Below are 56,544 nucleotides of genomic sequence, written 5' to 3'. Positions count from 1 at the left end.
TGGAAGACGATGCCGAGGCTGCCGTCGACCTTGTCGTACAGCTCGAACGGCTCGTCGGCGGGCAGCGGCGGCGCGAACGGCGATTCGGGCGCGTGCTGTTCGGCGTTGAAGAACTTGGGGAAGGCCTGCGCGGCGATCGTGCCGGCCGCGTCGTCGACGATCAGGCCGCGGGTCCAGCGGGTGACCGGCGTCCAGTGCTGGGTGAGGAAGCAGCGTGCGGTGTACGCGTAGACGGAGAGCGGGAGTTCCGGGTGCCGGGTGCGGCGCACGAAGCCCGCGGCCACCTCCTCGGCCAACGCGGCAGGCGGCATCAGCGCGGACAGCGGGCGCGGTTCGGGCCCCGAGCGCGCATCGGACACGGGACGTAGCTCGGCCTCCACGGAAACCCCCGGGCACAGACGACACGGCGAACGCGGCCGAGTATGCGCGGCGACCCGGCGGGCAGTCGCGTCAATTTCGCCGGGGGAGCCGGGTGAAGGCGGGACGGTGGCCGCGGAAGGGCCTCCTGGAGGCCGTTCCGCGGCCGGGCCCGGTCAGCCCGCGGCGACGATGCCGTTCGCGACGCGGATGCTCGTGTCGATGGACCGGCGGACCTGCTCCAGCTTCTCGAAGTTCGCCTCGATCTGCTGCTTCTGGTAGGCCGATTCGACGGCGAACCACGTGCCGACCACGTTGTTCTCGGTCATGCACGCGAGATCGGCCACCGCCGTGCCGATCTCCTCCGCGCTCGCCGTGGGAGTCGACCAGCGCGGATCCTGGTTCGCCTCCTTGGGCGTCGCGTAGGTGTAGCCCTTGCCCTTCATGCACGCGGACCAGGCCGTGAACGCCTGCTTGAGGCGCGGGTCCTGGGTCGAGCGCGACATGCCCTCGATGTTGATCGTGCTGACCAGCTCGTCGTCCTGGATGATGACGCCGCGCTGGGCGAGCGTCCGGTCAACCTCGCCGAAGCAGCCGCCTTCCGGGATGTCGCGGCCCGTGGCCTGCCCCGGGGCGTCGCCGCCGTCGGGGGAGCCGGTCAGGACCGCGAGTTCGGTCGGCGAGCGCTGCGGCTCCACGGCCGGGGCGCCGACGCCCGGCTCCTGGTGGTAGCCGTAGGCCGACACGTGGGCGCTGCTGTCCACGTACCGCATCTGCGACTGGGTCTTGCCTGCGGTGGGATCCGTGCCGCCGTCCGCCGTTGCGGGCTGGTAGTCGAATCCGAAGCGCTGCATGCACTGGGTGACCAGTTGCCGGCGGGCGCTCATGATGGTGGCGAACTGGCCGGGCTGCAGCATGTACGCCTCCAGGGGAAGCGCCTGATGCGACATGTCGGTCAGCTGCTGTACCGGTCCGATCGAGGGCGGAGCCGCGTCCGTCCCGCCGTCGGACGACGACGAGCAGGCCGTGGCACCGGCGACTATGGCGAAAGCCGCGATCGGGCCGAGTACGGTGCGCGCAATTCTCATACGGGCTTGTGGGACAGGTCGAGGCCCGTGTTCATGAGCTGCGACGCATTCTCGTTCTTCATCTTGCTGTTCAGGTTGGCCTTGCTGCCCGGGGGGAACTTCTGGCAGGCGTACTTGCAGTTGTAGGTGTTGTTGTAGAAGACCGTCAGAATGAGCGAGGTGCTCATGTTGCGCACCGACGCGACGTTGTTCTTGAGGCGCTGCCCGTTGGCGTTGCCGCCCTTGAACTTGTAGGGCGCGTAGTCCGAAACCGGGCCGCTGATACCGTACTTCGACCCGCCGTAGCCGGAGTTGTAGTACAGGCAGGCGTCACCCGACTTGCAGGATCCCGCGGTCGCGGAGGCCGGCGTGGACGTCAGGAACACCGAGCCGAGGATCGCGGCTGCGGAGGCTGCCGCGAGGAAAGTCCGTGGGCGATTCACCATCGTCCTCCTTGTTGTCTGTGCATTCCGAAACCGAACTCGGGGCGCTGTGGCGGCGGCTTGGTGGGGGTGATTCCGAAGTCCACACCGTCATAGCGGAGTTCATCTTTGGCCCGGGAAATATGGGGGGTCAATCACCTATCCAATACGCGCGCACGGCGGCCTCCCGCGGCCCGTTCGTGGCACCGTTGCCCGTCGGCAGGACAGGCCGGGAGCGGGACCGCGCCCGGTCGCGACCGGGAACCGGAGGCGAGCAGGTGATTCTCGGCGAGGCGGTCTACACCCCGCCCGGCGCCCAGCGCTCCGCATCCGATCCGGGCCCCGGCGACCGGCGGCGGCGGATACTCATCGTGACCGTCGTGGGCTCGGTTCTGCTCGTCGTCCTGGGCCTGCTGGCCGCGCAGTTCGTGAAGTCGCCGGCGCAGCGGGCCAGCGATGCGGCGCCGCCGGCGAAGTCCCTCATCACCGCGCAGGTGGAATCGCGCCGTCTGGTGGACACCGTCATGCTGCGCGGCAAGGTGACCCCCGCGCAGTCGGTCCAGGTTCCCGCGAACGGCGCCGGGAAGTCCGGCGCCGACGGCGGGGCCGCGGTGGTGACGGGTGTGCGGGTCAAGACGGGGGCGGCCGTGAACGGCGGCCAGGTGCTGCTGGAGATCTCCGGGCGGCCGGTGTTCGTGCTCCAGGGCGACGTCCCCGCGTACCGGGACCTGAAGCCGGGCGCGCAGGGCAAGGACGTCGAACAGCTGCAGAAGGCGCTCAATGCTGTTGGCGTGTCGACCGGTTCGGATGCCGCGGGCTCCTACGGCAACGGCACGCGCGACGGGGTCGCGGCCTTCTACCAGCGCATCGGCTATGCCGCGCCGCAGGCCTCCGCGGCCGGCGACGGCAAGGACGCGGCGGGGCCCGCGGGAGCCATGCTGCCCGCGTCCGAAGTGGTGTTCCTGCGCACTCTCCCCGGCCGGGTGACCGCGCTCGACGCGCAGGTCGGCGAGGCCGTCGCCGAGCACGCGCTGACGCTGTCCGCGGGCACGCTGGTCGTGCGGGGCGCGCTCGCCCCGGCGGACAAGGAACTGGTGCGTACCGGGATGGCCGTGAAGGTGCTGTCCGAGCTGACCGGCGTCGAGGTCGCGGCGACGGTCACGTCGGTCGCCGACACGGCGACCGACCCGGCCGCCGCGGACAAGACGTCGGGTGACGGCAAGGCCGCCGTCTCGGGCGGGCGTTCGTTCGAAGTCGTGGTGACGCCGACCAAGCCGCTGGATCCGCAGCTCGCCGGGCAGGACGTCCGGCTCACCGTCGAGGCCGCCGCGTCGGCCGGTCCCGTGCTCGTCGTCCCGGTGACCGCGGTGTCGGCGACGGCGGACGGCCGCACCGTGGTGACCGTCGTCGGCCCGAACGGCGACCGGCGCCGGGTCGAGGTGCGGCCGGGTGCCACCGCGGGCGGCTTCGTCCAGGTCACCCCGGCCGGGACGGCGAAACTCGGCCCCGGCGAACGGGTGGTGGTCGGCGTGGGCGGCGACGCCGCGGGTGCGGACGGCAAGGGCGCGAAGTGACGCCGCCGGTCATCGCGCTGGAGCGCGTCGGTCTGACCTACCCGGGACCGCCGGAGACGACGGCGCTGGCGGACGTGGACCTGCGGATCGAGACCGGCGAATACGTGACGATCGTCGGCCCGTCCGGATCGGGCAAGTCGACGTTCCTCAACGTGGTCGGCCTGCTCGACCGCCCCACCTCCGGACGCTACTTCCTCGACGGCACGGACACCTCGACCCTCACCGACGCCGAACGCTCCGGCCTCCGCGGAAGCCGCATCGGGTTCGTATTCCAGTCGTTCCACCTCCTGCCGCACCGCACCGCCGCGCAGAACGTCGAACTCTCCATGGTCTACCAGGGAGTTCCGCACAGCGAACGGGTCGTCCGGGCCCGCCGCGCCCTGCTCCTCGTCGGCCTGCGGCACCGCATGACGGCGATGCCCACCACGATGTCCGGCGGCGAACGCCAACGCGTCGCGATCGCCCGGGCGTTGGCGGGCAAGCCGAAGCTGCTGCTGTGCGACGAGCCGACCGGCAACCTCGACAGCGCGACCGCCGACGAAGTCCTCGCGCACCTCGACGCGCTCCACGGCGCCGGCATGACCATCCTGCTGATCACCCACGACCCGGCGGTCGCCGCCCGCGGCACCCGCAGCCTGGCCATCCGCGACGGACGGCTCACCGTGCGGGCCCCGCGGGACGTGGTCCGGTGAAGCGCTTGCCGCAGATCCGGTGGCGGCCGGGCCGGCGGCCGGCCTCGGACCTGCCGCGCTCCACCTTCGGCCGCCGCGACCTCGTCCGGCAGTCCATGGCCGGGATGCTCCAACGTCCCGCACGGTCGATGCTGACGGTGCTCGGCACCGTCCTCGGCGTCGGCACGTTCGTCGCGGTGCTCGGCCTGACGGCGACCGCGGGCGCGCAGATCGACGAACGGTTCGACCGGTTCACCGCGACCGAGGTCACGGTGCAGGACACCGGCGGCAGCGACGCCGACTACGTGCCCAACTCCTTCCCCTCGGACGCGGACACCCGGGTCGGCGCCCTCAACGGGGTGACGGCCGCCGGCACGTACTGGACGGTGCGGCTGAGCCCCGAGGACGACATCCGCTCGCTGCCGACCGGCCGCGGCCCGGCCGGCGAACGCCCGCCGCTCGTCGCCGCCACCGCGGGCGTCTTCGGCGCCGCCGAGGCGCAGTTCACCCAAGGCCGGTCCTGGGACGCCTTCCACGACGGCCGCGGCGAACGCGTCGCCGTGATCGGCGCCGGAGTCGCCGCACGACTCGGGATCACGACGCTGGAGACCCAGCCGGCCGTGTTCATCGCCGACAAGCCGTTCACCGTGATCGGCATCCTCGGCAGCACCAAGCGCATGCCCGACCTCCTGGTGTCGGTGCTGGTGCCGCGCACCGCCGCCGAGGCGCTCTGGGGACCCCCGGACGCGGGCGAACGCGCCGCGATGCTGATCTCCACCCGCATGGGTGCCGCCCGGCAGGTCGCCCAGGAATCCCCTTACGCGCTGCGCCCCGAACACCCCGATTACTTCAAGCCGATACCGCCGCCGGACCCGCGGACCCTGCGCAACAACGTCACGTCCGACCTGGACACGCTGTTCCTGATGCTGGCCGGGATCTGCCTGGCGATCGGCGCGGTCGGCATCGCCAACACCACCCTGGTCGCGGTCATGGAACGCACCGCCGAGATCGGACTGCGCCGCGCGCTGGGTGCGCGCGGCGTCCACGTCCTGGCCCAGTTCATCGCCGAATCGGCGGCGCTCGGCGCGGTCGGCGGCCTGATCGGCACCAGCCTCGGCACCATCGCCGTGGTCGGCACGGCCGTGGCGCGCGACTGGACGCCGGTCGTGCATCCCGGCACGGTGCTCGCGGCGCCGTTCATCGGGATGCTGACCGGGCTGGTCGCGGGACTGTACCCGTCGTGGCGGGCGTCCCGGATCGAGCCGGTCGAAGCACTGCGCCGGTGACCGGTGCCGCGGCCGCGGCCTTACCCGGCGTTGCTCATCAGCAGATGCCCGCGCCGGAACCGCTCGCCTTCGAGGGGTTCGCGGAGCATCCGGCCGACCTCGGTGAAGCCCGCCGCACCGGCCATGGCGGCCAGGTCGTCGACCGGCCAGCGATAGGCGGTCGTCACCTTGTGGTCGAACGGGGTGACCGGACCGCCCTCTGCCTCGAAGAAGCCGAGCGCGAGATGCCCGCCGGGCGCGAGGAGCCGCCGGAACTCGGCGAAGTAAGAGGGGAGTTCGACCGGCGGCGTGTGGATGACCGAGTACCACGACAGGATGCCCTGCAGGGTGCCGTCGGGGAGGTCCACGGCGGTCATCGAGCCGATCTCGAAGCGGATGTCCGGGTAGTCCGCGCGGGCGAGTCCGATCATCGCCGAGGACAGGTCGATGCCGAAAATATCCGCGAGGCCCAGATCGCGCAGGTGTGCGGTGGTTTGGCCGGGACCGCAGCCGAGTTCGGCCACCGGACCGCGGCCGTGCACGAGTTCCGCGAAGACGGCGAGGAACGCGCGGTCGAGGGGCGTGGTGTCGAGGGCGTTGCGTGCCATGTCGGCGTAGAGGGTGGCGACGGCGTCGTACGCGTCGGCGGTGGTGGCGAGGTAGGCGGGCGCTTGGGCAGGGGAGGCGTCGGTCACGGGACACGACCCTAACGGCCGAGGGAAATACCTCATTTACTCGCCGCAGGACATATCCGGCCGGATCCGTGACCGCCGTTTTGCCGATGTCCCGGGAGGATGCTCGGCGCGCTATGCCATCACGCAGGCCACGTGCATCACTTGCGTTACCCACGGGGAGGAACCCATGAACGTCTTCCGGACGCGGAGGTCCGTCGCGGCGATAGCCGGATTGGTGGTGGCCGGTTCGCTGGTCCTGACCGGCTGCAACGACTCCAAGAAGAGCAGCGGCGAGAAGACCAACCCGGACTCGGGGCCGCCGTCGGGCGTCTCCACGGCCGCCGCGTCGAACACCCCCTCGGCGGGTTCCTCGGCCGACGCGACGGCGCCGACGAGCGCGGCGAACGGCGGAGGTTCGGGCTCCGGCGGCAGCGCCGCCAAGCCCGGCACGACGCTGAAGATCGGCGAAGCGGCGACCATCGACTTCCAGAGCGGCTCGACGAAGGGCACGGTCACCATGACCGTGACGTCGATCGACGCAGGCTCGCCGGCCGACCTGTCCTCGCTGAAAATGACCGGCAGCGGAAGCATCTCGGGACTGACCCCGTACTACATCAAGTACACGATCACGAACGCCGGGACGACGGACCTGTCGTACACGTCGGCGACCAACATGCACGGCCTGATGCCGGACGGCGGCATGGCGCAGCCGCTGATCCTGTTCGGCGCCGACTTCCCCAAGTGCACGGACAAGACCGCCCCGACGGCCTTCACCAAGGGCAAGTCGTTCGACACCTGTGTGATCGCGCTGGCCCCGAGCAGCAGCAAGGTCGCGGGTGCGGAGTGGACCGAGGAGCCGTACGACCAGCCGGGCAAGTCCGTCAGCTGGGGTGTCGCCCCGCGCTGACCCGGGCACCGGACGTGGACCACCGCGTCCGCACGCCGTGACCCGACCACGCCGCACGCCGGGGGACCGCCGCCGCGATCCGCCCGGCGTGCGACGGCGTGAGCACCCTCCGTGCCGGAGGGATATGCCCGTTGTCCGGCCGTTCGGGCGTACGGCAACATCCGGGCCATGGTGCGCGACGTCTTCTTCGTTCTGCTGGGCGCCTTCCTGGCGTACCTGGGGTGGTGGTGCATACGCACCTTCGTCGCCGAACGAAAGATGAAGCGCGACGGCATGCCCGCGACAGCGGTGGTCGTTCGCGTCGGCTACGACACCGACGACGACGGCGACAAGCACTGGATCGTCGCCGAGTTCACGACCGCGGACGGCGCCGAGGTGGTCACGGACCGGCTCTCCGTGCACAGCGCCCGCGAGGTCGGCGACACCGAGGACGTCACCTACCTGCCGACCGCACCCACGACCGTGTCCGTGGTCGCCAACCGAGACCGGGCCACGGCCGTGGCGCTCGTCCTCGTGATGATGCCGGCCTGCCTCGTCATCGGCCTGGGCATGCTCGGCATCGGGCTGGCGGGATTCCTCGGCTAGCCGCCCCAGGTGAACTCCGGCGCCCGGCGCTCGGTGAACGCGGCCAAGCCCTCCCGGACGTCGGTCGAAGCACGCGAAGCCTGTTCCCAGGTGTGGACGCGGTCGGGATCGATCGTTTCCGAACCCAGCAGGTCCTTTGCTGCACGCACGGTCAGTTGGGAGCGGGAGGCGATCGTGGCGGCGACGGCGTAGACCCGCTCCTCGGCGTCGTCGGGGCCGTAGACGGCTTCGACGAGGCCCGCTTCGTGCGCCTGCCGACTGTCGATCAGGTCCGCCGTGAACAGCAGGTACTTCGCCGTCGAGACGCCGACCAGCCGCGCCAGACGGTGCGTCGAGGTGGCGTCGTAGACGATGCCGAGCTTCGCCGGGGTGACGCCGAACCGGGCGGTGCTGTCGGCGAAGCGGAGGTCGCACGCGACCGCGAGCTGGCAGCCGCCGCCCACGCACGGGCCCTGGATCAGGGCGATCGTCGGCTTGGGGAACGCCGCCAGCGCCTGTTCGGCGGTCGCGTTGAGCGCGTGGTACGCGTCGGCGGACTCGGCGGTGGCGTAGTGCCCGCGCAGCTCGCGGATGTCGGCGCCGGCCGAGAAGACCCCGCCGGTGCCGCGGAGGACCAGGACCCGCACCTCGGCGTCGTGCGCGAGCACGTCCAGCAGGGCCGGGATCGCCGACCACATGGCCGCGGTGAGAGCGCCCTTGGCCTGCGGGCGGTCGATGCGGAGCGTGGCGATGCCGTCCTCGACGGTGGCGACCAGCCCGTCCGCGCCGGTGTCCAACTGACGTGCGCCCATGCGTATCGGCCCCTTCCGAGGTTCGCGAGATGCCGGTCGGGAGACCGATCCGGCTGCCGTACCGGTCACGGTACGGGTTGCCCGCCGGGCACCCGACTCCGCATTACCTATGCGCGACTGATTCCGCCCCCGGTGCCGCTCCGTAGGTTCATGGGCAGAGGGAGACGCCGCAAGTGCCCCGCACCGAAGACCCGACACGGGACCGGAGCAAGAGCCGGAAACCCCGACCCACGAGGAGCCCGCCATGACCGCCTACGCCATCGCCCAGGTCAACTCCGTCCGGTTCAACGCCGAGATCGTCGAGTACCTGCTGCGCATCGACGCCACCCTCGACCCGTTCGGCGGCCGGTTCATCGTCCACGCCCCCAAGGACCTGCGGGTGATGGAAGGCACCTGGGGCGACGCCGGGACGATCGTCATCGAGTTCCCGTCCATGGACGCCGCGGCGGCCTGGTGGGACAGCCCCGCCTACGGGGAGATCCTCCCGCTCCGCACCCGGCACATGGACGCGGACATCATCCTTGTCGAAGGCGTCCCGGCCGGATACCGCGCCGAGCACGGGGTGAAGGAGCAGTGACCGCGCCCACGGGCAGCGGTCGCGGCTACTTCTCCGGTCCGCGCCGCGGCTCGATGCTCTTGTCGAGCCCGGCCGTCCGCTTGTCGACCGGCGGCGTCGGCATCATGCCGTACGCGCCGCCGGTGCTGACCTCGTTGGCCAGCATCGTTTCGACGTGCTCTCCGAGCTCCTGGGGCCGGTTCACACGCCCGATGGTCTTCCGCAGCCTGCGCTGCGCGTCGACCACGCGAGGATCCGGACTCGAATGCAGTCCCGCGGCGTTGTCCAACCCCGCGGCGGCCTTCGCGGTCATGGACCGGAGGTCGCTTCCGGCCCTGGCACGCGGCCCGGGGGCAGGCCGACGTGGGGCGGGTTGCCGCAGCGCGCGAGTCGGCGGCTGTTCGGGGCCGCCGCGTTCGGGGCCTGTACGTTCGGGACCGCGGCGAGGTGTCGCCGAGGATGCCGCCGCGGCCAGTTCGGCCCGGCGTTCGTCCGCCAGTTGCCGTGCCGTCCGGGCCAACTCGGCGGGGGTTTCCGACCAGTTGTCCGGCCATATGGGGTTTTCGGGGGCTATTCCGGACTGTACGCGGTGCGCGAGCTTGTCGTAGGCCAGCGCGACGTCGCGGCTTTTTGTGCCCGGTGGGTCGACGTGCCACCGGCCCGGAGCGAGTTCATTGGCCTCTGCGCGCTTGTCGATGGCGCTGCGCAGGAGAGCCGTCGCCTCGGACACGGCCGCCGGCGACTGCGCCGGCTCCGCAGGCGTCCGGTAACTCCGTGAGGCGACTTCGCCCTGCTGGTACGCCTCGGTCCATTTGTCGTCCCACGGCTCCCGTTCGCCGGCGGCCCGGTATGTCCAGCGGGCGGATTCCCGGAGTGCGCCCGAGACGTTCCGGAATCCCGCGGCCAGCTGCCGGGCCTCTTTGCCTCTGCCCATGCGCTTCGCCATGGCATCGAGGCTCTCGGCGAGGATGACCGCCCGGTCGCCTTCGTAGCGGAGCCCCCACGAAGCGCCTTTGATCTCGTCGCGGAACTCGCCGCCCTTGGCATAGCGTCGGTCGAACGCCTCGTTCAGCCGGGCGGTGACTTGCGCGGCATGCCGATCGTGCCACGTGCGGTCCCGGTCGGCGATCCAGCGGCCGAGGGGGCCGCCCAAGCGTTGGCCGCGGACGTGTTCTCTCGCCTCGGCGGCCAGCGGCTCCCAAGTGACGTTGAGGGTCTGCCGTTTGCCTCGCGTGTGGGCCAGGAAGGCCACCAAAGCGGTACCTCCGGTCCGGGCCCGACGCGGGTCATCCTACGGAGCTGCTGGCGCGTAGATAAGGACATGCGACGCGGGGCCGAGTGCCGAAGGCGCGGGCGGCCCGCGGCGGCGGTGCCGCGCTCGGAGGTGCGCGGCACCGCCGGATGTGCGGGGGACGGGCCGTCGTGGTCAGGTCGGCCCGTCCCGCCCCGGAGGCAAGGCCTCCCGGGACAGGACTCGTTGGTGCGAATCCCCGGACGAGTCTGCCGAGTTGGGGTCGTAGGACCAATCCGCCATTCGGGGGAAGCGCTACGCCGTCCTTCGGCGCAAGGTCATCGAACCCAGCACGAGGGCTGCTGCCGCGCTGCCCGCGACGACGGCGATGTCGACGACGAAGTCGCCGCCGACGTGGGATGACGTGGTGAGCTGGTTCATGGCGTCCACGGCGTAGGAGAGCGGCAGGACGTCGGAGATCACGCGCAGCGCCGGCTGCATGTCGTCGCGGGGGACGAAGAGCCCGCACAGCAGGAACTGAGGGAGAACGACCGCCGGCATGAACTGCACGGCCTGGAACTCCGTGTCGGCGAAGGCACTGACGAGCAGCCCGAGGGCAAGCCCGAGCAGTGCGTCGAGGACGGCGACCAGGAGCAGCAGCCACGTCGACCCGGCGATGTCGAGGCCGAGCAGCCCGAGGGACAGCCCGGTGGCGAGCAGGGCCTGCAGCACCGCCATCAGGCCGAAGGCGAGGCCGTAGCCGCCGATGAGGTCGAACTTGCGGATGGGCAGCGTGAGAAGGCGTTCCAGGGTGCCGCTGGAGCGTTCCCGGAGCGTGGCGACCGAGGTCACGAGGAACATGACGACGAACGGGAAGATGCCGAGCAGCGGGCCGCCGATGCGGTCGAACATCGGTGCGTTGCCCGCGTAGAGCCACCGCAGCAGGGCGAGCAGCAGGCACGGGACGAGCAGCATCAGGGCGATCGTCCGCGGATCGTGCCGGAGTTGGGCGAGGACGCGGCGGGCGGTGGCGAGGAGCGGGGTCATCGTGGATCGGCCTCTCCGCCGGCACGGGTGGCACCCTCGGGGCCTTCGGCGCCCGCGCCCGCATCCGCACCCGCTTCGATGAGGGCGAGGAAGGCGGACTCGGCGTCCGCGGCACCGGTGGTTTCCCGCAGGGACGCGGGGGTCTCGTCGGCGAGGAGCCTGCCGTCGCGGAGGAGCAGGAGGCGTTGGCAGCGGTCCGCTTCGTCCATGACGTGGCTGGAGACCAGCAGCGTGACGCCGTCCGCGGCGAGGCGGTGGAAGAGGTCCCACAAGTCGCGGCGGAGCACGGGGTCGAGGCCGACGGTGGGTTCGTCGAGCACGAGGAGTTCGGGTGTGCCGAGCAGCGCCGCGGCGAGGGAGACGCGGGCGCGCTGGCCGCCGGAGAGGTGCGAGACGCGGTCCTTGGCGTGCGCGTCCAGGTCGACTTCGTGGATCACGCGGTCGACGTCGTTCTTGGGGACGCGGAGCAACGCGGCGAAGTAGTCGAGGTTCTCGCGCACGGTGAGGTCCGTGTAGACGGACGGGGCCTGCGTGACGTAGCCGAGCCGGGTGCGGAGGCTTGCGTGTCCGGCGGGGCGCCCCAGCACGGTGAGGGTGCCTTGGACGTGCGCCTGGACGCCGGTCAGGGCGCGCATGAGCGTGGTCTTGCCGCAGCCGCTCGGCCCCAGCAGGCCGGTGACGCTGCCGCGCGGGACGGTGAAGGTCAGGTCGTGGAGGACGGTGCGGCCGCCGCGTACGACGGTGAGGCCGGCGGCGTCGATGGCCGGGGTGACGGCCGTGCGTGGGTCCGGATCCGGGGTCGGCATGCGCCGAATATCGAGGGCGGCGGTGAGCCGGTCAAGGGGCTAGGGCGTGGCGGATCTACGGTGCGGCCGCGCGATGCCGGTGCTGCGGCCCGAGCACGCGCAGTTCGTCGAGGACCGAGGTGCCGCCGGGCGGCGGGGTGAAGATCCGCAGGCGCTGGTCCGCGGCGGGGGTGGCCAGGACTTCGCAGTCGAGGTCGATCCGCCCCAGGTCGGGGTGCACGAGCCGGTAGGGGTGCGAGCGGCGCACGGCGACCTCGTGCCGCTCCCACAGTTCGGCGAACTCCGGGCTCGCGGCCTGGAGTCGGGCCACCAACGCGCGCGAGGCCGCGTCGTCGCCGCGGCGGGTCGTCGCGGCGCGCAGGTCGGCGACCAGCTGCCGGGCTTGCTCGTCGTGTTCCTCGGCGGCGAAATGGCCGCGCACGTCGGCGTCGGTGAACCAGCTCAGCACGATGTTGCGGTCTTCCTCGGCGACCGTGCACACGCACCCGAAGAGGGCGAGCGCCAGGTCGTTCTGGGCGAGGAGGTCGCCGAGGTCGCTCACCACCTGCACGGGCACGTCGTCGAGCCGGTCGAGGAGGTAGCGCAGACCCGGCCGCAGGTACTCCCCGGCTCGGGCGCCCTCCGGCGGGCGGTGCCCGGCCAGCAGGTAGAGGTGGTCCCGCTCGTCCTCGGTCAGCCGCAGCGCCGCCGTCAGTGCGGCGAGCACCTGCATGGACGGCTGGGAGCCGCGGGCCTGCTCAAGCCGCATGTAGTAGTCGGCGGACATCCCCGCGAGGATCGCGACCTCCTCGCGGCGCAGGCCGGGGATGCGGCGGCGCGTCCCTTCCGGCAGTCCCACGTCGCGCGGCGTCAGCCGCTCGCGCGAGCGGCGCAGGAAATCGGCCAGGTCGGGGCGGTTCGGTGTCATCGCCTTCGCAGGATAGCCCGGCGGTGTCGGCGGGCACCGGGGTCGCGTGCGGCTCATCCTGGGAGCGCGACTCCTAGGGGAAGGCCTCCGATTTCGCGGTCCTGACGGCGGCGGCACGATCGGTGGCGGGCCGGTCGAGGGCCCGTCCGACGAGCAGATCGGTGGTCGCATCATGGAAGCAATCGTCACGGAATCCGTCCTGGCAGTCTCCGGCGCGCGGCTGCGCTACACCGTCCGCGGGGACGGCCCGCTGCTCCTGCTGGTGGCGGGCGGCCACCACGGCGTCGACGCGAACGAACCGCTCGCCCGCCACCTCGCCGACCGCTACCGGGTCCTGACCTTCGACCGCCGTGGCCTGGCGGGGAGCACGGCCGACGCCCCCGCGACGTCGATCGGCACGCACGCCGAGGACGTCTCCGCGCTGCTGTCGGCGCTGACGTCGGAGCCCGCGTTCGTGTACGGCACGAGCTTCGGCGCTCTGATCGCCCTGGAGCTGACCGTCCGGCACCCGGAGCAGGTCGCGAGGCTGATCGCGCACGAACCGGCCGTCCCACAGGTGCTGCCGGAACCCGACGTCGCCCTGGGGCAGTTGGAGACTGTCGAGGAGATCTTCCGGGCGGAGGGCGCGGTGGCGGCCATGCGCCGCTTCGCCGCCGACCTCGACATCGACGCGAGCGACGCCGAGCCGGACCTGCCGACCCGGACCCCGCGGCCCGAGCACCGCCGGGATGCGGAGGTGCTCCTGACCTACGATCTGCCCGCCATCCGCACCCACCTCCTCGACGTGGCCGCGCTCAAGGGCGCGACGCCGAAGATCGTGCCGGCCGCGGGGGAGAACTCCAGCCACGTCTGGCCGCACGCGAGCGCCGCGATGCTCGCGGGTGAGCTGGGCACGCCCTTGGAGCTGTTCCCGGGCGGCCACAACGGCTACGTCTTCCAGCCTCGGGGCACCGCGGAGCGGATCCGCACGGTCCTCGGCTCCTGACGTGGACGGGTGCCGATCCGCGGGGCCGACTCGCACGGTCGGCCCCGCACACGGCACCCGGATTCGGCCCGATACGCTCCCAAATGCCGACTGAACGTCCCCTGGGAACGGTGGAAGATGCTGGACACGATCGTCGTCGGAGCCGGAATCTCCGGCATTACGGCGGCGCGGCTGCTGCACGACGCAGGACAGCGTGTGGTGGTGCTCGAAGCCCGGGACCGCATCGGCGGGCGGATGTGGACGGACCGCGAGGCCGGGTTCCCCGTCGACCGCGGCGCCTCGTGGATCCACGGGATCAACGGCAACCCGCTCGCGCACCTGGTCGAGGCGCTCGGGATCGACACGCGCGAGTTCACCGTGGGGAGCTTCCAGGCCGGCGGCCGCCCGATCGCCGACTACGACGAGTCGCGGCAACGGCTGGACGACGAGGCGACCCGTCAGTGGATCGCCGACGTCGCCGCGGCCGACGAAGCGCTCCTGCGCACCGCCGCGGCGGCGGCTCCCGGCGAGAGCTACGCCACCGCGACCGACCGCACCCTGGCCGAGACCGGCTGGGAGGCCGGACGCGTCGAACGCCTCCGGGCCTTCTACCGCCACCGCACCGAGGAGCAGTGCGGCGCAGAGATCGAGCAGGTCGACGCGCACGGCCTCGACGAGGACGCCATCGACGGCGACGAGGTCATCTTCCCGGGCGGCTACGACGTGGTTCCCCGGACGCTCGCCGAAGGCCTCGACGTACGCCTGGAAACCGTGGTGACCGCGGTCGCCAGGACGGCGGACGGCGTGCGGGTCGAGACCGCGGACGCGTCCTTCGAGGCCCGCCACGTGATCGTCACCGTGCCGCTCGGGGTGCTCAAGGCCGGGGCGATCACGTTCACGCCCGCGTTGCCCGAGGCCGTCGCGGGACCGATCGCGCGGCTCGGCATGGGCGTGTTCAACAAGGTCTTCCTGCAGTTCCCGGACCGGTTCTGGCCGGACGGCGTCTACGCGATCCGGCAGCACGGAAGCCCCGGCGTCCCGTGGCACTCCTGGTACGACGTCTCCGCGGTGAGCGGTCAGCCGATGCTGCTGACCTTCGCCGGGGGTGCGTGGGCACGGGAGATCGAGCAGAAGACGGACGACGAGATCGTCGCGTCAGTCGTCGGTGCCCTCCGTGCGATCTACGGCGACGCCGTGCCCGAGCCCGTGGCGCACTGGATCACCCGCTGGGGCAGCGACCCGCTCGCCCTCGGCTCCTACTCCTACATCGCCGCGGGCTCGTCGCACCGCGACCACGACGCGCTGGGCGAACCGGTCGACGGCGTCCTGCACTTCGCGGGCGAAGCCACCTGGGGGACCTCGCCGGCCACGGTCGACGGCGCCTTCCAGTCCGGGCACCGGGTCGCCGAGCGGATCCTGGGCGCGCCGGTCGCGTTCGGCGAGCTGACGCGGGTCGTGGGCGCTTCCTGACGAGGTGGCGCCGGAGGTGGCGGCGCGCCGGTCACGGTGTGACCTTGCGCCGCCACCCGCGGGTCACTCCCCGGTCAGGAAGTCCAGCACGAACTTGTTGACCTCGGCCGGGCGTTCGAGGGAAAGCCAGTGCCCGGCACCTTCGAAGCGCTCGTAGCGGAACGGCGCGTCGACGTGCTCGGCGGAGCGGGTGATGAAGTCCTCGGTGAGGGCGATGTCCTCGGTGCCCCACAGGGCCATCGTGCGGGAGGTCACGGTGGGGGTGGGGAGCGCGTCGGTCACCAGGGATTCCGGGGTGACGTTGGTGCGGTACCAGGCGAGGGCGGCCTGGAGGGCTCCCGGGCGGGCAAGGTGCTGGGCGTACTCGTCGACGTCGGGGGAACTGGCCAGCCACTCGCGGAGCTTGGCCCAGTCGTTCTGGGACAGCCAGGTCTCGGCGACACCGCGGAACTGGAAGAGCAGCACGTAGAACGACTTGGCGTTCTGCTCGACGCTGCGCTCCTTGAAGGTGTTCGGGTGGCCGACCGAGAGCACGGTGAGCCGGTCGACGCGCTGCGGGAAGTAGCCCGCGAACGACCAGGACAGGACGGCGCCGTAGTCGTGGCCGACGACGTGCGCCTTGTCGATGCCGTAGTGGTCGAGGATCGCGTTGACGTCGGCGAGGATGTTCGCGATCGCGTAGGTCGACTCGTCCTCGGGACGGTCGGTGTCGCCGCAGCCGCGCAGGTCGGGCGCGATGACGCGGAATCCGGCGTCCGCGAGCACCGGGACGAGGTACCGCCACAGCGCGGAGGAGTCCGGCCAGCCGTGCAGCAGGAGGACCGGCTGCCCGTTCGGGTCGCCCTCGACGACCACCGAGAAGGTGATGCCGTTCGCGTGGATCCGCTCGCGGTTCAGCCCGTCGCTGTGGATCGACGGCTCGGTGAGCGGGGTGGGGGTGGTCGCCATGAGGCCCTCCGTATTTCTTTACGTTACGCCTCGTAAAATATTCAGGCGATGCGGGGATTGCAATGCCTGACGGGTTCGAGCGGGGGGCTCAGTCGGCCGCGGGGCGTCCCGCGCCCTGCACCACCAGCTCGGCGACGGAGCGGGCGAAGCCCGGTCCAACACGGCGGCTGCTGCTCAGGGTGGAGTAGAGGACGACGGCGCTGAGGGTGTCGTAGAGCAGGTCCGCGTCAAGGTCGGCGCGGGCCTGGCCGCGGGCGACCGCGGCGTCGACCAGGTCGCGGAACGCGGCGCGGACGGCGTCCAGCCGGGTGTTCAGGGCTTCCCGGAGTTCCGGCTGGTCGCGGTAGTCGGCGAGGAGGCCGGGGACCGCGGAGGCGGTTTCCGGTCGCTGGAACGACACCAGCGCGGCCTCCACGAAGCGTTCGATGTCGTCGGTGAAGTCGCGCCCGGCGGCGGACTCGGCGGAGTCGTCGTCGGGCGCGGTGAAGTGCACGTCCTGGGCCGGGTAGACGGCCTCGTGGACGAGGTGCGCCTTGGTCGGCCAACGGCGGTAGACGGTGGGACGCGAGACCCCGGCGCGGCGGGCGACGCCCTCGATGCTGAGCCGGTTGTAGCCCTGTTCGCGCAGCAGCTCGCGGACGGCGTCGAGGATCGCGTCGTCGGTACGCGGGTCACGCGGGCGTCCGGGGCCGGGTCCGGTGCCGGTTCCGGACGGTCCGGGGTTGCTGGCGGTCACTGGGACTCCTGGGGTCGTACGCGGGCTCGGGCGCGGGCGGGGGCGGGGCGGGTCAGGTGGCCAGTTCGCACCACACGGTCGAACAGTCTGGCTCACGCGTGAATCCCCACCGCGCCGACAGGCGGTCGACGAGGAACAGGCCGCGGCCGGTCAGGGTGTCCAGGTCGGGGGCTTGGAGCGAGGGGAGACCGAAACCCTTGTCCGACACGCCGATGCGAACCGCGGATGCGTCCTTCGTGAGAGTGAGTTGCGGACGGCCGCCGGCGTGCCGGATCACGTTCGTCACCAGCTCGGAAGCGAGCAGTTCGGCGTCATCCGAAAGGGTGGCGAGCGAGCGTCCGCGCAGGAAGGCGCGGGTGTGCGCCCGCGCGAGACCGGCGGCGCGCGGGTCGTCGGGGAGGTCGAAGACGCGTTCGAAAGCGGGTGGCATGAGTGGAACCCCTTCTCGAAAATGTTGCAGAGTGTGGTTCCAGCGTCGCTGTCCGGAGTTAGTCTTGACAGCGTTGGCCAGCCAGCAACGGCGAAGCCGGACAGGGGGATTGGATCATGGGCAGCCCGAAGTACCTGGACCCGTCGAAGTCACCACGTGCGTTCTACGGTGCCGAGCTTCGCCGGCTGCGCGAGCAAGCAAACCTGACGCAAGACCGGTTGGGGGAGCTGGTGTTCTGCTCGGGGGCGTATCTCGGCCAGATCGAGGCGGCGGTGCGCCAACCCCAGTTGGACATGTCCGTCCGCCTCGACGGGATCCTGAAGACGGGTGGCCTGCTGGCCCGGCTGTGCGAGCTGGTCAACCAGACCAAGCACGCGGTCTACTTTGCCGGGGTCGTTGACCTCGAGCAGCGGGCGGACAGCATCTCCGAGTTCGCGCCCATGATCGTGCCTGGCCTGCTGCAGATCGAGCAGTATGCGCGTGAGCTGACGCACGCGGTGGTGCCTTGGGTGCCCGATGACGTTGTGGGCGAGCGAGTGCGTGCCCGGCTGGAGCGTGCAGCGATCGTGAAGGACGCCGAAGGGCCGCGGCTTTGGTTCGTGCTGCACGAAGCCGTGCTTCAGTGCGTCGTCGGTGAAGCGGCTGTGATGCGTGACCAGCTCTGGCACATCATCGACCTGATCCGCGCTCGACGCATCGTGGTGCAGGTGATGCCTCGATCGGCTGGCGCCGAGGGGCACATCAGTGAGTCGCTCATGCTGATGACCTTCGACGATGCTCCGCCGCTGGCCTACGTCGAGGGCGTGCACACTGGGTTGTTGCTGGATGATCCAACGCTGGTAGCCAGCTACCGACAGTCCTACGATCTCGCTAGGGCTGTCGCCTTGTCGCCGATGGCCTCACTCGAACTGATCTCGACAGTCGCGGAAGGCTATTCGGAATGCGCGTAGTGCAGCCTGCGGGCTGGCGCAAGTCGTCCTACAGCAACGCCACTGGGGGCAACTGCGTGGAGGTAGCGCGAAGTTGGCGCACAAGTTCCTACAGCAACGGGACAGGAGGCAACTGCGTGGAAGTCGCCGACGCATGGCGGAAGTCCTCGCACAGCGGTGGCAACGGTGGTGAGTGCGTGGAGGTCAACATGGTGGCCGACACCCTCGTCCCCGTCCGCGACTCCAAGGACACGACCCGGGGCCACCTCCTCATCCCCTCCACCTCTTGGGCCTCACTCACCGGGGCGCTCAAATAGCGCCTCTGCCACCCGCGTTCGGGCGTACAACACGATCCGACCGCTGCGGTGCGCGCTGACCAGTCCGGCAGCCCGCATCGCCCCCAGATGCTGCGAGATCGCGCCCGGCGTCTTCCCGAGCCGTCGGGCGAGGTCCGCAGTGCACGCCGGGGCCCCAAGCTCCGCGAGAATGTTGGCGCGCCCCCGCCCCAAAATGCGCGCCAACGCCGCGGAGCCGGGCTCCGGCCTCGGCTGCCACGCCTGGTTGCCCACATCCCCCCGTGGTGGGTACCGGAGCGTCGGCAGGGGTTCGTCGTACCCGAGGGTCACGAAGACCTCGGGTACGACGAACACCGAGGGTACGAGCAGCAGTCCGCGGCCACCGAGCGTCTTCCGCCCGCTGGTGAACCGGTGCCTCAAGTGCAGCGTGTCGCCATGCCACGACACATCCGGGCTCAGATCAGCGAACAGCCGCTGCGCCCCACCCTCCGCGAACCTCTTGGCCCGGTACCGGACATCGGCCTCCGCCAGAGTCTGCACGCGCGGCCAGAACGGCGCCATGGCCACTTCCCAGTACGCCTCGATCTCCTCCGCGAGCATCGCCAGCGACCGCGCCGGATCCTTCCGCATCGCCGCCACCGCCCGCACCGGCCCCAGCGGCGACGTGCGGACCAACTCCGGTGGTGTTGCCCGCAGCGCGGCGAGTTCGAGGTCGAGCGTGGGGTGCGCCGTCGTCGGCGGTGCCGCAAGGAAGCCCGGGATGCTCAGTGTCGGGACCTCGACCAGCGAGGTGAGCATCGGGATCCGGAGCTTCGCCGCGGCGATCCGGTCGAGGGCCTGGTGGGTCCAAACGCGGTGCAGGCCTTGCTCGTCCGCACCCATCAGCACGCGGACGCTGGCCACGACCTCCCACAGCGGGGAGACCGCGAAGCGCGTCCGGGCAACGTCGTCAGCGGTGAACTCGATGTCGACGACCCCGCCGACAAACCGCGCTTCCGGCATCATTCGGCACAGGCTAAATCATTTACGTGCCAACACGAAAACCCGCAGCGTATGGGGCATGTCGCTCTGGGTCACCGCCCGCACGCCCGGCCTCCCGGTGCCGTGGCTCGTTGCCATCCGGGCCCAGTCCGTCAGGGCCGCCACGCGCCAGCTCGCCGTCAGCGCCGTCCCACTGACGGCTGCGAGCGCAGAGGGCAGCGCTCGGAGCGTTTGGGCGGCCGACGCTGCGCGGCACTGCGACCGTCTAACCCCAATTTGCAGCCGGAACGCGTGTCGGCGCCGCCGCGGCCGGCTCGCGCGGCGACCGCAGGCTCGCGGGCCCGGTTCTGTTCATGCTCCGAATCGCCCTACCGCTTCCGTCTGTTGTCCACGATGGAGGGCCCGGAGTATGCGGCGATAGGAGTGAGCGGCCGTCTGCCCGGGGAAATTCGGAAGCGCCGAATGGCGCCGATGTGACGCTCTGTCAGGTCCCGACTCCGGGCCGTCTTCCCGGCCTGGCACACACAACGTTTGTTTTGCCCCGACCGGTGTGTTGGTAATAGATGCGGCCGCAGCCGAGGGCTCAGCGAATAGGCCCGCGAACACGCTGTGGCGCGGATCGCCGGACTCTGTTTCACGGCAACCAAAATCCCCGGCTCCGGGATATCCGGGCACGGCCGACGGAATACCGCGGACGAGCCTCGGCGAGTAATTGCGAAAATGCCATTAGCGCGACCGAATAGCCGCGCTTGAAAATAATCGATCATATGTTTCGCAAGCGTCCGAGAGATTATCCCGGCCGATCGCGCGATGGTCTTTCCGGAGGGGTTGCTCGGGGTCTCCGGACGGCGCTTCCGAGGATCCGATTAAAGACTCTTCATCGCTCCATGTCAACGGTGACTGACCATGATTCTTTCGGCCTCGTGGTGCGGCGCCTCGCCGGCGTAAAGAGCGACACGTGTCACCAGTTCCGGCTGTGCAAGATCGGCTTTTCGGCTGCAATGCGGACATGCGGCGACGCCTCCGCCCGGGTGGGCGGAGGCGTCGGTGTGCGGTGCCGAGGGTGAGTCGTCAGACGGGCCACCCGCCGTTGTCTGCGATGAGGTAGCAGGTGACGGATCCACCCGCGGTCAACCCGATCTGCGAGGGGGCCGCGACGAGTGTCGGGAAGGCGCCGACGAGCGTGAGCAGAGGGCCGGATTGGACTCCGGTGAGGCTGCCGGTGCCGTCGAGTGACGCCGTCACAGTCGTCCCATTCGGGTAGGTCGTGCCGTCTATGGTGAGGGTCAGCTGGCTACTCGAACGCACGAACTCGGTGTCTATCTGCCCGAACGGGCACGTGTAGCTCGCGTAGCCCGGGGCTGCTGCTGCGGGCGAAGCCGCCGCGAAGGAGCCGAGCGTGAGGGCGACTGCTGCGCTGGAGATCAGGGTGCTTCGCAATGCGGGCAAATCGGGTATCCCTCTCTCGAAGGCTCGTTGGGGAAGAGCTCATGAAAGGCGCCGGAGATACGACGGAGTCCCCGCCCGGACGGGCGGGGACTCCGCGTGTGCTGCCGGGTTCGGAGTAACCCGCCGGACATGCACAGTTGTTAACCTTGACCCCCTGAACGCCCGCCGAGCCCCACGGAACGGGCCCCTGCCGGTGCGTCCGGGCCGAGAGCGCCCGCGGCTCTCCTCGTATTAGCGGTACGAGGAGCGAGAACCGTGGGCGCTCGGAGCCGGGCCGGACTGCCCCGTAGTGCGGGGCGTCAGTGGAGTCGACGGGTCATCAGACGTTCCAGCCCCCGTTGTCGGCCGTCAGGTTGCACGTCACCGAGGAGGGGGTCCCGCCCGGGATGCTCAGAATGATCTGGCTCGGAGCGTGGGTCAGGGTCGGGAAGCTCGGCCCACTGGTCAGGCTGATGGTGTCGTAGTGGCCGGCGGCCAGCGTCGCCGTCGGTGTGCCGACGCCGTCGAGGGTCGCATTGATCGTCGCCCCGCCGGTCGGGACCGTGTAGCCGCCGGACCCGCTCAGGTCGGCGTTGAGGGTGAGGGCGGTGCCGGAGCGGACGAACTCGGTGTCCACCGAACCGAAACCGGTGCAGCTGTAGGTGGCGTACCCGGGGGCGGCCATCGCCGGGGAGGCCATCACGATGACGCCGGTCGTGAGGCCGGCCGTGGCAACGGCGGCGGCCGCAATGCGCTTGATCTTGGACAAGGCTCTGCGTTCCTTTCGGATCCGACCCGGCGCGACGCCCGCATGATGCACGCGACGCTCGTTCCGGGTCTGACGACGGGATTGCGTGGTGCACGGACAGGGCAACGGCCCTAACCGGTGGAGCCTGGTGCGGGCCGGTCGAATCCGAGGCGGCCCACCACACAGTGAAGCGCTTGATCTGTATGTCGTCAATAAGCATCGAGGCGTTTATCGGGACACTTCGTTCCGTGTGCAACCGATTGGTTATAACGTCTTTCTGTCGCACCGTCAGGTTCGTTTCCTGGTGACACGTGTCGACTGGTGAGGACCTGTTTTTCCTATTGACTTCGGGGCTTATTCCAGGCAAGTTCCGCGGGAACCATCGATCCTCCGCACGCCGTTCCACTAGCCCGGCGCCGACGACTGGTGATCTCGATCGTGGGCAGCGGCTGCGGCCGATATCCCTGGTGCCCCCGGCAGCAGGGCCGTTCACGAAGGAGCACAGTCCTGGTGATGCGAAGAATGCGCCCCCGGCGGGTCACGGCCGCTGTGGCGACGGGGGTCTTGGCGGTGACAGGCGCGGTGATCCTGTCGTCGCCGGCCGCCCAGGCTGCCGAGGTCGACTACACGTCCACCTGCACCAACGACTTCATGGGTCCGGTGGGCGACACCCCCACCAAGGTCGACATCGTGGTGTCGCCCGTCAAGGACAAGTACACGGTCGGCGACCAGATCACGGTGACGTGGAAGTGGCTGGCCTACAACAAGGTTCCGCTCAACAGCCCGATCTCGGTGCCTGCCGACTCGACCAAGCCGGTCGGCGACATCCAGCTCTCCGGCGCGCAGTCGGACGTGTGGACGCTCGAAGGGCCGCAGAAGAACCCCCTTGCGGCGCCTGGTGAAGAGCTCAAGGTCGAGAACATGACCAGCACGTTCACCCTGTCGGCGCCGGGCACGTTGAACCTGGCTCCCAAGGGCTACCGGACCATCACCGACGCCGGCATCGCGAAGTCGACGACCACGTGCGTCCCGGCCGCGGGACAGGTCCCGGGCATCTCCGCCACGCTCACGGTCGAAGGTCAGCAGACCGCCGACCCGGTGGTCACCGGCCCGGCCGAGTCCCACGCGGGCTGGGAAATCGACCTGTCCGGAAGCAACTTCGCGCCGAACGCCACGCCGCAGCTTTCGCTGTGCGGGGCCGACGGAGGCAACTGCGATGCGGCCAGGTTCGCGTCCAACACCCTGGCCATCGACGGTCAGGGCAAGCTCACCGGCAAGGCCACGCTGAGCGCCGACCCCTCGAAGGTTCCGGCGGGCAGCTACACGGTCAAGGTGTCGGACGGCGTCAAGTCCGCCTCGTACCCGATCAACATCACGATGTACGTCCCGGCCGACCCGCGTGAGGCCAAGGCTTCGCCCAACGTCGCGGGCGTCGGCGAGACCGTCACGATCTCGGGTAAGAACTGGCGGGTGAACAGCAACGTCTCCGTCGTCGGCATGAAGGCTGATGGTTCCCTTATCGGCACCACCCAGTCGATGTTCACCGACGCGTGGGGCTCGTTCTCTGCGCCGTTCACCATCACCGACCCGGACATCGTCAACATCCGCGTCCGTGAGGGAATTTCGGCCACCAAGCTCGTGCTGATCCCGTTCACCGTGCGTACCACCCCGCTGCTGTCGCAGGGTGTGTCCGTGAGCCTCGCGCCGGGCGCGCTGTCGATGACGCAGGCCGGGGATGGTCTGAACTTCGGCAGTGTGACCCTGAACGGTGAGGCCCAGACGGTCAAGGCGAACCTCAACCAGGTCACCGTCCTCGACGCCCGCGGCGGCAACCTCGGTTGGTCGCTCACCGGCTCGATGACCGACCTGGTCGCGGCCAACGGGACCGACAAGATCCCGGCGGGCAACCTCTCGTGGACGCCGTCGTGTGCGGCGGGCGCGGGCAGTCTGAGCACCGTCACGAACGGCACTGCGGGCGCGCTCGGCACGACGCCGTCGGCGCTGTGCAGCGTTGCCAGCAACGGTGCGACGTCCGGTGGCAAGTTCACCGGCGACGCGGAAATCTCGCTCACCACCCCGCAGTTCGCTGCTGCGGGTGCGTACACGGGGACGCTCACGCTGACCCTCATCTGACGTCCTCGGACGTCGGCCCCCTTGTGGGGATGAACGGCCGGGCCCCCGGCGCACCGTACGACTCCAGTTCCATGGGATCGACGCAAACGATGCGCCGGGGGCTCGCCGTGTTCGCGGCCGAAACCCGACGGTTGCCGGGCCCCAGCATCGGCAAACACAGCACTGCTTCGGCCGATGGTTCCTTCCCATTCCGTTCCGTACGCGAGTAGTCGAGGAGACCTGTGTCTCGTTTCGGAAGAGTCCTGTCGCGGCGTGGCGGCGCCGCGCTCGTGAGCGCCGGCCTGCTGGCCGGCGGCGTCGGGCTGAGTGCGCTGGCACCGGCCGCCTATGCGGGTACCACCACCCCGACCGTGCACTGTGTGCTGCCGGTAGGCCAGGGTGAAGGCACCGGTCCGCAGAGCATGGACGTGACCCTCACGCCGGCCAACGCGGCGCCCGGCACTCAGGTGCACGCCGTCGTAACGCTCGGCGCGGGTCCGGTGAACAGCACCCAGACCCTCTCCAACATCCCCACGACGCCGTCCATCCAGCTCGCGATGAGCGGTGGGGCGACCGGCAACGTGACGGTCACGGGTCCGACCGTCCCGATCAGCACCACCAACGGTCAGCCGGTGATCATCCCCACCTACGAGGGCGACTTCGTCCTGCCCAACACCGCCCAGGGTGTTGTGAACTTCACGCCGATCCAGACCAATACCAAGACGGTCGTGCTCGGCGGCACCTACAACACCCCCTGCGATGTGGTCTCCGGCGCGACGAGCATCGGCAGCGTCAACGTGCAGGGCCCCGGTTCCGAGCAGCCGACGCTGACCGCGCCGGTCGGCACGGTGCGCCCCGGATACACCCTCAACTTCGTCGGCCTCGGCTGGCCGGTCGGCCAGACCCCCACGGTGGACGTCTGCCCGACCGGGGGCGGCGCGTGCATCCCCTCGGCGATCAGCAACAGCACCCTGGCGATCTCGTCGCTCGGGGAACTCGGCGGCACCGGAACCCTCCCGATCGCGGGCATCCCGGACGGCAGCTACACGGTCACCGTGACGGCGGGTACGAAGCAGGCGTCGAGCACCATCACCGTGCAGGCGTTCGTGCCCACGCCGGGCGTCCGCAACGCGACGATGACGCCGGTCACGGGCCCGGTCGGCACCAATGTGTCGATCACCGGCAGCGGATGGAAGCCGAACTCGAACGTGACCGTCGTCGCCATGGACGCCGCGGGCAATCTGACGGGCAGCACGAACTCGGCCTTCACCACCCCTGACGGGAACGTCTCCGCGCAGTACACGATCACCGATGCGGCGACGACCAAGGTGCGTGTCCGCGAGGGCATCTCCTCGACCAACGTCGCCTTCATGCCGTTCACCGTCGTCACCGCGCCGCCGACCGTGGCCGTCTCCACGCAGATCACGCACCGTAATGGTGTCGTGAACCTGAGCGGCGCCCACTGGGCGCCGGGTGCCACGCCGACCGCTGCCCTCTGCGACACGGCGGGCAACAACTGCAACGCGGCGTCGCTGACCAACTCGACGCTGTCCGTCAACGCGAGCGGCGCGCTCAGCGGCTCCGTGACAATCGGCGGCAGCGTGGCGTTCAACAACTACACCGTCAAGGTCACCGCGGCCGGCGTCTCGGCGTCCGCGCCGATCACGGTGCAGCAGCGCTGGATCAGCCTGTCGCCGGACCACGGTCCGCTCGGCACCTGGGTCACCATCACCGGCAAGGACTACGCGAACTGCACCTGGATCAAGATCTACGGCATCAACGCGGCCGGCCAGGTCACCGACGACTACAGCTACGCGCAGGCGGACTGCGCGGGCAACTGGGTGACCTGGACGAAGATCCAGGACCCGAACACCGTTGCGCTCGTCGCGTCGGAGACCTTCGCCCCGAGCAAGAAGGCGCAGGCGTCGTTCACGATCACCCCGTGACGCAGCGCCGGGACCACGGCAGTTCGTGATCCCGGACAATGCGGACGGCACAGTACCGGCCCCGGGCGCATGAACCGCGCGCCCGGGGCCGGTGCTTCATCCGCTGGGTCAGGATGCGCGCGGCGGCAACCTCGGCTGGGTGCTCACCGGTTCGATGACCGACCTGGTCGCGGCCAACGGCATGGACAAGATCCTGGCGGGGAACCTCGCCTGGGTTCCGTCGTGTGCCGCGGGCGCGGACAGCTTCGGCACCGTGAACTCCGGCACCGCCGATGCGGCGCTCACCCGCACCACGCCGCAATTCATCGCGGCGGGTGCGTACACCGGAACGCTCACGCTCACTCTCATCTGACATCCCCAACAGAGCGCTGTGCCCGGCCCTCGATCAGCCGGATGCTCCGCACCAAGGAGAGACCATGCCCAGATTCGAACTACGTCGGCTGGCCGTCGCGTTGCTAACCGGAGCCGTGGCTTCCGTCGGAGCGGTCGTGCTGTCGCCCGCGGCACACGCCGAGCAGGTGACCTACACCTCCCAGTGCACCAACGTGCTGGCGCCGGGGCTGCCGATTCCGCCGTCCGAGACCAAGGTCGACATCTCCGTATCGCCGGCCAAGCCGACGTACCGCGTCGGCGAGGTGGTCACCGTGTCGTGGAAGTGGGGCGCGTACAGCAACGTGCCGGAGGCCAGTCCGATCGACTATCTGCCCGAGAACTCCACGCTGCCCGTCGGGCAGATCACCCTGAGCGGCGCGCAGAACGGCGTGTTCACCGTGGAAGGCGAGCGCAAGAACGCGCAGACGCCCAAGGGGCAGCCGCTGATCATCACCGACATGTCGGCGCCGATGCTGCTGACCGCGGCGGGCACGCTCGATCTGACGCCGAAGCAGTATTCGACGTTCACGGCCTTCGGGACGTTCGACGCGGAGACCCAGTGCCTCCCGGTGACCTCGCCGACGAAGTCGACGTCGATCATCGTCGAACCCGGAGAGATCCCGGCCGGGCCGCAGCTTGTCGTGCCGTCGGGCGAGGTGCGGCCGGGCGCGGACGTCGCACTCGGCGGCACGGGCTTCGCGCCGAACGCGACACCGAAGGTCAAGCTGTGCGAGACCGGCGGCAACAACTGTCTGAGCAGCCGCTTCACCGCGCGGAACCTGACGATCGACGGCTCGGGCACGCTCGCCGGGACCGCGAAACTGGCGGCGACCGGTCTGCCCGACGGGCAGTACCTGGTCGAGGTCTACGACGGGGTGTCGGTGGTGCGTGCGCCGATCACCATCAAGGTATTCACTCCGGTGGGCAAGCCGACCGCGGTCGCCGACATCACGACCGGGCCCGTCGGGACTGTGGTCACCATCCACGGGGACAACTGGCGCGCGAACGGGGGCGTCGGCATCGACGCGTTGGATGCCGACGGCTTTCCGCTGCTCGGCCGCATCAGCGTGTTCGCCACGGCGGAGGGGGTCCTCCCGCCGACGCAGTTCACCGTCACCGACCCGGCCACGGCGACGATCCGCGTCCGGCGCGGCACCTCGGCGACCGAGGTCGTGCGGATCCCGTTCACCACGATCCATGGGCAGAGCGGCCAGACCACGTCGGTCACGCTCAACGCGGGCGCCTTGGCCATGACACAGGCGGGTGACGGCCTGGACTTCGGCACGGTGACGCTGAACGGCGAGGCGCAGACGGTCAAGGCGAACCTGAACCAGGTGACGGTGACGGATGCGCGGGGCGGGACGCTCGGGTGGTCGCTGACGGGTTCGATGACCGACCTGGTGGCCGCCAACGGGACCGACAAGATCCCGGCCGGGAACCTCGCGTGGACGCCGTCGTGTGCGGCCGGGGCGGGGAGCCTCAGCACCGTGACCCACGGCACCGCCGGTCCGCTGAGTTCGGCGGCCTCGACGCTGTGCAGCGTGGCGGCGGACGGCAAGACGTCGGGCGGCCGCTTCACCGCCGACGCGGAAGTGGCGCTGACAACACCGAAGTTCGGGGCGTCCGGCGGCTACACCGGGACGCTCACCCTCACCCTTATCTGATCAAGGAGTGCGGTACCTGATGCAAGGGCGAAGAACTGTCCGGGCCTCCGCGGCCGCGGTGGCGGCGTCGCTCGGCGTCGTGGGGGCGGTGGTGCTGAGCGCACCGGCCGCGCACGCCGCCGAGGTCGACTACACCTCGGCGTGCAAGAACGACTTCCTCGGTCCGGTCGGCGAAACCGCGACCAAGATCGACATCTCGGTATCGCCGGTCAAGGCCACCTACAGCGTCGGCGACACGGTTACCGTCACGTGGAAGTGGCTGGCCTACAACAACGTGCCGGCCAACAGTCCGATGACGACCATCCCGGCGAACTCCACGACCCCGTACGGCGACATCATCGTGTCCGGCGCGCAGACCGACGCGGTCGCGCTGGAAGGCCCGGCACAGCATCCGGCCGCGGACGCGGGAACGCCGCTCAAGGTCGCGGACATGATCGGCACGCTCCGGCTCACCTCGCCGGGCACGGTCACCCTCGCACCCAAGGGCTACAAGACCGTCACCGACGTCGGCATCGCCAAGTCCACCACCCTCTGCGACCCGGCCGCCGGACAGGTGCCCGGCATCGCCGCGACGCTCGCCGTCGAAGGGCAACAGAGCACCGAACCGGTGCTCGACGGCCCGAGCGACTCGATGCCCGGCCTGACGATCGACCTCACCGGGCACGACTTCGCCCCGAACGCCACACCGCAGGTGTCGCTGTGCGCGGCGGACGGCAGCGCGTGCGACGCGGCGAAGATCGCCGGGAACACCCTGGTCATCGACGGCCAGGGCAAGCTGTCGGGGAAAGCGACGATCGCCGGGCTGGGCATCCCGACCGGCTCGTACGCGGTGCGTGTCTCGGACGGGACGAAGTCCGCGACGCACGTCATGACGATCACGAAGTTCGTGCCGAGCGGGCCGCACACGGCGATCGGGAATGTGACCAGCGGGCCGATCGGCACCGTCGTGCACGTCACGGGCGAGAACTGGGACGCGAACGCCGAAATAGCGGTGCTTGCCCTCGACTCCGACGACTTTTGGCTGGCCCCGGTCGTCAGCGTCAAGGCGACGCCGGACGGCAAGTTCGCGGCGGACTTCACCATCGACAACGAGTGGGTTCGCAAGATCCAGGTCATGCAAGGCGGCAACGAAGACACGGCGGTGAGGTTCCCGTTCACGATCACCGGGTCCGCGGTGCAGCAGAACGCGTCGGTGACGCTGGCGCCCGGGGCTCTGTCGATGGCTCAGGCCGGCGACGGTCTGGACTTCGGCACGGTGACGCTCAACGGCGAAGCCCAGACGGTGAAGGCGAACCTCAACCAGGTCACCGTCCTCGACGCGCGCGGCGGCAACCTGGGGTGGTCGCTCACCGGGTCGATGACCGACCTGGTCGCCGCCAACGGGACGGACAAGATCCCGGCGGGAAACCTCGCCTGGACGCCGTCGTGTGCGGCCGGGGCCGGGAGTCTGAGCACGGTCGCGAGCGGTACGGCGGGAGCGTTGGGGCAGACCCCGTCGACGCTGTGCAGCGTCACCGCCGACGGGAAGACCTCCGGCGGCAACTTCACGGCCGAGGCCGAGGTTTCGCTGACCACGCCGAAGTTCGGTGCCGCCGGGAGCTACACCGGCACCCTCACCCTGACGCTCATCTGACAAGGAGCGCACCGACATGCAGACGCAAAGAACGACACGAACACGCGCGGCCGTCCTGGCCGGTCTGATCGGGATCACCGGAGCGGTGGTCGCGGTGGCGCCCGGGGCACAGGCGACGGAGGTCAGTTACACCTCGGCGTGCAGGAACGACTTCATCGGGCCGGTCGGGGAGTCGTCGACGAAGGCCGACGTCACGGTGTCGCCGGTGAAGGACACGTATGCCGTCGGGGAGACGGTGCGGATCGACTGGAAGTGGCAGGCGTACAACACCGTCCCGGTGAACAGCCCGGCGGGCGTGCCGGAGAACTCGACGCAGCCGTTCGGCGACATCGCGCTGTCCGGTGCGCAGACCGGTGTGGTGCAGATCCAAGGGACGCCGGTGAACCCGCCGGCGAACCCCGGGGAGCCGCTGAAGGTCACGGATATGACCGGCACATTCGTGCTTACCGCGCCGGGGACGCTGACTCTTGCACCGAAGGGCTACAAGACGGTCACCAACCTCGGGGGCATCTCATCGACGACGACGTGCGATCCGGCGGCCGGTCAGGTGCCGGGGGTCGTGGCGACGCTGGCCGTGGAGGGACAGCAGACGTCTGACCCGGTGCTGTCGGGGCCGCCGGAGTCCCACCGCGGGTGGGAGATCGAGCTGACCGGCAGCGGCTTCGCGCCCAACGCCACGCCGCAATTGTCGCTGTGCGCCGCCGATGGCTCGAACTGCGACGCCGGGAAGTTCACCGCGAACACCCTGGCTGTCGACGCGCAAGGCGCGTTGTCCGGCAAAGCGACGTTGATGACCATCCCGACCGTACTGCCGGACGGTGCGTACCTGGTGAAGGTCTCCGACGGGGCCAAATCGGCGTCGTACCCGATCAGCATCACGCCTTATGTGCCGGCCGGGCAGCCTGCCGCGACGGCGACTCCGAGTGCGGGGAAGGTCGGTGACATGGTCACCATCAAGGGCGTCAACTTCCCGCCGCTCACCGGCGTCATCGTGTACGAGTCCAACGCCAACGGAGACATTCTGGGCGGCATGGACAACGCGGTGGCCGACGAGATGGGCAACATCACCGCGGCGATGACGATCTCGAACCCGGCGACCACCGTGATCCGCCTCTCCGACTTCGGTGCGCTCAACGTCGACGCGCCGTTCACCGTCCTCACCGTTCCGCCGCTGTCGCAGAGCGCGTCGGTGACGCTGGCGCCGGGTGCGTTGGCAATGACGCAGGCGGGTGACGGTCTGGACTTCGGCACGGTGACGCTGAACGGCGAGGCGCAGACGGTCAAGGCGAACCTGAACCAGGTGACGGTGACGGATTCTCGTGGCGGCACGCTCGGGTGGTCGCTGACGGGGTCGATGACCGATCTGGTGGCGGCGAACGGGACGGACAAGATTCCGGCCGGGAACCTGGCGTGGACGCCGTCGTGTGCGGCCGGGGCCGGGAGCCTGAGCACGGTGACCAACGGTGCTGCGGGGCCGTTGAGTTCGGCTGCGTCGACGCTGTGCAGCGTTACCGCCGAAGGGGAGACGTCCGGCGGCAAGTTCACCGGCGACGCAGAGGTCTCGCTGACGACGCCGAAGTTCGGTGCCGCCGGGGGCTACACCGGCACCCTCACCCTGACGCTCATCTGACAAGGAGCGCACCGACATGCACACGCGAAGAGCGGCACGAACACGCGCGGCCGTCCTGGCCGGTCTGCTGGGGATCGCCGGGGCGGTGGTCGCGGTGGCGCCGGGGGCGCAGGCGACGGAGGTCAGCTATACGTCGGCGTGCAAGAACGACTTCATCGGGCCGGTCGGGGAATCGCTGACAAGGGCCGACGTCACGGTGTCGCCGGTGAAGGACACGTACGCCGTCGGGGAGACGGTCCGGATCGACTGGAAGTGGCAGGCGTACAACACCGTCCCGGTGAACAGCCCGGCGGGCGTGCCGGAGAACTCGACGCAGCCGTTCGGCGACATCGCGCTGTCCGGCGCCCAGACGGATGTGGTGCAGATCCAGGGCCCGGCGGTGAACCCGCCGGCGAATCCCGGGGAGCCGCTGCGAGTCTCCGACATGACCGGCACGTTCGTGCTCACCGCACCGGGGACGCTGACCTTGGCGCCGAAGGGCTACCGGACGGTCACCAGCCTGGGCGCCATCAAGTCGACGACGTCGTGCGATCCGGCGGCCGGCCAGGTGCCGGGGGTCGTGGCGACGCTGGCGGTGGAGGGGCAGCAGACCGCCGATCCGGTGCTGACCGGCCCGGCGGAGTCCCATCAGGCGTGGGACATCGAACTGTCGGGCAGCAACTTCGCGCCGAGCGCGGCACCTCAGTTGCTCTTGTGCGCACCCGACGGCACCAACTGCAACGCGGGCGGGTTCAGCGCCAACACTCTGGTGATCGACGGGCAGGGCAAGCTGTCCGGCAAGGCCACGCTGAGCATGTTCGCGGCGGACGGCTCGTACACGGTCAAGGTGTCGGACGGGGTCAAGTTCGCGTCGTACCCCATCGCCGTCAGCACCTACGTGCCGACCGACCCGGCCACCGCGACCGCGACCCCGAACGTGGGGGGCGTGGGTGACGTGGTCACCGTCACCGGGCAGAACTGGCCCGCGATCGACAACGTCGAGGTCGCGGCCGTCAACAAGGACGGCGTCATCACCGGTGACTCGGTCGACGGAAACACCGACGGCCACGGAGCCTTCAGTACGCAACTCACCATCAGCGAAAGCGGCACGACCCACATCCGGGTGCGCTACCCGTCGTCGGACACCGTGGTCCTGATCCCGTTCACGGTGCGCTCCGTCCCGGCGCAGACGCAGAACGCGTCGGTCACGCTGGCGCCCGGTGCGCTGGCGATGACGCAAGCCGCTGACGGTCTCGACTTCGGGACCGTGACGATGAACGGCGAGGCGCAGACGGTCAAGGCGAACCTGAACCAGGTGACCGTCGTCGACGCGCGCGGCGGGAACCTGGGGTGGTCGCTCACCGGGTCGATGACCGACCTGGTGGCCGCCAACGGGTCCGACAAGATCCCGGCGGGGAACCTTGCGTGGACGCCTTCGTGCGCCGCCACCGCGGGGAGCCTGAGTTCGGTGGCGAACGGACAGGCGGGCCCGCTGAGTTCGGCATCGACGCTGTGCAGCGTCACCGCCGACGGGAAGACCTCGGGCGGCAAGTTCACCGCGGATGCCGAGGTCTCCCTGACCACACCGAAGTTCGGTGCGGCGGGTGCCTACACGGGGACGTTGACGCTCACGCTCATCTGATCGACGCATCGGAAAAAGGAAGGGGAAGGCCGTGAATTCGGTGCCGCGGCGGTATTTCCGGGTGGCGCCGTGGGGTGGTGCGAATTCGCGAAAGCGGCGACACGCCGAATTCCGGTGATGGTGGATCGGACGGCAACGGCAGCAGCCCCGACGCGCGACGCGCGTCGGGGCTGCTGCCGTTGCCGTGCCGTGCGGAGTGCGTGCGGCGGCTCGGTCAGACCGGCCAGCCTCCCTGGTCGGAGGTGAGGATGCAGTTCCAGACCACGGTGGGTACGCCGTTGCCGGCGTACGTGATCGAGACGACGTGCGGTGCGGTGGTGAGCGTCGGGTACCCCAGCTGGCTGATGAGGGTGATCGCCGGGTAGGACCCGGGAGCGAGCGTCGCGGTCAGCGTGCCGACGCCGTCGAGGGCCGCACTCACCTGCATGGTGACAGGGGTAGTGATCGGCACGTTGATCGTGTCGACGACTCTGGTCGCGCTGCGGTCGAACTTCATGCCCACCGCGGAGAATCCCGATCCGCAGTCGTACGTCGCATTCCCCGGCGCGGCCGCGGCCGGCCCCGCCAGCGCGACCGTCCCCGCGGTCACGACCGCCGCTACGGCGGCAGTTGCGGAAAAACGTTTGGCCACGGATGTCATGGTGCTTCCCTTCTCGGTGCCGATCGAGAACGTGTCGGAATGCACGATGGCGCCGTGGAGGGCGGGTACCCGCCGGGGTGCGGCACCGCGGGTTGGTGCGGTGCCGCACGCTGAGAGAGGCGCCGTACCGGTGGTGCGGCCGCCTGCCGGATTCCGGCAGGCGGTCCGCGGTCGACCGGTGAGGCCGCTCAGATCAGGGTCAGCGTGAGCGTTCCCGTGTAACCGCCCGAGGCGGTGAACTGCGGAGTGGTGAGCGTCATCCCCGCGTCCGCCGTGAAGACGCCGCCGGTGGTCTGCTCGCTTGCCGCCTGGCTGCACAGCGTGGTCGGGACCGCCCCCAGTTGTCCCGCCGGGCCGTTGGCGACCTGGCTGAGGCTGCCCTCCTGGGCGGCGCACGACGGAGTCCAGCCGATGTTGCCGGCCGGGATCTTGTCGGTGCCGTTGGCGGAGAGGAGGTCGCTCATGGTGCCGGTGAGCGACCAGCCGAGGTTGGTGCCCCGGCCGTCGGTGACGGTGACCTGGTTGAGCGTGCCGTTGACCGTCTGGGCCTGGCCGTTGAGCGCGACCGTGCCGAAGTCGATCGCCCCGCCGTTCTGGGCCATGGCCAGCGTGGGCGGCAGCTGGACGGCGGCGGGTTGCGCGCCGGGGCCGGTGCCGTCCGCGGCGAGGGGGGCTCGCGCGGGTGACGCGGGTACCTGCGCGGGTGCCTTGGCCGGTGGTGCGGCCGCCTGGGTGGACGGCGTGCCGCCGGCTGCCGGGGTTGCCGGGGCCGATGTCGCCCCGCCGGTGGCGGGCGGGGTGCCCGTGGCGGTCCCCGGTGCCGAGCCGGTCGGGTCCGCCGTGGGCGAGGCCGCGGGGTCGCTCGGCTGGGTGGGGGTGGTCGGCGGCGTCCACGTAGACGGTGCCGTCGGCCGTCCCGGTGACGTCGGCGTGGCCGGTGTCGACGGGGTCGGTGTCGGTGTAGGCGGTGCGTTGACGTCCGCGGTGACCGCGGCCGCCGCCAGGTCGCCGCCCGCGACGACCGCGCAGACGGTCTGCTGCGGGTCGGTGTCCGTCCGCACGGACGTGACCAGCCTGCCGACGGTGAACTCGATGGGGCCGTTCGCCTCCGCCGGGACCGTGAAGTCGCCCTCGTAGGGCGGGATCATCGGCACCACGCCGGGGGCGGAGTCGAGCGGTACCTCGGGACCCGTCACCGTGACGGTGCCGGTTGCGCCGCCGCGCATCACGAGGTCGATGCTCGGTGTGGTCGGGGCCTGCGCGGCGCCTGTCGCGTTCGCGGTGCTGCCCGGGCCAAGGGTGATCTTGGCGTGTACCGAGCCGCCGGGGGCGACGACCGCGGGCGTGAGTTCGACGGTCACGTCCTGCGGTCCCTCCCCTTCGCCCAGGCCGGCCGGGAGGACGCAGTGGGTCGTGAGCGTCACCGGGGCCGCGGCGTTGGCCGCGGGCGCGAGCACGGCCGCCAGTCCGGCGGCCGACAGGGCCAGCGCGGCCCCGGCGGCGACGCCCGTGCGGCGCGGCCGACTTCGTATCGATCTTGTCCTTTCGTGCACCTGGCTCCCCTCCGGGATCGAAAGTCCAGCCTGCCATTAAGCGCTGGTTCATCATGCGATGTCAACGGCCGATAAACGGAATTCAAGGTCGACACGTGTCGAGTACACGAAACCGTTGTGAAAGGCCGGGCGATGAATCCGAATTGGGGGCGTGTGCGCGGCGGGGCTCAGGCCGCGTGGTGGCCCGTCGGCGCGCTGCGCGCGGGCGCGTTCGGGGCGAGTGACGGGGTGATCGATGGAGTGATCGACGGCGGGATCGATCCGCGGCCGTCGTGGTGGATCGGGCCGCGGGTCACCGACAGCGGTACACCCGACCCGCCGCGGCGGTGCGCGATGATCTCCGCGGCCACCGCGATCGCCGTCTCCTCGGGTGTGCGGGCGCCGAGGTCGAGGCCGATGGGGGCGCGAAGGCGTGCCAACTCCGCTTCGGTCAGGCCGACTTCACGGAGTTTGGCGAGGCGTGTCTCGTGGGTGTGGCGCGAGCCCATTGCGCCGACGTAGGCCACGGGGAGGCGCAACGCCCGTTTCAGGAGCGGGATATCGAACTTCGCGTCGTGGGTGAGGACACACAGCGCCGTGCGGCCGTCGACCTCGATCGAATCGAGGTAGCGGTGCGGCCAGTCGACGACGACGTGGTCGGCGTCGGGGAAGCGGCGGCGGGTCGCGAAGACCTCGCGGGCGTCGCAGACGGTCACGTCGTAGCCGAGGAACTTGCCGACTTTCACCACCGCCGCGGCGAAGTCGACCGCACCGAAGACGATCATGCGCGGGGGCGGCGTGTACGCCTCGACGAACACCGTCGCGCTGTCCGGCCCGGCGGCGGCGCACGGGCGGCCGTCGGAGTCGTAGGTGACCCGGCCGCAGCGGCCGGTGTCGAGCATCGCGGCGGTCTCGCGGCGGACCGCGGACTCGAACGCCGGCGTGCCGCCAAGACTGCCGAGTGCTTCGTCGGGCCCGTGTACGACGAGGGTCGCGCCGAGCCGGTGCGCGGGACCGGCGACGACCCGGGCGACCGCGACCGGGCGCCGGTCCGCGATCGACCGCAGCGCCGCGTCCGCGGCGGGCTCCGGGTGTACGAACACGTCGATCACGCCGCCGCACGTCAGGCCGACGGCGAACGCGTCCTCGTCGCTGTACCCGAAGCGCCGGAGCACCGGGGTTCCGGTCTCCAGCGCCTCGCGGCACAGTTCGTAGACGGCGCCTTCCACGCACCCGCCGGAGATGCTGCCGACGGCCTCGCCGTCCGCGTTCACGGCCAGCGCCGCCCCGGGGAGGCGGGGCGCGCTGCCGGCGACGTCGACGACCGTGGCCAGGGCGAAAGGCTTGGCGTCGGCCTTCCACGCGGTCAGCTCGGACACGATGTCGAACATCGTCATCTCCCCACGGTTGCTCGGAAGACGCCGAGGATCAACCGCCCACGCCGGGGAGGGGGTCAGCTGACCCCGAGCCCCTCCTTGATCGGGTGCAGCGCGTACCAGGCCACGAAGGCCACGGCGAGGATCCACATGAGGACGCCCGGATCGCGCCACTTGCCCTGCGCGGTCTTGATGAGCGTGTACGAGACGACGCCCGCCGCCACACCCGCGGTGATCGAGTAGGTGAACGGCATGATCACGATCGTGAGGAAGGCCGGTACCGACGCCGACAGGTCCTCCCAGTCGATGTGCCGCACCTGAGTGATCATCATCGACCCGATGACCACCAGGGCGGATGCCGCGACCGGGCCCGGCACCATACCCGCGACGGGCGTGAAGAACAGCATGATCCCGAACAGGCTGCCGGTGACGATGCTGGACAGGCCGGTGCGTGCGCCGTCGCCGACACCGGTCGCCGACTCGACGAAGACCGTCTGGCCGGACGCACCCGCGAAGCCGCCGATCATGCCGCCCGCGCCGTCCACCGCCAGGGCCTTGTTGAGACCCGGCATGCGGCCCTTCTCGTCGACCAGCTTCGCTTCCGAGCCGATGCCGATGATCGTCGCCATCGCGTCGAAGAAGCCCGCGAACACGAGGGTGAAGACCAGCACGGACGCGGTGATGCCGCCCGCGCGCGAGAACCCGCCGAACAGGTCGACGTCGCCCAGCAGCCCGAAGTCCGGCGACTCGACGATCTTGTCGGGCAGCTCCGGCACCGCGATGCCCCACGCCTTCGCCGGGACGTCCGCGACGGCGTTGACCACCATCGCCACGATCGTGCCGATCACCAGGCCGATGAGGATCGCGCCGCGCACCTTGCGGGCCATCAGCATGAAGATCACCAGTGTGGTGATGGCGAAGACCACCACGGGCCAGCCCGCCAGCTCCTCGCCGGCGCCGAGGGTCACCGGACCGCCGCCGGGCGCCGGGTTGCGGCCCACGAAGCCCGCGTTCACGAAGCCGATCATCGCGACGAACAGGCCGATGCCTATGGTGATCGCGTGCTTCACGGACATGGGGATGGCGTTCATGACCATCTCCCGGAGCCCCGAGAAGACCATGATCATGATGATCGCGCCGTAGATGACGCACAGGCCCATCGCCTGCGGCCACGTCATCTCCAGGATCACCGCGTTGCCGACCACGCCGGACACGCTGAGCCCGGCCGCCAGCGCCAGCGGCGCGTTGCCGACGACACCCATGAGGATGGTCGTCACCAGCGCCGCGAGCGCCGTCACCGTGGTGACCTGGCTCGGGTCGAGCTTGTGCTGGTCGACGTCCGCGCCGCCCAGCATGATCGGGTTGAGCAGCAGGATGTACGCCATCGCCATGAAGGTCGTGACGCCGCCGCGGAACTCGCGCGCGACCGAGCTGCCGCGCGCGCTGATCTTGAAGTACGAGTCCAAGGGACCCCCGCGGCCCGGCGGGGCCGGGGTGCCGGGTTCTCTGGGGCCTTGCTCTGAGTCCGAGTGCACAGAAATCTGCGTCATGGACCACTCCCAAGTGTCTGAGGCCGTTGTTGGGGTGGTGCGGAGCCGGGCTCCGCGCGCGCGAGAGCATGCCGCAGCGGGCAGGCGCGGCGGCGCGCGGGGCCGGATTGTGCGTTCGGGGGCGCGTTTACGGTGTCTTCCGGCAGATGGGTCGCACCTGCCCGGAAGATCAACCGGTAACGATCAACGGGCTTGCGGGGTGGCTGAGTCCGCCTTGCGGGCCGCGGCGAGACGCACCGCGTCCATGATCTTTTCGTAGCCGGTGCAGCGGCACAGGTTGCCCGACAGCGCCTCGCGGATCTCCGCGTCGCTCGGCTGCGCCTTGCGCTCCAGCAGGTCGTGCGTCTGCACGAGCAGACCGGGGGTGCAGAAGCCGCACTGCACGGCACCCGTTTCGAGGAACGCCTGCTGCACGGGATCGAGCGTGTCGCCGTCGGCCAGGCCCTCCACGGTGCGGACCTCGCGGCCCTGCACCTGGCCGGCCGCGACCAGGCACGAGCAGACCGGGTCGCCGTCCAGGTAGACCGTGCAGCTGCCGCACTCGCCCTGCTCGCAGGCGTTCTTGGAGCCGGGGAGGCCGACACGCTCGCGGAGCACGTACAGCAGGCTCTCGCCCTCCCACACGTCGTCCGCTTCGGTCCGGCGGCCGTTCACGGTGAAGGTGACCCTCATGCGGCGGCCCTCCCGGCGGCGCGGAACTCGGTCCAGCTCCAGGTCAGCGTCCGGCGCGCCAGCACCGCGAGCGCGTGGCGGCGGTACGCGGCACTGCCGCGCACGTCGTCGATCGGGCTCGCCGCCTCCGCCACCAACTCGCCGAACCGCCGGACCACGGCTTCGCCCAGCTCGCCGCGGGTCTCCCACCCGCCGGTGTCGGCCAGCTCGGCCGCGATGAACTCCTCCGCGGCCGTCGCCCGGCGCGGCGTCGGCGCCGCCGAACCGATCCCGGTGCGGACCGTGCCCGCCTCCGGGTGCAGCGCGATCCCGAACGAGCAGACGGCGATGACCATCGCGTTCCGGGTGCCGATCTTGGCGAACTGCTGCGGCGCGGTCGCCGAGGGGACGTGGACCGCGAGGATCAGCTCGTCCGGCTCCAGCGCGTTCCGCTTCACCCCGAGATAGAAGTCGTCGATCGGGATCATCCGCGTGCCGCGCTCCGCCGACGCCACCTCGACCCGGCCCCCCGACGCGAGCAGCGCCGGATGCGCGTCGCCCGCCGGAGACGCCGCGCCGAGGTTCCCGCCGACCGTGCCGCGATTGCGGATCTGCGGCGAACCGACCGTGTGCGAGGCCAGCGACAGACCGGGCAGCCGGCCCGTCAGCTGGTCGATGATGCGCGTGTACGAGACGGACGCACCCAGGCGCACCACGTCGTCGGCGCCGATCTCCCACGTGTGCAGCTCGGGAATGCGGTTCAGGTCGAGCAGGGCGGGCGGACGGTGCCGGTCGAAGTTGATCTCGACCATGACGTCGGTGCCGCCGGCGATGGGCACCGCGGACGGGTACTCCGCTTTCGCGGCGAGCGCCTCGTCCCACGTCGCGGGGCGCAGGAACTCCATAACGGGGTTCTCCTCCTGTTGTTCCGGCCGCGCGCGGGGCGGGCCGGAGTGCCGTGCCGTGGTGGAGGGGGCGCCGTGCCGTGCACCGGTCTCCGTCTGCTTGCTCCGTCGTGCTGCTTTCTCTGCCGTTCTGCCTTCCCTGTCTTTCTCTGTCTCACAAGGTGTGACCCAGTACACATAGCCGGGGCGGTCCGGGTGTAGCCACCGAAGGCATGAAGCGTCGCACCGGGTTGTCCGCTTGTTCTCGTAGGTTCGTCCAATCGTTCACCCCCACCCGCTCCCGGTAGGACGGACACGCTGCGCACTTGCGGCAGAAAACGCACGCGAACGTGGGAGATCATGGTCGGAGCACGTGTGGTGGGAGGCGAAACGGTGCGGTTGAGGGCGCTGCTCGACGGCGGGATGCCGGGGCTGCGGCTCCTCACGGGCGAGGAGGAGCTCGACCGCGGCGTCCGCGGAGTGATGACGACCGACCTGCACGACCCGGGCCGGTACCTCGGCGGCGGCGAACTGGTCCTGACCGGGATGCTGTGGCGCTCCAAGCCGGAAGACTCGGAGGCCTTCGTCCGGGTCCTCGTCGCGGCCGGCGCCGCGGCGCTGGCGGCCGGGGTGACCGAGGTCGGACCGGTGCCGGACGACCTGATCGAGGCCTGCGCGCGGCACCGGCTGCCGCTGTTCACCGTCGACGAGGAACTGTCCTTCGCCCGGCTCACCGAATTCGTGGTGCGGCGGGTGTCGACGGAGCGCGCCAGCGACCTGGGCGCGGTCGTCGACCGGCACCGGCGCCTCGTGCAGGCGGCGACCGGCGGGGCCGGCCTCGACGGGATCCTCGGGCTGGTCGCCGCGGACATCGACATCCGCTGCTGGGTGCTGTCCATGACCGGCCGCCAGGTCGCCGCCGGAGCCGGCCCGCTCGACCCCGACCTGCGCACGGTGCTGGCGCGGGGACACCTGCTGGCGCGGGCCCGGCGGGCCCGGGTGCCCTACCGCGAACGGGTCGGGGGCCAGGTGTTCTCGATGCTGCCGGTCGAGCGTTCGGCTGCGCTCGGCGGGGCCGGACTGTGGAGCGAGTGGTGCCTCGTCGTCGAGGAGGACGTCGCCGACTGGCCCGACCGGCGGCGCGGGCTGCTCGACGAGCTGGTGCGGCTGGTCGCCGTGGAAGCCGACCGGGTCGAGGACGGCCGTCGGCTCGGCCGTCGGCTGGCCGAGGACGTGCTGGGACTGCTGGGCGCCGGGGCCGACCCGGGCGAGATCGCGGCCCGGCTGCGGGTCGCGGAGCCGGACGCCGTCGCGGAAGACCAGCCGGTGACGTGGCAGGTCGTGGCGGTGACGCTGCGCGTGCCCGAGGACGCGCGGGGGTCGGAATCGGGGGCGGACGCGCGGGGGGCCTCGGGAGCATCCGGGCGGGGTCGGGCCGGTGCTGCGGCGGGTGTGCCGGGGGGCGGCTTCAGCCGGTCCGGTGCGGCCGCGCCGGACGGTTCCGCCGCCGTGCCCGGCGGATTGGCGCCGGTTCTGCCGTTCCGCCCGGAGCGCGGGCCGACCGCCCGCACGCTGCTCGAAGAGGCGCTCGCCGAACTGCCGTGGGCGGTCCTGGCGGCCCCGTCGGGCGATGGCGCGGTCGCCCTCGTTCCCGGCCCGGCACCCGACGCCGCCGCGCTGCTCCGCACCCGCCTCGACGGCCTCGCCGACGCCGCCGACGCGGGCATCCGCGCGGGCATCGGCGTCAGCGCCCCGGTCGTCCGCGCGGACGGCCTCCGCGGAGCGCTGGAGGAGGCCTGGCACGCGTCCCGGATCGCCGACGGCCGACCGGGCGCCTTCGAGGTCGTGGGACATGAAGAACTGGCGTCGCATGTGCTGCTGCTGGCCGCCGCACCGGAAGGCGTGCGGCGCGGCTTCCGCGACCGCCTGCTGACGCCGCTTCTGGCCTACGACGCCCGCCACCAGGCGGAGCTGGTGACCACGCTGGAAGCCTTCCTGGACTGCGACGGCTCCTGGACCCGCTGCGCGGCCCGCCTGCACGTGCACGTCAACACACTCCGATACCGGATCGGCCGGATCGAGGAGCTGACAGGGCGGGACCTGTCGCGGCTGGAGGACAAGGTGGACTTCTTCTTGGCACTGCGGCTGAGGTGACGGATCGCGGGACGGGGGGATCCGTTCGGGCGGTTCCTGTCAGGACAACGCGGCGGGGCGGCCACCTTTCGGTGACCGCCCCGCCGTCGGGCTCGTGCTGCGCCTTGCCTCGTTGTCCCGCGCTCAGGCCTGGTTGAAGAAGCCGTCGTGGTTGTTGCTGCCCGGGTCGCCGGTCAGCAGGGCGACGTCGGCCGGGAGCAGCAGGAACACCCGCTTGGCGAGTCGTTCCATGGTGCCGCGGCGGCCGAACGTCAGGCCGGAGGCGAAGTCGACGACGCGCTTGGCGTCGGACTCGTCCATCGCGGTGAGGTCGATGATGACCGGAATGTCCTTGCGGAAGTACTCGCCTATGGCGCGGGCCTCGTGGTAGCTCTTCGGGTGCACCACGGAAATACGCGACGTGGGCTTGGTCGACTCGGCCACCGCGGCGGCACGGGCCGCGAAGATCTCGGACGCTGCCACGACACTGCCCTCCAACGGCCGGGAACGGGATTCCTCGGGCTCGTCGTCGTACACCCAGCCGGCGTCGACGTCGTCGCCCTCGTCGTACGAACCGGTGTCGTACGCGCTCCTGCCGGTGCGGTACATGTCGTCGTCCTCGTCCCCCGATCCGAGCCCGAGCCAGGAGCCGGCCTTGCGCAGCGCGCCCATGGGCACCTCCCTGTCCGCTCGTCCCGTCCCCGTCCGGGCTATCTCGTTGTCCTCCACTCGACCGCACTGTATGCCAGCCGGGCCCCCGTGGGCCGAGCGACGCGCGCACTTGGTGGACATTTGTCGACTGGTGCTTGCCCGACACGATCCGGGTCCGGATGAGCCCCTCATAGTCCCGCACGAACGGCAGGCGATCCAGGGGGAATTCCCTCGCAGGGCGGAACGAATGTGCGTCCCGCCGGATACGCGCTTAGCGTGGAAGGCGCAAACGGGGGTTCATACCGGTGTGGCTAAGCAGCGGGAGGCCGGACGATGTCGGAACTTGGACCCGTCGACGCGATCGTGCTCGGGTTTCCGGGTCAGCGGCTGACGCCTGCCGTGCTGACCGCGGTCGACGAGGTGGAGGCCCGCGGCGACGTCCGGGTCATCGACATGCTGATCGTGGTCAAGGACTTCCACGGCGAGATCAGCCACCACGAGATCAGCGAGTACGAGGACATGCGCGACATGGCCGCGGAGGTCGCGGCCCGGCGCATGCTGGGGCTCGCCGGGGAGAACGACGTCGAGCAGATCGGGCTGATCATGCCGCCCGACTCGCTCGTCGTCGTCATCTTCGTGGAGAACGTGTGGGCCCGGGAGGTCGCCGTACGGATCCGCGAGGCCGGGGGGCGGCTGCTGTCGTACACGCGGCTGCCGCAGGAGACGGTCGACGCGATGGAGGACCAGATCGAAACGGCGGCGGCATTCGGGGACAGCGCGGCGGGGGACGACTGAGCCGCCGTTCGTCGTTCGTGTGGCCGGGTGTCGGCGGGCTTTGCGGGCCTGGGCGGCACCCGGCTTTCGTGTGTGTTCCTTTTGTCGTTCCTTTTGTCAGGCCGGGCGGGTGCCGGTGAGCTTCGCGAAGACGACGACGTTCGACTGGTAGCCGCCGTTCTGCTTGTCGTAGGAGCCGCCGCAGGTGAGCATCCGCAGTTCGGCGTCGGCGGTGTCCGCGTAGACGCGCGTGCTCGGGAAGGCCTTCTTGTCGAACAGTTCGACGGACTCGACGCGGAACGTGGCGACGATGCCGTCCGCGCGGGTGATCTCGGCGGTGTCGCCGGGCTCCAGGGTGCCGAGGCCGTAGAACGCGGCCGGGCCGGTCTTGGTGTCGACGTGCGCGACGACGATCGCGGTGCCGGGGGAGCCGGGGGCGACGCCGTCCTTGTACCAGCCCGCGAGGCGGCGGTCGTTCGGATCGGGCACGGCGAGTTGGCCGGACGCTTCGAGGCCGAGACCGACGAAGGGGGCGTCGGTGCCCGTCTTCGGGATGACGATGCGGACGGGGGGAGAAGGCGGGAGCGCGGCGGTCTCGGCGGCGGGCAGGGCGGCGGGTTGTTCGGCCTGCGGTTCGGCCTGTGGTGCGCCCGGTTGGGCGGCGTCTCCGGCCATCAGGGGGCGGGGTTGTGCGGCGTCCGGCTCCGCTGCCGGGCGGGCGGCGGAGGCCGGCGGGCGCGGGGGGCCGGGGTGGTCCGCGGTGATCTCCTGGACGACGACGAATCCGCCGGACAGGCAGGCCAGTACGGAGGCGAGGGCGAGCCGGCGGAAGCCGCGGAAGCGGGGGCGGCGGGTCTGCTTCGCGTGCCTGGTCGAGGGCTGGGGCATGGGGGCCTCTCGGCGGGGAGGGGGGGCGGTGAGGTGTTTCGGAGCGGCTTCGGTGGCGGGGTGGGGTCTTGGGCGCGTCGGCCTGTGATGCCTCCACCGCCCGGGAGTCGCCGTCGGAGGCACGGGAGTCCGGGGCGGCGGCGAAAGCGCGGGAGTCCGGGGCGGCATCACGCGAACAGGAACCGGCCCGCGCTCGGAAGCGCGGGCCGGTTGCTGCGGGGTGAGGGACCGTCAGGCGGTCGGGCGGCCGGACACCCGGCGCCGCAGCGCGTAGCCGCCGAAGCCCACACCGGCCGCGAGGAACGCGCCGCCGGCGGCCAGGCCCGCGGCACTGACCTCGCCCTGCGTACCGCCACCACCAGCCGCCACGCCGCCCGAGGGCTTCGCGGTGGTCGAGGTGCTGGGGGCGGTGGAGGCGGTGGTGCTGCCGGTCACCGTGAAGGTGCCGGACGCGGACTTGCCGTTGCCGCAGGTGAGTTTGACGGCGTACGAACCGTTGGCCACGTTCGCGACGGTGCCCTGGCCGGACATCGACGTCGTACCCGCCAGGGTGACGGTCCCGAACGCCTCGGACGTCGCGCTCGCGCTGGTTCCGGCGCACAGCCCGCCGTCGGTGACGGTGATGGCGGTGCCGGGGGCGCCGGAACCGGGGTTCACCTCGGCACCCTGCGCGTGGGCGGGGGCGGCGAAGGCGAGAAGAGCTATCGCGGAAGAAGCGCCAAGGACGTAAGTGCAGGCACGACGCATGACTCGTGATCCTTTCGACCGTCGCGGCGGTTGCGGCCACACGACCGCATCGGACCCCGCGACGCCTGTCCCATCTTCATCGGGCATTTCACGCGTCGCATCTCGAAACACAAGAAAACTCGCTAATCGGACACCCCAGGAGTGTCAGGGAGTTGAGGTAAGGCGTGTGGGTGAAACATTGCGCCGAATGGGATGGGGGGAGGCCACGGAGGGCGGGGCAGGCCGGGGCGGAGCGTGGTCGAGGGCGCGTGGTCGCTTGGGCGCGGGCCGGGTCAGGGGACCAGGAGGTTGGCGAGCCGCAGGGGTGAGCCGGTCCGAGTGGGTTGGCGTGGCTGGGTGCGCGCGGGCGCGGGCGGTTGTGTGGGCTGGGGAGATGCCGGGCGGGGCTGGTGGAGGGGCGCTTGCGGAGCGCTGTTGCCCGGGTGAGTTGCGGCGGCGGGGTGTGGAGTCCGGGTGTGGCGGTGACGGGGGAGCGCGTGGGTACCGGGCCGAGCGTGGCGCGGAGGCCGTGAGTCGCACGGGCGAGCCGGCGGCGAGCGGGGCCCTGTGGTTGCGCGGGCATGCGGACCGAGTGGTTGGGGTGGCCGCGGGTTGACGATCTGCCCGGCGAGGCTGACGGAGCGGGTGGGGAGGGGCGCTGCTCGGGCGAGTTCCGGCGTCGGGGTGGCGAGGGCGGGATGCGTGCGGGCGAACGTTGCGTCGAACGGGCTGGGTGTGGGCGCTGATGTCGGCGGCCGGGAAGCCTGTGACGCGCGGGGTGGGGGTGGGGCACGCCGCGGGTCGGCCGGGTGGCGGGCGGGGAGGGTGGCGATGGGCGCGCCCGTCCTCGGGGGCAACGCGGGGTCTGCGGGGGTGGGCGGACCGGCGATAGTGCCAGTTGGGGATGTTGCGAGGGCGGGCGCGGGCGAATGCGGTCCGGATCGACCGCATCGGCGAGCTTGCGAAGCCAATAGCCGAGTGGGCCGCGGCCCAGACGGCGAGCTTGCGAGGCCGGAAGTCGAGTGGGGATGGACCGCGGCTCAGAGTGGCGAGCTTGCGAAGCCGAAGGCCGAGCCGGGGTGGAGCCAAACGGGCAGGGCGAGCTTGCGAAGCCGAAAGCCGAGCCGGGATGGACCGCGGCTCGCGGCGGCGAGCTTGCGAAGCCGAAAGCCGAGCCGGGATGGACCGCGGCTCGCGGCGGCGAGCTTGCGAAGCCGAAAGCCGAGCCGGGATGGACCGCGGCTCGCGGCGGCGAGCCTGCGAAGCCGAAAGACGAGTCGGCTGGAACCCGGCTCCAGGCGGGGGGTGTGGGTGGCGGAGCCCCCACCTCGCGCGACGAAGGAGCGCAAAAAGGAACCGAGGCCGACCCGGTTCGCGCTTTCCGCGAACACAGATCGGCCTCGGCCTCGGTGCGCCGCCAGGGACTCGAACCCCGGACCCGCTGATTAAGAGTCAGCTGCTCTAACCAACTGAGCTAGCGGCGCTTGCTTGGGCCTTGCGGCCTGCTGCGTGAAAAATAGTACACGGTCGTGAGGGGTGGTCGACACCGCATTACGTGGCGATTGACATCGGGGGTTTGGCGCCGTAGATCTGACGGATAGTCAGATCCAGGTGGCGAGGAGAGTGCCCATGGCTGGGTTGCAGGAGGATTTCGCGGCGCGGGCCGGCGTTGCCGTGGTGGCGGGTGCCAGCGGCGGGATCGGAGCGGCGATCGCCCGGACGTTCGCCGAGCGCGGCAGCGATCTGGTGCTCACCTACCGGGGCAATGCGACGGCGGCCGGCGAGCTGGCCGAGGAGATCCGTACCAAGCACGGGCGCCGTGCCGAGATCCGGCAGCTCGACCTCACCGACGCCGAGCGCGTCGCGGCGGTGCTCGACGAGGCGGCCGCGGAGTTCGGCGGCATCCACACCGTCGTGTACGCCTCCGGCCCGCACGTCCCGATGCTGCACCTGAGCCGCGTCACCCCGGCGCAGTACCGGGAGCAGCTCGACGGCGACGCCGCCGCGTTCTTCAACCTCGTGCACCCGGCGCTCCCGCACCTGCGGGCCGCGAAGGGCAGCCTGGTCGCGGTCACCACCGCGGCGACCAGCCGGTTCCCGGTGCGCGACGGCCTGTCCTCGTGCACCAAGGGCGCGGTCGAAGCGGTGGTCCGCGGCATCGCGGCGGAAGAGGGCCGCTACGGCGTCCGCGCCAACGCCGTCGGCCCCGGCATGCTGACCGACGGCATGGCCGCCCGGCTTATGGCCAACGGCGACCTGGACGACCGGGCGCTGGACGTGGCGCGGGCGAACATCCCCCTGCGGCGGTTCGGCGCGGCCGCGGACATCGCCGAGGCGGTGTGCTTCCTGGCCTCCGACCGGGCCGGGTTCATCACCGGGCAGAAGCTCGACGTGGACGGCGGATACGGCGTCTGAGATGTGAGCGGAGCGAGAGGGCCTCCGGCGGTGTGCGCACCGCCGGAGGCCCTCTTCTTGCCTGCCCGGTCACGCCCGCAGCAGCAGGCTGGAGTCGCCGAACTCGTGCCACAAGTAGCCCTGTTCGAGTGCCGCCTGGTACGCCCGGCCGACGACTTCCGGCCCGGCGACGGCCTCCAGGAGGAGCAGGTGGGAGGCCTCGGGTGCGTGCAGGCCGGTGATCAGGCCGTCGACGGCGTAGGCCGGGCGGTCCGGGCCGAGGACGAGGTCCGTCCAGCCCTCGTGGGCGACGACGGTGCCGTCGGGGAGAGCCGCCGACTCCAGCGCGCGGGTGGCGGTGGTGCCGACGGCTATGACACGGCCGCCGTTGGCGCGGGTCAGCGCGGCCAGGCGCGCGGTCTGCTCGGGGACGCGGTACCGCTCGGGCAGCGGCGCCTCGCCGGACTCCAGTGACGACACCCCGGTGTGCAGGGTCACCGGGGCGATGACGACGCCGGACGCGATCAGGCCGAGCACCACGTCCGTGGTGAACGGGCGGGCGGCGCTGGGCATTTCGGCGCTGCCGGGCTCGTGGGAGAACACCGTCTGGTAGTGCGTGAGGGGCCAGCGGCCGCGGAGGTAGCCGTAGGTGATGGGGCGGCCGTGGCGGTGCAGGTAGGCGGGGACGTCTTCGGGTGCGCCGGCGGGGGTGGTGACGCGGACGGTCCACAGGCGGCTGCCTTCGCGGACGGCCGGGTCGGGGAACGCCTCGTCGACGGTCAGCACCGTGCCGTCGGGCAGGGCGACTTCCTCGCCGGTGCGGCCGTCCGGGACGGGGCCGCCTTCGTTGCCGGGCGGGCGCAGTTCGGCGATCCAGCGTCCGTCGTCGAGGGCGGTGGAGAAGTGCACGAGGACGCCGCGGCCGTCGGTGCGGATGGCGTCCACCGCGGCGGGCAGGGTGGCCGACGTGTTGACGACGAGCAGGTCGCCGGCCCGGAGGTAGGCCCCAAGGTGGTGGAAAGCGGAGTGTTCGACGGCGTCGCGGCCGTCGGCGACGAGCAGCCGCACGCCGTCGCGGGCGACGCCGCGGGCTTCGGGCGGGGCGTCGGCATTGAGGTCGTCGGGAAGGGTGAAGCGGGTCGCGGGGCGGGGCGGCACGACGGGGAGCGCGGCGTGGGCGGACGACGTGAGGCTGTGGGTCTTCATGCGGTCACCTCCGCGGTGGCGGTGGGGGAGGTCTGGGCGGGGGAGGTCTCGGTGCGGGTGGCGAAATCCGACGCCCGGTAGCGTCCGCTGACCGGCCGGCGGTCCAGGAGGGAGAGGACGCCCGGCACGACCGTGCCCGGCTCCGGGCGGTCGGAGATGTCCTCGCCGGGGAAGGCGTCCTGGTGCATGACGGTGCGCATGTCGCCGGGGTCGACGGCGTAGAAGCGCAGGGCCGGGTTCTCCACGGCCAGGACGGCGGTGATGTGGTCGAGGGCGGCCTTGGAGGCGCCGTAGCCGCCCCAGCCTTCGTAGGCCTCGACGGACGCGTCCGAGGTCATGTTCACCACCACGCCGCCGGCCTCGCGGAGGGCGGGCAGCAGCTCGGCGGTGAGCGCGAGCGGGGCGACGGTGTTGGTGCGGAAGACGTCCTCCAGCGCCTCGGCCGGGTAGTCGGCGATCGGCGGGAGGGGGCTGACGCCTAGCGTGCCGGCGTTGTTGACGAGCAGGTCGAGCGGGCCCAATTCGGCTACCACGCCGGCGAGTTCCCGGCGGTGGTCGGGTTCGGCGATGTCGCCCGCGATGGCGATGACGTCGGTGGCGGTCCGCAGGTCGGCGGCGGCGCACTCCAGGTCTTCGGTGCCGCGGGCGTCGAGGACCAGAGTCCAGCCGCGCTCCGCGAGGCCGTGGGCGAGCGACAGGCCGAAGCCGCGCGAAGCGCCGGTGATGACGGCGACGGGCATGAGGATCATCCCTCTTTCTGTGATCAACCGGGCACTCGGTGGTGATGGTTCGTCAAGAAGCGGTGCTGACGCCTATGCTGCAAGTTAAAGCTGACTTCAGGTCAAGCTCTCAGTTTCTTTTCGCCGGGGATTTCGGCGTTCGGAGGGAGGAACCGTGCGGGACACCGATCTGCTGACCGTGTCCGAGGTCGCGCACCGCAGCGGCTTTGCGGCGTCGGCCTTGCGGTTCTACGAGCGGGAAGGGCTGATCGGGGCGCAGCGCACGTCGGGCGGGCAGCGGCGCTACGAGCGGCATGTCCTGCGCCGGCTCGCGTTCATCCGTGCCGCCCGGCACGTCGGGCTGAGCCTCGACGAGATACGGGATGCGCTGGCGACGCTGCCGGAATCCCGCACGCCCAACAAGTCCGACTGGGCGCGGATCTCGCGCTCCTGGCGGACCCGGCTCGACGAGGAGATCGCCGCTTTGACGGCGCTCCGCGACGGCCTCGACTCGTGCATCGGCTGCGGCTGCCTGTCGCTGCAGCGGTGCGCGATCTCCAACCCGGACGACACCGCGGCCCGCTTCGGATCCGGGGCGCTGTACCTGCCGAAGCCGTTGCGGGAGGAGCCGGCGAAGGGGGCGTGACGGCTGGTCCTTGCGGCGGTCTCGGGCGGCGGGGAAGCGTTCTTGTGGGCAATGCCCGAGTTGCTCCGTACTCGCGCGGTGCCCGAGACCGCGAGACCCGACTCGCCCCCTGTGCCGGACTCATCCGCGCGACCTTCCGCGTCGCCGATACCCAGGCGGTCCTCTCGTTCCCCCGGCGCGGCGGCCAACGCCTCGCGTCGTGAACTCCGCGCCTACGCCTGTCCGGTGCCGGCTGCGGCTGGGAGAGCGAGTTCGATCCGGCTTCTGTGGCCTGGTGTCGACACACCCGCCGACGCACCTGCGGCGCAAGCTCCTGGCGCAGGCTGCGCCGGGGCCGGCCGAACTGGCGCCGACCGACACCGAGTGGGCCAAGGCCGACGGCGAAATGGCCTTGGTGGGGGAGGCGTTGGCGCGCGATCTGCGTCTGATGTGAGTGCTGTTCCGAAATTGGCTTTGTACAAAGCTAATTTCGGGAGGGGTGTGCGGGGTCGCGGCGGTGGCGCTTTCGCGGCTCGGGCAGCTCAGGCGCCCCGGCCCAGATCCGCGACCGCGTCGCCGACGAGGCGGCGGGCATAAGCACCGAGGGCGGTCTGCGGCGGGCGGGTGGGGTCGTGCAGTGAACGCTGGTGGATGCCTTCGAGCAGGATCGCGAGGCGGAAGCGGGACAACGCGATGTAGTAGGTGAGGTCGGGGACCTTGCGGCCGGAGCGTTCGCCGTAGCGGGCGGCCATTTCCTCCCAGTCGCTGCCCTGATGCGGCCCGGTCTCGAACCAGATGCGCAGGAACGCCGCGAGATCGAGGAACGGGTCGCCGAGGGTGGCGGTCTCCCAGTCGACGATCGCGGTCACCCGCGGCGCGCCGTCCTCGGCGGGCGCGACGAGGACATTGCCGAAGTGGTAGTCGCCGTGCATCAGCACCGGCGTGAAAGCCCTCGGACGGTTCGCCCGCAGCCAGGCGGCGACGGTGTCGACACCGGGCAGGTCGCCGCCGCCGGGGTAGCCGGCGAGCTGCTTGAGCCAGCGGTCGACCTGGCGCTCGTGGAAGTCGCCGGGACGGCCGAGGTCGCCGAGCCCGACCGCGTACGGGTCGACGCTGTGCAAGGCGGCCAACGCGTCCACCATCGCCAGCCCGATCGCCCGCCGGTCGGCATCCGCCGGCAGCGCGTCGGGCATCGGCGCGACGCCCTCGACCCGCGACATCAGATAGAACGCCGACCCGAGCACCTCGCGGTCGTCACACCAGGCCACCGCCCGCGGATGCGGCACCCCGGTGCCCTCCAGCGCACGCAGAATCCGGTACTCCCGCCGCAGCCCGTCCTCGGCCCGCTCCGCCGCCACCGCCGCAGGCCGCCGCAACACCCAGTCATGCGCCCCCCGACGCACCGCATACATGACATTCGACCGCCCCCCGGACAACGACTCCAGCCCCACGGCCTCGCCGCTCCCCAGCCCCTGCCCGTCCAGCCACCCCCCGAGCCGAACCGGATCGACAAGCGAAGCCACGGCATCCCCAGACGACGTCATGCGCCCGATGATCACGGATAGGCGGGAGGAAAGGAACGGAAAACGGGCGCGAGTTGGCGCGAGAAACGTCCGCCGACGACGAGCAGGAGGAAGGAAAGGAACGGGAAATGGGGATGGGTTGGCGGAGAGACGTCCGCCGACGACGAGTCGGGCGCGGATGGATGGGGACATGGCGACCGGCGGGCCGGAGGAGCGCTGGGGAAGCGATGGGGGAGTGCGCGAGGGCGAAAGCACGCAGCTGGGGAGGGCGGGGGGACGGGCCTGTCGGCGAGGGCGGACGGGGCGAGTCGGCGGCAGGAGCGTCGGGCGAGCCAGTCCGGCGAGAGCCGCGGGGGAGTCGATGCGGGGGAATCGGCTGGAACTCGGCGAGTCGGCGGGAGGTCCGCCACCCGCGCCAGGAGCCCCGCCCACTGCTCCGACGCCGCCCGCCCCCACTCCCCGCACTCCACCCCCCGCACCCCCGCACCCCACCCCCGCACCCCCGCCGCGCGCCGTGTCTCGCGCAGCGCTCCGCGTGTCTCGTTCCCTCCCGCGCTCCGCGCCTCGCGCCCACCCCACGCCTCAGAAAGGGGGACGGAGTCGGACGGGACTGGCAGGCCAAGACGGGCTGCGTTGCCAGGCGTAGAGCCGAAACTTCGGGGCCCTTGGCCCCACGCCGCGTGCCCCACGCCGCGTGCCCCACGCCGCGTGCTCCACCCCCGTGCCCGTGCCCGTGCCCGGGTCCCGCGCCCGCCCCACGCCGCGTGCCCCGCGCCCGGGTGTCGCGTCTCGCATCCGGGTCTCGCGCGCCACGCGCCACGCCCCACGCCCGCGCCCACGGCCCACCCCCCACGGCCGCGCCCACGCCCGCGCCCACGGCCCACCCCCCACGGCCGCGCCCACGGCCCACGCCCGCGCCCACACCCCACGCCCGGGTCCCGCGCCCGTGCCCGTGCCCCGCGCTGCGTACGCCCGCGTCCCGCGTTGTCCGCACTGCCCGCGTCCAGCGCTGTGCCCCGTCCAGTCACGTCGCGCGCCGGGACACGACGGATCCCCGGCGCCCGAAGGCGACCGGGGATCCGTGAACCCGTTCTGGGGAAGTCCTGTCGGACCAAGCCTCAGCGGGTCGGCTTGACCGCCGGGGGCAGGCCCGCCTGGACCGGGGGCGGGCTCGCCGGCGCGCCGCCGGGGGCGCCCGGGGCGGCCGGGGCGGCCGGGGGGATGTACGTGGCCCAGTTCGGCTTCTCCGCGAGGTTCAGTTTCTGCAGCTTGGCAAGCACGGCCGGGTCCTGCGCGTCCATCCAGTCCGCCAGCTCGCGGAACGACACGCAGCGCACGCCCTCCTTGCCGCACACCGTCCGCATCGTCCGCTCCACGGCCTTCATGTAGATGCCGCCGTTCCAGCCCTCGAAGTGGTTCCCGATGACGAACGGCGCCCGGTTCGTCGAATACGCCCGGTTGAACCCCGCCATGTAGCTCTGGAACGCCTGCTCCTGCCACTCCGGGAACTTCGCCGGATCACCCTTCACCGTGCGGGACTGGTTGAACATGATGTTGTAGTCCATCGAGAGCACCTCGAAGGAATGCCCCGGCAGCGGAATCGACTGCAGCGGGAAGTCCCAGATCCCGTTCGCCTTCACCGGCCACACCTGGCGCCCGCCCGGCGAGCTGGAGTCGTACCGGAACCCCAGCTGCGGAGCCGCCTGGAGCAGCGCCTTCTGCCCCTCGAGGCACGGCGCCCGCCCGCCGACCAGTTCCTTCTTGTAGTCGAACGGCAGCGGCGGCAGATCGGTGATCCCCGTCGTCGTCTTCCACGTCTGCACGAACTTCACGGCCTGCTGGGTCTCCGACACCCAGTCCGCCGGCGACCACGACCCGCCGCCCGTCGGGCCGCAGAAGTGCCCGTTGAAGTGCGTGCCGACCTCGTGGCCTTCCTTCCACGCCAGACCCAGCTGCTGAATGGTGTCGTGGACCTCGTTCGCGTCCAGGAACGAGATGTCCGTCTGCCCGACCGCCTTGTTCGGCGCGTGGTACAGCGCGCGCTGGCTGCCGGGCAGCACGTAGATCCCGCTCAGGAACAACGTCATCTTCGCGTTGGACTCCGCGGCGACCTGGCGGAAGTGCGAGAACAGCTTCTGGTTGTCCTCGCCGACGCCGTCCCACGAGAACACCACGAACTGCGGCGGCGTCTGGCCCGGCGCGAGCTTCTCCACCGGCGGCTGGTGCGGCTGCGGTCCGGTGACGGACGTGGACCCGTCGCCGATCAGCGTCACCGCGGCCGGGGCACCCGGCTTCGGCGCGGCCTGGACGTTCGGGTCGCCGGACTTGCCGGCCGGGGACTTCCCGCCGTCGTTGTCCTTGGCCAGGAACACGAAGCCGAGCACGGCCAAGACCGCGACGGCTACGAGCAGGGCTGCACCACGTGCGGAACGCACGACTCACCTCGTCCGGGGGAGAGCGGGGGATCCCGGACGGGCGCCCGGTCGAGACGGGGAAGGCGGCCGAGGATCCGCTGACGTGATGTCACCGTACGGGGCTGTTCCTGCGGTTCCGCAGAAATGGTCCTCCCCGTGCGGGTGTGTCGCGGTATGTTCATCCGTTTAATCGAGTCGCGCCAGGCATGGCGGGTGCGTGAAGCACACCCGTCCGGCCGCGGGAAGCGGCCGGACGGGTGAATGGTGTCCAGGCTCAGGCGGTCGCCGGCTCCCACGGCGCCTGCCACGGCCACGGGGCGGCTTCCTCCAGCTGCGCGGCGACGCGCAGCAGCGTGGCCTCGGCGCCCATGCGGCCGGTCAGTTCGATCGCGAGCGGGAGCCCGTTGCCGTCGAACCCGGCCGGGACGGACGCCGACGGCAGCCCGGTCACGTTGAAGACCGACGTGAACCACGTCATCTTCGCCGCGTTGGCGAGGGTCTCGATCCGAGTCGTGTCCATCCAGCCCAGCTCGGGCACCTCGACACCCAGGGTCGGGGTCAGCCAGATGTCGAACTCGTCGAACCACGGCGCGATCTGACGTCCGATCAACTCCGCGTTGCGGAGCGCCCGGGACAGGTCGGTGCTGGTCTGCGTGAGGACCCGGTCGTTGATCCAGCGGGTGGCCGGCTCCAGGTCGTCGTCGGCGAGGTCGCGGCCCAGCGCGGCGAGCCGGTCCTGGATGCGCGACGCGGTCTCCGCGCCCATCACGGTGCTGAGCACGCCCGCCACCGACGGCATGTCCCACTTCGGCGCGGATTCCTCGACGTGGTGGCCGAGTTCGGCGAGCAGCGCGGCCGTGCGCTCGACGGCCTCGACGGCCTTCGGGTGCGCGGGGACACCCTCGGCGTTGGCGGTCGCGTACCCGATACGCAGTCGGCCGGGCGCCTCGGCGAGCGCGGCGAGGAACGAGCCCGGGTCGGCGGGGGCGAGCGTGGCATCGCCGGGCAGCGGGCCCGCGACGGCGTCGAGCAGCGCCGCGGAGTCCCGCACGGTGCGGGTCACCGCGTGCGCCATCGACACCGGGTAGGCGAAGGCGCCCGCGCGGTTGTCGCTCGGCACCCGGGCGCGCGACGGCTTGAGCCCGAACAGCCCGCAGCACGCCGCGGGGATCCGGATCGAGCCGCCGCCGTCGTTCGCGTGCCCGGCGGGCAGGATGCCGCCCGCGACGGCGGACGCCGAGCCGCCGCTGGAGCCGCCCGCGCTGTGGCCGGTGTTCCACGGGTTCCGGGTCTTGCCGAACAGCAGGGGCTCGGTGCTGGCGTTCTTGCCGAACTCGGGGGTGTTGGTCTTGCCGACGATCACCAGGCCGGCGCGGCGGTAGCGGCCCGCGAGGACGCCGTCCGCGTCGACGACGTTGTCCGCGAACAGCCGGCTGCCGGACGTCGACGCCATGCCGGCCACATCGCAGCCGAGGTCCTTGACGCCGAAGGGGACACCGCGGAGGGGGCCGTCGGGCAGACCGGCCGCGATCTCGGCGTACGCCTCGTCGACACGTGTCGCGACCAGGGCGTTCAGGACGGGGTTGCGCTCCTCGATCCGCGCGACCACCGCGTCCAGCAGCTCGACGGGCGTGACCTCGCCCTCTCGCACCAGCCCGGCCAAACCGACGACGTCGTTCCGGTCCAGCACCTCGCCTGCACCCATGCCGCGCTCCTTGCCTCGATCAAGCATTTTGCCTGGCGCCCATCATGGGACGGGACGTCGGATAACGCCAGGGGGGCGGACGGCCGAGGGGCAGTCCGACCCCCTCGCGATGCCGCAGACCCGTACCGAACACCGTCGCGTCGACAGCAGAGCCGGTTCCCGCGACCCCGAGCGCGGTGCCGCTCCCGACGGTCGTGCGGAGGGTGGGACGAGGCGCATGGGGCTCAAGGGGCGGGGGTGAGGCGCCGGGCGGAGGGAGGGGTGCGCCCGGCACGGGCCCGACTCCGGGCTCCGGGTACGGCGGCGGACGCGGCCAACCACGGTGCGGGACAGGGCAGATGATTACCTGTCAGGCAAGGCCGTCAGGTCCTGGACCCCGATCGCAGCCAGCAGCCGCAGCTTCCCCGCCGCCTCGCTCCCCGGCTTGGTCGTGTACGCGATGATGTGCAGATCGCTGCCCGGCACCGTCAGCACATCGCAGTCCATCGTGATCGACCCCACCGCCGGGTGGTGGATCGTCTTCGTGTCGTTGACGTGGTCCGCGACGACGTGGCTGTCCCACAGCTCCGCGAAGCGCGGGCTGCGCTCGTAGAGATCGTCGATCAGGCTCCGCAGGTCCGGGTCGTCCGGGTAGCGGGCGCTGGACGCGCGGAGGTCGCCGACGCCGTTGACCTCGAAGCGCTCGCGCTGCTCGTCGGTGTGCGAGACGGGACCCGCATCGCCGGTGAAGTGCCGCCAGTAGACGTTGGCGTCGCGTCCCTTGCGCAACGACTGGTCGCCGAACAGCGCCGTCCACAGCGCATTGCACGTCACCAGGTTCCCCGCCGCGTCGTGCACGCTCAGCGGCGTGCCGTCGAGCTGGTCGAGCAGCCGCTGCAGGCTCGGCGAGATGTACCGCGGGATCCGGTCCGGTCCCGGCGGCGTGTGCCCGGCCAGGCGGAACAGGTGCGCGCGCTCCTGCCCGGACAGCCGCAGCGCCCGAGCCAGCGCCTCCAGCACCTGCGGGGACGGGGACGTCGCCCGGCCTTGTTCGAGTCGGATCAGGTAGTCCACGGACACCTGGGCGAGCTGCGCCAGTTCCTCGCGCCGCAGTCCCGCCGCGCGCCGCACCCCGCCGTGCGGCACCCCCACCTCGGCCGGGTCGACGCGGTCGCGCCAACTGCGCAGGGCTTTGCCGAGGTCGCCGTGCTTCGGAGCGGTGGTGGACATGCCTCGATTATCCGGCCCCGCCCACCGCGCAGCCTGGTACTGCCAGTCCCTAGACGAGTCTTTCCGAACACGTTCAGTGGTCGTAGGCGGTCAGTGAGCGGCTGACCGCCTGGCCGGTGTGGAAGTTGTGCCACACCGCGGCGGTCAGTGCGAGGACTCGCTGAGCCACGCGGACA

Annotated in this window: 52 protein-coding genes, 1 tRNA gene and 1 pseudogene (1 of these 54 only partly in view); 22 read left to right on the top strand and 32 right to left on the bottom strand. The window is 71.2% G+C overall.

All coding sequences use genetic code 11. From position 1 onward, the window contains the following. The 3 genes from ABEA93_RS29485 to ABEA93_RS29475 all read right to left on the bottom strand — a co-directional run. On the bottom strand, positions 1-359 hold the 5' end (the start) of the coding sequence (locus ABEA93_RS29485) for an RNA ligase (protein ID WP_345678877.1). Its footprint begins 790 nt before the window's first position; only the first 359 of its 1,149 coding nucleotides appear in the window; the start codon lies at positions 357-359; its stop codon lies off the left edge, out of view. 174 nt (positions 360-533) lie between these two features. After that, positions 534-1,445 carry a hypothetical protein gene (locus tag ABEA93_RS29480; RefSeq protein ID WP_345678876.1) on the bottom strand — a complete coding sequence of 304 codons (912 nt, stop codon included), beginning with the start codon at positions 1,443-1,445 and terminating at the stop codon, positions 534-536. Next, on the bottom strand, positions 1,442-1,870 hold the full coding sequence (locus tag ABEA93_RS29475; protein WP_345678875.1) for a peptidase inhibitor family I36 protein: 429 nt from the start codon (positions 1,868-1,870) through the stop codon (positions 1,442-1,444). Before ABEA93_RS29475 ends, ABEA93_RS29480 begins: the two co-directional genes overlap by 4 nt. Positions 1,871-2,124: 254 nt before the next feature. Here ABEA93_RS29475 and ABEA93_RS29470 point away from each other — a divergent pair, with 254 nt between their 5' ends. Genes ABEA93_RS29470 through ABEA93_RS29460 form a run of 3 tightly spaced genes read left to right on the top strand, consistent with a single transcriptional unit; the run spans position 2,125 to position 5,377 of the window. Continuing rightward, complete coding sequence (locus tag ABEA93_RS29470; RefSeq protein ID WP_345678874.1) at positions 2,125-3,420, top strand: peptidoglycan-binding protein; 1,296 nt, start codon at positions 2,125-2,127, stop codon at positions 3,418-3,420. Further along, positions 3,417-4,112, top strand: coding sequence for an ABC transporter ATP-binding protein (locus ABEA93_RS29465; RefSeq protein WP_345678873.1), 696 nt, complete (start codon positions 3,417-3,419; stop codon positions 4,110-4,112). The genes ABEA93_RS29470 and ABEA93_RS29465 overlap by 4 nt, the downstream gene beginning before the upstream one ends. Then, complete coding sequence (locus ABEA93_RS29460; RefSeq protein ID WP_425585146.1) at positions 4,109-5,377, top strand: ABC transporter permease; 1,269 nt, start codon at positions 4,109-4,111, stop codon at positions 5,375-5,377. The genes ABEA93_RS29465 and ABEA93_RS29460 overlap by 4 nt, the downstream gene beginning before the upstream one ends. Before the next feature lie 20 nt (positions 5,378-5,397). Here the strand turns inward: ABEA93_RS29460 and ABEA93_RS29455 are convergent, their stop codons facing one another. After that, on the bottom strand, positions 5,398-6,051 hold the full coding sequence (locus tag ABEA93_RS29455; protein WP_345678872.1) for a class I SAM-dependent methyltransferase: 654 nt from the start codon (positions 6,049-6,051) through the stop codon (positions 5,398-5,400). Positions 6,052-6,217: 166 nt separating this feature from the next. On the opposite strand from ABEA93_RS29455, the gene ABEA93_RS29450 reads away from it, so the two are divergent. After that, positions 6,218-6,937: a hypothetical protein gene (locus ABEA93_RS29450; RefSeq protein WP_345678871.1), complete on the top strand. Its 720-nt coding sequence runs from the start codon at positions 6,218-6,220 to the stop codon at positions 6,935-6,937. Positions 6,938-7,105: 168 nt separating this feature from the next. Continuing rightward, a complete protein-coding gene (locus ABEA93_RS29445; RefSeq protein ID WP_345678870.1) occupies positions 7,106-7,522 on the top strand; it encodes a DUF3592 domain-containing protein in 417 nt (138 codons plus the stop codon). On the opposite strand, the gene ABEA93_RS29440 is transcribed toward ABEA93_RS29445, so the two are convergent. Beyond that, positions 7,519-8,313, bottom strand: a complete 795-nt coding sequence (locus ABEA93_RS29440) for an enoyl-CoA hydratase/isomerase family protein (protein WP_345678869.1) — start codon at positions 8,311-8,313, stop codon at positions 7,519-7,521. The genes ABEA93_RS29445 and ABEA93_RS29440 overlap by 4 nt on opposite strands. Before the next feature lie 244 nt (positions 8,314-8,557). Between ABEA93_RS29440 and ABEA93_RS29435 the strand changes: the two genes are divergently transcribed. Further along, entirely contained in the window at positions 8,558-8,890 is a 333-nt protein-coding gene (locus tag ABEA93_RS29435) for a DUF1330 domain-containing protein (RefSeq protein ID WP_345678868.1), read from the top strand. Positions 8,891-8,915: 25 nt separating this feature from the next. Here ABEA93_RS29435 and ABEA93_RS29430 read toward each other — a convergent pair whose 3' ends face one another. The 4 genes from ABEA93_RS29430 to ABEA93_RS29415 all read right to left on the bottom strand — a co-directional run bounded on the left by ABEA93_RS29430 (position 8,916) and on the right by ABEA93_RS29415 (position 12,860). After that, positions 8,916-10,121, bottom strand: coding sequence for a hypothetical protein (locus ABEA93_RS29430; protein ID WP_345678867.1), 1,206 nt, complete (start codon positions 10,119-10,121; stop codon positions 8,916-8,918). Between the two features lie 294 nt (positions 10,122-10,415). Then, the gene (locus ABEA93_RS29425; protein ID WP_345678866.1) at positions 10,416-11,147 is read right to left on the bottom strand and encodes an ABC transporter permease; all 732 of its coding nucleotides are present in this window, start codon (positions 11,145-11,147) and stop codon (positions 10,416-10,418) included. Then, positions 11,144-11,953, bottom strand: a complete 810-nt coding sequence (locus tag ABEA93_RS29420) for an ABC transporter ATP-binding protein (protein WP_345678865.1) — start codon at positions 11,951-11,953, stop codon at positions 11,144-11,146. Before ABEA93_RS29420 ends, ABEA93_RS29425 begins: the two co-directional genes overlap by 4 nt. A gap of 55 nt (positions 11,954-12,008) precedes the next feature. Further along, on the bottom strand, positions 12,009-12,860 hold the full coding sequence (locus ABEA93_RS29415) for a helix-turn-helix transcriptional regulator (RefSeq protein ID WP_345678864.1): 852 nt from the start codon (positions 12,858-12,860) through the stop codon (positions 12,009-12,011). A 172-nt stretch (positions 12,861-13,032) separates the two neighbouring features. Between ABEA93_RS29415 and ABEA93_RS29410 the strand changes: the two genes are divergently transcribed. After that, on the top strand, positions 13,033-13,845 hold the full coding sequence (locus tag ABEA93_RS29410) for an alpha/beta fold hydrolase (protein ID WP_345678863.1): 813 nt from the start codon (positions 13,033-13,035) through the stop codon (positions 13,843-13,845). Positions 13,846-13,854: 9 nt separating this feature from the next. Beyond that, a complete protein-coding gene (locus tag ABEA93_RS29405) occupies positions 13,855-15,294 on the top strand; it encodes a flavin monoamine oxidase family protein (RefSeq protein ID WP_345678862.1) in 1,440 nt (479 codons plus the stop codon). A gap of 63 nt (positions 15,295-15,357) precedes the next feature. Here the strand turns inward: ABEA93_RS29405 and ABEA93_RS29400 are convergent, their stop codons facing one another. The 3 genes from ABEA93_RS29400 to ABEA93_RS29390 form a co-directional block, all read right to left on the bottom strand. After that, entirely contained in the window at positions 15,358-16,242 is an 885-nt protein-coding gene (locus tag ABEA93_RS29400; RefSeq protein ID WP_345678861.1) for an alpha/beta fold hydrolase, read from the bottom strand. Positions 16,243-16,330: 88 nt separating this feature from the next. Beyond that, a complete protein-coding gene (locus ABEA93_RS29395; protein WP_345678860.1) occupies positions 16,331-16,978 on the bottom strand; it encodes a TetR/AcrR family transcriptional regulator in 648 nt (215 codons plus the stop codon). A gap of 52 nt (positions 16,979-17,030) precedes the next feature. Continuing rightward, positions 17,031-17,408, bottom strand: a complete 378-nt coding sequence (locus ABEA93_RS29390; RefSeq protein ID WP_345678859.1) for an ATP-binding protein — start codon at positions 17,406-17,408, stop codon at positions 17,031-17,033. Between the two features lie 116 nt (positions 17,409-17,524). On the opposite strand from ABEA93_RS29390, the gene ABEA93_RS29385 reads away from it, so the two are divergent. Together ABEA93_RS29385 and ABEA93_RS29380 are read left to right on the top strand one after the other, a co-directional pair. Then, positions 17,525-18,358 carry a helix-turn-helix domain-containing protein gene (locus tag ABEA93_RS29385; protein WP_345678858.1) on the top strand — a complete coding sequence of 278 codons (834 nt, stop codon included), beginning with the start codon at positions 17,525-17,527 and terminating at the stop codon, positions 18,356-18,358. Continuing rightward, positions 18,349-18,654 carry a DUF397 domain-containing protein gene (locus tag ABEA93_RS29380; protein WP_345678857.1) on the top strand — a complete coding sequence of 102 codons (306 nt, stop codon included), beginning with the start codon at positions 18,349-18,351 and terminating at the stop codon, positions 18,652-18,654. Before ABEA93_RS29385 ends, ABEA93_RS29380 begins: the two co-directional genes overlap by 10 nt. On the opposite strand, the gene ABEA93_RS29375 is transcribed toward ABEA93_RS29380, so the two are convergent. From ABEA93_RS29375 to ABEA93_RS29365, 3 genes are all read right to left on the bottom strand, one after another. Further along, positions 18,631-19,638: an ArsR/SmtB family transcription factor gene (locus ABEA93_RS29375; RefSeq protein WP_345678856.1), complete on the bottom strand. Its 1,008-nt coding sequence runs from the start codon at positions 19,636-19,638 to the stop codon at positions 18,631-18,633. The two genes, ABEA93_RS29380 and ABEA93_RS29375, sit on opposite strands and share 24 nt — an antisense overlap. Positions 19,639-20,685: 1,047 nt before the next feature. Beyond that, positions 20,686-21,063 carry a hypothetical protein gene (locus tag ABEA93_RS29370; protein ID WP_345678855.1) on the bottom strand — a complete coding sequence of 126 codons (378 nt, stop codon included), beginning with the start codon at positions 21,061-21,063 and terminating at the stop codon, positions 20,686-20,688. Between the two features lie 319 nt (positions 21,064-21,382). Then, a complete protein-coding gene (locus tag ABEA93_RS29365) occupies positions 21,383-21,811 on the bottom strand; it encodes a hypothetical protein (RefSeq protein WP_345678854.1) in 429 nt (142 codons plus the stop codon). Between the two features lie 489 nt (positions 21,812-22,300). Here ABEA93_RS29365 and ABEA93_RS29360 point away from each other — a divergent pair, with 489 nt between their 5' ends. The 7 genes from ABEA93_RS29360 to ABEA93_RS29330 all read left to right on the top strand — a co-directional run bounded on the left by ABEA93_RS29360 (position 22,301) and on the right by ABEA93_RS29330 (position 32,768). Continuing rightward, positions 22,301-23,923, top strand: a complete 1,623-nt coding sequence (locus ABEA93_RS29360; protein WP_345678853.1) for a WxL domain-containing protein — start codon at positions 22,301-22,303, stop codon at positions 23,921-23,923. Positions 23,924-24,144: 221 nt separating this feature from the next. Next, entirely contained in the window at positions 24,145-25,848 is a 1,704-nt protein-coding gene (locus ABEA93_RS29355; RefSeq protein ID WP_345678852.1) for a hypothetical protein, read from the top strand. 139 nt (positions 25,849-25,987) lie between these two features. Further along, positions 25,988-26,200: a hypothetical protein gene (locus ABEA93_RS29350; protein ID WP_345678851.1), complete on the top strand. Its 213-nt coding sequence runs from the start codon at positions 25,988-25,990 to the stop codon at positions 26,198-26,200. Between the two features lie 64 nt (positions 26,201-26,264). Beyond that, positions 26,265-27,884: a WxL domain-containing protein gene (locus ABEA93_RS29345; protein ID WP_345678850.1), complete on the top strand. Its 1,620-nt coding sequence runs from the start codon at positions 26,265-26,267 to the stop codon at positions 27,882-27,884. Between the two features lie 19 nt (positions 27,885-27,903). Continuing rightward, positions 27,904-29,517, top strand: coding sequence for a WxL domain-containing protein (locus ABEA93_RS29340; protein ID WP_345678849.1), 1,614 nt, complete (start codon positions 27,904-27,906; stop codon positions 29,515-29,517). 16 nt (positions 29,518-29,533) lie between these two features. Beyond that, a complete protein-coding gene (locus ABEA93_RS29335) occupies positions 29,534-31,147 on the top strand; it encodes a WxL domain-containing protein (RefSeq protein WP_345678848.1) in 1,614 nt (537 codons plus the stop codon). 16 nt (positions 31,148-31,163) lie between these two features. Beyond that, positions 31,164-32,768: a WxL domain-containing protein gene (locus tag ABEA93_RS29330; protein WP_345678847.1), complete on the top strand. Its 1,605-nt coding sequence runs from the start codon at positions 31,164-31,166 to the stop codon at positions 32,766-32,768. Positions 32,769-32,982: 214 nt separating this feature from the next. Here ABEA93_RS29330 and ABEA93_RS29325 read toward each other — a convergent pair whose 3' ends face one another. From ABEA93_RS29325 to ABEA93_RS29300, 6 genes are all read right to left on the bottom strand, one after another. Next, complete coding sequence (locus ABEA93_RS29325; RefSeq protein ID WP_345678846.1) at positions 32,983-33,399, bottom strand: hypothetical protein; 417 nt, start codon at positions 33,397-33,399, stop codon at positions 32,983-32,985. A gap of 197 nt (positions 33,400-33,596) precedes the next feature. Then, positions 33,597-34,961, bottom strand: coding sequence for a hypothetical protein (locus ABEA93_RS29320; RefSeq protein ID WP_345678845.1), 1,365 nt, complete (start codon positions 34,959-34,961; stop codon positions 33,597-33,599). 167 nt (positions 34,962-35,128) lie between these two features. After that, entirely contained in the window at positions 35,129-36,331 is a 1,203-nt protein-coding gene (locus ABEA93_RS29315) for an XdhC family protein (protein ID WP_345678920.1), read from the bottom strand. Between the two features lie 62 nt (positions 36,332-36,393). Then, positions 36,394-37,866 (bottom strand): NCS2 family permease, encoded by a 1,473-nt coding sequence (locus ABEA93_RS29310; RefSeq protein WP_345678844.1) that lies wholly within the window; start codon positions 37,864-37,866, stop codon positions 36,394-36,396. Positions 37,867-38,049: 183 nt separating this feature from the next. Beyond that, the gene (locus tag ABEA93_RS29305) at positions 38,050-38,538 is read right to left on the bottom strand and encodes a (2Fe-2S)-binding protein (RefSeq protein WP_345678843.1); all 489 of its coding nucleotides are present in this window, start codon (positions 38,536-38,538) and stop codon (positions 38,050-38,052) included. Next, positions 38,535-39,422, bottom strand: coding sequence for an FAD binding domain-containing protein (locus ABEA93_RS29300; protein ID WP_345678842.1), 888 nt, complete (start codon positions 39,420-39,422; stop codon positions 38,535-38,537). The genes ABEA93_RS29305 and ABEA93_RS29300 overlap by 4 nt, the downstream gene beginning before the upstream one ends. Before the next feature lie 339 nt (positions 39,423-39,761). Here ABEA93_RS29300 and ABEA93_RS29295 point away from each other — a divergent pair, with 339 nt between their 5' ends. Beyond that, on the top strand, positions 39,762-41,555 hold the full coding sequence (locus tag ABEA93_RS29295) for a PucR family transcriptional regulator (protein WP_345678841.1): 1,794 nt from the start codon (positions 39,762-39,764) through the stop codon (positions 41,553-41,555). Between the two features lie 123 nt (positions 41,556-41,678). Here the strand turns inward: ABEA93_RS29295 and ABEA93_RS29290 are convergent, their stop codons facing one another. Further along, positions 41,679-42,206 (bottom strand): cell division protein SepF, encoded by a 528-nt coding sequence (locus ABEA93_RS29290; RefSeq protein WP_345678840.1) that lies wholly within the window; start codon positions 42,204-42,206, stop codon positions 41,679-41,681. A gap of 312 nt (positions 42,207-42,518) precedes the next feature. Between ABEA93_RS29290 and ABEA93_RS29285 the strand changes: the two genes are divergently transcribed. Beyond that, positions 42,519-42,980 carry a DUF6325 family protein gene (locus ABEA93_RS29285; RefSeq protein WP_345678839.1) on the top strand — a complete coding sequence of 154 codons (462 nt, stop codon included), beginning with the start codon at positions 42,519-42,521 and terminating at the stop codon, positions 42,978-42,980. A 96-nt stretch (positions 42,981-43,076) separates the two neighbouring features. Here the strand turns inward: ABEA93_RS29285 and ABEA93_RS29280 are convergent, their stop codons facing one another. From ABEA93_RS29280 to ABEA93_RS29270, 3 genes are all read right to left on the bottom strand, one after another. Then, positions 43,077-43,847: a class F sortase gene (locus ABEA93_RS29280; protein WP_345678838.1), complete on the bottom strand. Its 771-nt coding sequence runs from the start codon at positions 43,845-43,847 to the stop codon at positions 43,077-43,079. 231 nt (positions 43,848-44,078) lie between these two features. Then, positions 44,079-44,594, bottom strand: coding sequence for a hypothetical protein (locus ABEA93_RS29275; RefSeq protein WP_345678837.1), 516 nt, complete (start codon positions 44,592-44,594; stop codon positions 44,079-44,081). Between the two features lie 1,389 nt (positions 44,595-45,983). Beyond that, positions 45,984-46,057, bottom strand: a tRNA-Lys gene (locus ABEA93_RS29270). A 145-nt stretch (positions 46,058-46,202) separates the two neighbouring features. Here ABEA93_RS29270 and ABEA93_RS29265 point away from each other — a divergent pair. Then, positions 46,203-46,988: an SDR family NAD(P)-dependent oxidoreductase gene (locus ABEA93_RS29265; RefSeq protein WP_345678836.1), complete on the top strand. Its 786-nt coding sequence runs from the start codon at positions 46,203-46,205 to the stop codon at positions 46,986-46,988. 69 nt (positions 46,989-47,057) lie between these two features. On the opposite strand, the gene ABEA93_RS29260 is transcribed toward ABEA93_RS29265, so the two are convergent. Both ABEA93_RS29260 and ABEA93_RS29255 read right to left on the bottom strand, forming a co-directional pair. Next, positions 47,058-48,173: an S-adenosylmethionine:tRNA ribosyltransferase-isomerase gene (locus ABEA93_RS29260; RefSeq protein WP_345678835.1), complete on the bottom strand. Its 1,116-nt coding sequence runs from the start codon at positions 48,171-48,173 to the stop codon at positions 47,058-47,060. Beyond that, positions 48,170-48,913: an SDR family NAD(P)-dependent oxidoreductase gene (locus tag ABEA93_RS29255; protein ID WP_345678834.1), complete on the bottom strand. Its 744-nt coding sequence runs from the start codon at positions 48,911-48,913 to the stop codon at positions 48,170-48,172. Before ABEA93_RS29255 ends, ABEA93_RS29260 begins: the two co-directional genes overlap by 4 nt. A gap of 154 nt (positions 48,914-49,067) precedes the next feature. Here ABEA93_RS29255 and soxR point away from each other — a divergent pair, with 154 nt between their 5' ends. Both soxR and ABEA93_RS29245 read left to right on the top strand, forming a co-directional pair. Continuing rightward, the gene (gene soxR / locus ABEA93_RS29250) at positions 49,068-49,538 is read left to right on the top strand and encodes a redox-sensitive transcriptional activator SoxR (RefSeq protein ID WP_345678833.1); all 471 of its coding nucleotides are present in this window, start codon (positions 49,068-49,070) and stop codon (positions 49,536-49,538) included. 274 nt (positions 49,539-49,812) lie between these two features. Further along, positions 49,813-49,971 carry a hypothetical protein gene (locus ABEA93_RS29245; protein WP_345678832.1) on the top strand — a complete coding sequence of 53 codons (159 nt, stop codon included), beginning with the start codon at positions 49,813-49,815 and terminating at the stop codon, positions 49,969-49,971. Positions 49,972-50,059: 88 nt separating this feature from the next. Here ABEA93_RS29245 and ABEA93_RS29240 read toward each other — a convergent pair whose 3' ends face one another. The 5 genes and pseudogenes from ABEA93_RS29240 to ABEA93_RS29220 form a co-directional block, all read right to left on the bottom strand. Next, positions 50,060-51,061 (bottom strand): phosphotransferase family protein, encoded by a 1,002-nt coding sequence (locus tag ABEA93_RS29240; RefSeq protein WP_345678831.1) that lies wholly within the window; start codon positions 51,059-51,061, stop codon positions 50,060-50,062. 1,097 nt (positions 51,062-52,158) lie between these two features. After that, positions 52,159-53,475, bottom strand: coding sequence for a polysaccharide deacetylase family protein (locus tag ABEA93_RS29235; protein ID WP_345678830.1), 1,317 nt, complete (start codon positions 53,473-53,475; stop codon positions 52,159-52,161). 253 nt (positions 53,476-53,728) lie between these two features. Then, on the bottom strand, positions 53,729-55,159 hold the full coding sequence (locus ABEA93_RS29230) for an amidase (RefSeq protein WP_345678829.1): 1,431 nt from the start codon (positions 55,157-55,159) through the stop codon (positions 53,729-53,731). Positions 55,160-55,501: 342 nt separating this feature from the next. Continuing rightward, on the bottom strand, positions 55,502-56,368 hold the full coding sequence (locus ABEA93_RS29225; RefSeq protein ID WP_345678828.1) for a helix-turn-helix transcriptional regulator: 867 nt from the start codon (positions 56,366-56,368) through the stop codon (positions 55,502-55,504). A gap of 73 nt (positions 56,369-56,441) precedes the next feature. Then, positions 56,442-56,544 (bottom strand): annotated as a pseudogene (locus ABEA93_RS29220) (IS982 family transposase); the annotation flags it as partial.

The organism is Yinghuangia aomiensis, from assembly GCF_039542225.1.
Lineage (GTDB): Bacteria > Actinomycetota > Actinomycetes > Streptomycetales > Streptomycetaceae > Yinghuangia > Yinghuangia aomiensis.
The sequence above is the reverse complement of the archived record's forward strand: the minus strand, read 5'-3'. Positions and strand labels throughout refer to the sequence as shown.

Coding starts and splice junctions, on each gene's coding strand:
- ABEA93_RS29315 (WP_345678920.1), bottom strand. CDS start 36,331: ATGTTCGACATCGTGTCCGAGCTGACCGCGTGGAAGGCCGACGCCAAG.
- ABEA93_RS29225 (WP_345678828.1), bottom strand. CDS start 56,368: ATGTCCACCACCGCTCCGAAGCACGGCGACCTCGGCAAAGCCCTGCGC.
- ABEA93_RS29275 (WP_345678837.1), bottom strand. CDS start 44,594: ATGCGTCGTGCCTGCACTTACGTCCTTGGCGCTTCTTCCGCGATAGCT.
- ABEA93_RS29380 (WP_345678857.1), top strand. CDS start 18,349: ATGCGCGTAGTGCAGCCTGCGGGCTGGCGCAAGTCGTCCTACAGCAAC.
- ABEA93_RS29400 (WP_345678861.1), bottom strand. CDS start 16,242: ATGGCGACCACCCCCACCCCGCTCACCGAGCCGTCGATCCACAGCGAC.
- ABEA93_RS29305 (WP_345678843.1), bottom strand. CDS start 38,538: ATGAGGGTCACCTTCACCGTGAACGGCCGCCGGACCGAAGCGGACGAC.
- ABEA93_RS29385 (WP_345678858.1), top strand. CDS start 17,525: ATGGGCAGCCCGAAGTACCTGGACCCGTCGAAGTCACCACGTGCGTTC.
- ABEA93_RS29480 (WP_345678876.1), bottom strand. CDS start 1,445: ATGAGAATTGCGCGCACCGTACTCGGCCCGATCGCGGCTTTCGCCATA.
- ABEA93_RS29300 (WP_345678842.1), bottom strand. CDS start 39,422: ATGGAGTTCCTGCGCCCCGCGACGTGGGACGAGGCGCTCGCCGCGAAA.
- ABEA93_RS29265 (WP_345678836.1), top strand. CDS start 46,203: ATGGCTGGGTTGCAGGAGGATTTCGCGGCGCGGGCCGGCGTTGCCGTG.
- ABEA93_RS29335 (WP_345678848.1), top strand. CDS start 29,534: ATGCAGACGCAAAGAACGACACGAACACGCGCGGCCGTCCTGGCCGGT.
- ABEA93_RS29410 (WP_345678863.1), top strand. CDS start 13,033: ATGGAAGCAATCGTCACGGAATCCGTCCTGGCAGTCTCCGGCGCGCGG.
- ABEA93_RS29260 (WP_345678835.1), bottom strand. CDS start 48,173: ATGAAGACCCACAGCCTCACGTCGTCCGCCCACGCCGCGCTCCCCGTC.
- ABEA93_RS29295 (WP_345678841.1), top strand. CDS start 39,762: ATGGTCGGAGCACGTGTGGTGGGAGGCGAAACGGTGCGGTTGAGGGCG.
- ABEA93_RS29345 (WP_345678850.1), top strand. CDS start 26,265: ATGCCCAGATTCGAACTACGTCGGCTGGCCGTCGCGTTGCTAACCGGA.
- ABEA93_RS29285 (WP_345678839.1), top strand. CDS start 42,519: ATGTCGGAACTTGGACCCGTCGACGCGATCGTGCTCGGGTTTCCGGGT.
- ABEA93_RS29420 (WP_345678865.1), bottom strand. CDS start 11,953: ATGCCGACCCCGGATCCGGACCCACGCACGGCCGTCACCCCGGCCATC.
- ABEA93_RS29390 (WP_345678859.1), bottom strand. CDS start 17,408: ATGCCACCCGCTTTCGAACGCGTCTTCGACCTCCCCGACGACCCGCGC.
- ABEA93_RS29255 (WP_345678834.1), bottom strand. CDS start 48,913: ATGCCCGTCGCCGTCATCACCGGCGCTTCGCGCGGCTTCGGCCTGTCG.
- ABEA93_RS29440 (WP_345678869.1), bottom strand. CDS start 8,313: ATGGGCGCACGTCAGTTGGACACCGGCGCGGACGGGCTGGTCGCCACC.
- ABEA93_RS29290 (WP_345678840.1), bottom strand. CDS start 42,206: ATGGGCGCGCTGCGCAAGGCCGGCTCCTGGCTCGGGCTCGGATCGGGG.
- ABEA93_RS29330 (WP_345678847.1), top strand. CDS start 31,164: ATGCACACGCGAAGAGCGGCACGAACACGCGCGGCCGTCCTGGCCGGT.
- ABEA93_RS29280 (WP_345678838.1), bottom strand. CDS start 43,847: ATGCCCCAGCCCTCGACCAGGCACGCGAAGCAGACCCGCCGCCCCCGC.
- ABEA93_RS29450 (WP_345678871.1), top strand. CDS start 6,218: ATGAACGTCTTCCGGACGCGGAGGTCCGTCGCGGCGATAGCCGGATTG.
- ABEA93_RS29240 (WP_345678831.1), bottom strand. CDS start 51,061: ATGACGTCGTCTGGGGATGCCGTGGCTTCGCTTGTCGATCCGGTTCGG.
- ABEA93_RS29415 (WP_345678864.1), bottom strand. CDS start 12,860: ATGACACCGAACCGCCCCGACCTGGCCGATTTCCTGCGCCGCTCGCGC.
- ABEA93_RS29435 (WP_345678868.1), top strand. CDS start 8,558: ATGACCGCCTACGCCATCGCCCAGGTCAACTCCGTCCGGTTCAACGCC.
- ABEA93_RS29475 (WP_345678875.1), bottom strand. CDS start 1,870: ATGGTGAATCGCCCACGGACTTTCCTCGCGGCAGCCTCCGCAGCCGCG.
- ABEA93_RS29230 (WP_345678829.1), bottom strand. CDS start 55,159: ATGGGTGCAGGCGAGGTGCTGGACCGGAACGACGTCGTCGGTTTGGCC.
- ABEA93_RS29445 (WP_345678870.1), top strand. CDS start 7,106: ATGGTGCGCGACGTCTTCTTCGTTCTGCTGGGCGCCTTCCTGGCGTAC.
- ABEA93_RS29310 (WP_345678844.1), bottom strand. CDS start 37,866: ATGACGCAGATTTCTGTGCACTCGGACTCAGAGCAAGGCCCCAGAGAA.
- ABEA93_RS29375 (WP_345678856.1), bottom strand. CDS start 19,638: ATGATGCCGGAAGCGCGGTTTGTCGGCGGGGTCGTCGACATCGAGTTC.
- ABEA93_RS29340 (WP_345678849.1), top strand. CDS start 27,904: ATGCAAGGGCGAAGAACTGTCCGGGCCTCCGCGGCCGCGGTGGCGGCG.
- ABEA93_RS29425 (WP_345678866.1), bottom strand. CDS start 11,147: ATGACCCCGCTCCTCGCCACCGCCCGCCGCGTCCTCGCCCAACTCCGG.